Genomic DNA, 57671 nt, shown 5'->3' on the forward strand with positions numbered 1-57671 from the left:
GCAACCGGAGAGCCGTTGTACTTTAACTCTGGTCCCGTTCCCCCCGAGACCGGGTTGAAATAATAGTTGGCCCCATACTGAACGAGGCTCGTCGCACCGAACGACTCGATCACCGTACCCGGAATATTCAAGCCGATGACATGGTCGCCGTTGAGGTCCTGCTGAAAGCTCGTCTCGAACGACTCTAGCCCGGCGGAGCTGCCTGAAACTCCACCGAGGGCATTGTTGAGATAATTGCCATTCGCGTCCGTGTTCCAAACGGCATACGTATCTGCGCCAACCACCTTCCAGGCTACCTCATAGCCGGACCCAGTCGCCTCGACTCCGATCGGCACCGCAGCGCCGAATTGGCCAGCAGCAACCGGAGAGCCGTTGTACTTTAACTCTGGTCCCGTTCCCCCCGAGACCGGGTCGAAATAGTAGTTGCTCCCGGACTGAACCAGGCTCGTCGCACCCGCCGACTCGATCGTGATCGACACCAATGTCGAGCTCGCAACGACGCCATCGCTGAATTGGAAATACTCGACGTTCGTGACCGTATCGGTGCCGTCAGGTGAACCGGCACGGTGATCGGCAATGGTGAAGGTCTGCGACGCCGAATTATAGGAAACGTTGTAGTCCGCCTCCCTCCCCGAATACACCGCCGTATCCGTGCCGGGACCGCCATCGATGGTGTCGTTGCCGCCGCCGCCGGTGATCGTGTCGCTGCCGCCGCCGCCTTTCAGAACGTTGGCTATGGCGTTGCCGATGATGGTGTCGTTGCCCGAACCAGCGGTCGCATTGTCGATCAGCGAGCGCGTGTCGCCATTATAGAGATAGGCGTTGTAGACGTTGCCGGCCGCGTAATGGCCGTTGCCGAGATAGGCAAGCTGCGTGGTGGAGAACACCGACGAGGCGCCGGGATTGAGATTGATAGTGAGGTTCGTGGTGTAGTTCGACAGGTCGTATGTATCGACGCCGCCGCCATCCCAGACGGTCTCGTAGATGCGATCGGCGGAGCCGCCGACGCCACCGCCAGGCGCCAGCTGGCCGACGCCGTTGATGAACTCCTGCCCTGTGGTTGGGCTCCAAGTATAGACGGTGTTGCCGCCCTGAGTCGTATAATTCGCGCCATACAGCGTCTGCAGCGCGAGGATATCGTTGGCCATATAGGTCTCTGGATATCCAAACTGCTCATTGGTGTAGCCCGCCGTCGTCGACGCGCCGACATAGCTGCGATAGCTCATGACGGTGTATTCGCTATCGTCATGCGCGCTCGGTACCGCGACATTGGCGACGCCGCCGGTCTCCTGGCTGTGCTTGAGGCCGAAGGCATGGCCGAGCTCGTGCAGAGCGGTCGTGAAATAGTAATTGCCGAGCTGCGCCTGCGTGTAATCGTACTGCGTGCCGAACCAGACGTCGCCACCGGCAGCATAATTGCCAGGATAATAGGCGTAAGACGTCGGATTGGCTGCCGGCGACTGCGCGACCATGATGTCGGCGGAGCCGGTGCCGTTATAGGTGATGCTGGCGTTGGTGTAGCTCTTGATCAGCGCAATCGCGTAATTGATCGCCGCCTGCATCTGGGTCGGCGCAGCGGAAAAGCCCGCCGTCGTCGGTTCGCCATCGCCGCCGGAATAAGGATTGGCGTAGGTGGCGGACGAGATGGGAAAGCTATAGCTGATCGTACCGGACCACTTGGTGCCCGCCAGCAGGCCATCGATGTCGGCATTGTTGGTGGCACTAACGTTGACAGCGGTCGCCAAGGGAATCTCCGATGCAGCAAGCCCCGCTCGATCCGGGGCATAGACGCGAGAATCTAGCTTGAGAAATATACGTTTGGTTTAATTGGGGCAAAGTGACTCGGCCTCTTCCGTAAGACCGTATTAAGCATCAAGTCCCGTAGTCGTACGAGTCGGATAGCCATCCTGGTTCCAGTGCCCGTTGCGGTTTGGCAAAGGAAGTCATGAAACTCCACCTGATCTGCTTGGGCTTGGCCGGCGCCCTGATGACGCTTCCAGGACCGGACAGCCTGCCCCCCGGAGGATTACCTCTCATGGTCGGAAAAGCCAACGCGAGCAACGGCGGCAAGGCGGGGCGCGCACCCTCGGTTCCCCCGGCCCGCGCCCCCTCGGTGGCGGTTGCCGAGGAATACGAGCTCGCTCGGCAGAAGGGAACAGCGGAGGCGTTCCAGCTGTTCATCGCGCGCCATGGCGACGATCCGCTGGCCGAGAAGGCACGCGCGGAGCTGAAGCGACTATCAGGCAAGTAATTCCGAGGTCGGTACAGACGACGAGCGCCTGCATGCCAGCCATGAGGGCGAAGTGTGGGGCGTGGAGATGTACCAGGCCCTGCGGGCCTCGCGCGTCACGCTGAACTTCGCATATCGATCCGGCTCGCCGTGAGGCCGGTCATGCGCGCCTGTCGCACGCCTGTCCATGCGAAGGCGGGACAGGCCAGGACCTTCGCGGCCCATACCTTCCCGCGGATCGAACACATGCTGGGCTTCATCGGTTAAATCCGGCCCGCGCATGCAGGGCCCCTCTTCGGAGCGCCCTTGACGGTCCCGACCAAAATGGCCAAAGTGCCTCGCTGGACACCTATGTCACTCTAATTGCATCACTTTTACTCGAGGCTCAGGATGGAACACGTCGAACATGTTCGATTCGGCGAACAACTCTACGCGATCATCGTGCGCGCCTCGTTCCGCGAGCCGGGTATTCATTTCTTCTCGACACCGGAATTGTCGCAGCAACTTGCGTATATGAGCCATCCGAAGGGTAAGAGCATCGAGCCGCATCGCCACAACAAGGTGACGCGAGAGGTGCACTACACCCAGGAGGTGCTGCTGATCCAGAAGGGCAAGCTCCAGGTCGACTTCTACACGGTGGACGAGAAATATCTGGAAAGCCGCGTGCTGAGTGCCGGCGACACCATCCTCTTGTGCAGCGGCGCTCATGGCTTCCATGTTCTCGAGCCGATCGAGATGTTCGAGATCAAGCAAGGCCCCTATTCCGGCGAAAACGACAAGACACGGTTTGCGGAAGTCGCGTCGTCGGAGATCCGGATCAAGGGTCCAAATCTGTGACCGCGCCGTTCATTCCCGTCGGCACGCCGCTGCTCGACGGCAACGAAGCCCAATATCGCGCCGAATGCATCCGGACCGGGTGGATCTCGCCGGAAGGGCCATTCATCGAGCGCTCCGCGCAGGCGCTCAAGGAGATCCTGGCGTGATTGTCTTCGCTGACTACGCGCCCTGGTATGACCTGCTCTATCGGGACAAGGACTACGCGGGCGAGACGTCTTTCGTCGAAGCACGCCTGCACGACCATGGAACATCTTCGGGCAAACTGCTCGATATCGGCTGCGGCACCGGTTTGCATGCCCTGGCTTTCGCCCAACGGGGCTGGAACGTTACTGGCATCGATCTCAGCGATGAGATGATCGCAAGCGCCAAGGCGCGCGCCGCGCAGGCTGGGCTTCCGATTCAGTTCCGGCAGGGCGACGTCCGCGAGGCCGGTCCGGAACGCGACTACGATGCGGTCGTGTCGCTGTTCCACGTCGCGAGCTACCAAACCAGCCGCGATGCGCTGGCGGCGATGTTTCGCACCGCGCACGCCGCGCTGAAGCCGGGCGGCCTATTCTTGTTCGATTATTGGTATGGTGGCGCCGTGTTGGCGCAGGGCGTCGAGACGCGGGTCAAGGTGATCGAGCAGAAGCCGTTACGCCTGACCCGCATCGCGCAATCCGTCCATGACGAGCAGGCCGCGACCGTCACCGTGAACTACACCTTGTTCTGCGAGGACAGCGATCGCGCAAGCATCCGTCGGGTCGATGAAGCGCATCATATGCGCTACTGGTTTCCGTTCGAGATCGATGCCGCGCTCGCGGCGAGCGGCTTTGAGCCCGGCACTCATGCCGCATGGCTGACGCTGGACGCGCCGAGTTCGAAGAGCTGGGCCGCCTATACCGTCGCCAGGAAGCCCGTCTCGCCGTAAGACCGCTGCGCGGCGACGGCAGCGGCAACGCCGAGCAATGCGCTCAGCACGGCGACCCCGGTCGATCTCAGCCATCCCGACATCGATAGTCCCTTGCAGCCACCACGGGCCCCGCCAACCTCTGAAGCAGCAACCTGGTTGATGGGCGCCGCCATCAACCCGCTCCGCGCCTGCCCGCTGCGCTGCGATGCAACAGATTGTTGCCCAATGGCCACGGTTGCTGAAATTACAGGAGAAATAGGCGGGAACGTTAGGCAAATGGATGCCGGTTCATTGCAGCCCGTCGCAACGCCGTGGGATCTTGGCGCCGGGGCTCGGTCGCTCCCGATTTGCTTTGGCGATTTGTGAAGAGCCGATGGCTGACCCGATCATTGCGCCTGGAAGGATGGATGGCCGGCTGCGTGCAGTGATCAAGCATTCACTGGCGACCCTGCTGGCGACCGCGGCCCTCGGCGTCGTCACCGCGCATGCGGTCGACGGCACCTGGACCGGCGCCACCACCGACTGGACCGCTCCGACGAACTGGTCGAGCCCCACAGTGCCGGACGGAACCGCAACCTTCGGCAACACCGGAAGCGCCGCCGTCGATAACAACACCGGCACCGTCACCATCGGCACCATCCTGTTCAACGGCACCGCTCAGGCCTATTCGGTCACCGTCGGTAAGCCGTTCACCGTCAACGGGACAGGCATCATCAACAATTCCGGCAATACGCAGAATTTCGCAGTCACCTCCGGCAACACTCTGGCATTTCAGCAAAGCAGCACCGCGAGCGGCGGCACCGGCGCGGTGACGATCACCACCAACGGTGGCGGCATCACGAGCTTCACCGGCACGAGCAGCGGCGGCAACGCGCGCTTCGTCACCACTATCGGCGGCACGGTCATCATCTCCGGCCTGACCAATGGCGGCACGACAACGGGCTCGATCGAAGGCGCGGGCAACTACGTGCTCGGCGCCAACACGCTGACCACCGGCAGCCTCAACACCTCGACCCTGGTCGACGGCTCGATCTCCGGCACCGGCGGCAGCCTGACCAAGGTCGGCACCGGCACGCTGACCCTGGCCGGCGGCAACAGCTACACCGGCGCGACGACGGTCTCGGCCGGAACGCTGGCGCTGTCGGGCATCGGCGACATCTCGTCATCAAGCATCGTGACGGTGAATGCGATCTTCGATATTTCCGGGATGAATCCGGGAATTCCCGCCGTGATCACCACGCTCGCCGGCAGTTCGAGCGGCGTGGTCAACTTGGGCAACACGAACCTGATCATCACGAGCGGCGCGACCGAGTTCGCCGGCGTGATCCAGGGCGCGGGCGGGCTCGAGGTCATCGGCGGAACGCAGACGCTGTCTGGCGTGAACACCTACATCAACGCGACGCAGATCGACGCGGGCGCGACGCTGGCCCTGAAAGGCAGCGGATCGATTGCAAGCTCGGCCAGCGTCACGTTTACGCCCGGTGCGGGCGCAACGTTCGACATCTCGCAAACGACCTCCGGCGCGTCGGTGAATGCTCTGGTTTCCGCCACCGGCGGCAGCTTCGTTTCGCTGGGATCGAAGACGCTGACGATCACGAGTGGCAGCCTGTACGGTGGCGTGATTCAGGACGGCGGCATCGCTGGCGGCAGCGGCGGCAACCTCGTCATCGCGAGCGGCGCGACGCAGCAGCTCTACGGCGTCAACACCTATACCGGCACCACGACCATCGCGGCCGGTGGCGAGCTGGATCTCGCCAATGGCGGCAGCGACGGCAGCATCGCGACCTCGCGCAACGTCATCGTCAACGGCGTCTTCGACATCTCGGCGCTGGCCGCCGGCACCTCGATCAAATCGCTGTCGGGCACCGATGCCACCGCACGCGTCAATCTCGGCGCCCACACGCTGACGATCACGAACGGCAACGGCAGCTTCGCCGGCATCATCGCCGACGGCGGCGGCCTCACCCTGGCCGGCGGTGCGGAAACCCTGACCGGCGCCAATACCTATACCGGCGCGACCACTGTGAACGGCGGCAGGCTGGAGGTCGACGGCTCGATCGCCAGCGCGACCACCGTCAATGCCGGTGGCACGCTCGCCGGCGGTCGCACGCCCCTCCCAGGCTCCGGCGCGGTCGGCAATGTCACCGTCAATGGCGGCACGCTCGCACCAGGCAGCACCGCCAATCCGTTCGCGCCGCTGACGGTCAATGGCAGCCTGAGCTTCACCGCCGCCTCGACCTATCTGGTGCAGGTCTCCTCCAGCACTGCCAGCCTCGCGAGCGTCACCGGCGCGGCCACGCTCGGCAGCGCGAGGGTGAGTGCGATCTTCGGCTCCGGCAGCATCAAGAAGCAGTACACGATCCTCACCGCAGCCGGCGGCCTCGGCGGCACCACCTTCGATCCGGCCGTCGCCTCCAACATATCGACGATCAACGCGACGCTGAGCTACAACGCCAATAACGTCTTCCTCAACATCGGCGTCGACTTCACGCCTGTAAGCGGCGGCCTCAACACCAATCAGCAGAACGTCGCGAGCGCGCTGACGAACTTCTTCAACACGACCGGCAGCATCCCCACAGCCTTCGCCGCGCTGACGCCTTCAGGGCTGACCACCGCCTCGGGCGAGCTCGGCACCGGCATCATCCAGTCCGCGATCAATGCCGACGGCCAGTTCCTCAACCTGATGCTCGATCCGACCATCGCGGGCCGCTCGAGCGGCTTCACCAAGGCGGGCAGCGTCGCGCAATTCGCCGAGAGCGATGACGTTGAAGCTTATGCCTCGATGCGCCCGGCCACCGCGCGCGAGCGCGAGGCCTTTGCGATGGCGACCAAGGCGCCGCTGCTGTCGTCGCAGCCGGTCAATCGCTGGAGCGTCTGGACAGCCGGCTATGGCGGCTCGGCCCAGGTCGGCGGCAACGCCGTCGTCGGCTCGCAGGATCTGACGGCGCGGGTCTGGGGCGGCGCGGCCGGTGCCGACTACAGGGTTTCGATGGATACGCTGGTCGGCTTCGCGCTCGGCGGCGGCGGGCTGAATTACTCGCTTGCCAATGCGATGGGCACGGGCTCGGCCGACCTGTTCCAGGCCGGTGTCTACGGCCGGCACAATTTCGGCTCCGCCTATCTTTCCGCCGCGCTCGCCTATGGCTGGCACGATGTCACCACCAACCGCACCGCGGTCGGCGCCGACCAGCTCCAGGGCCGCTTCAAGGCCGACTCCTTCTCCGCGCGCTTCGAGGGCGGTTATCGCTTCACAACGCCGCTGGTCGGCATCACGCCCTACGCGGCCGCCCAGGTCACGAACCTCAACCTGCCCAGCTATTCCGAAGTCAGCCTCAATGGCCGTGGCCTGTTTGCGCTGAACTACGCCTCGCAATCGCTGACCGATACCCGCTCCGAGCTCGGCCTGCGCACCGACAAATCCTATGCGATGCAGAACGGTGTGCTGACCTTGCGCGGCCGCGCCGCCTGGGCGCATGACTACAATCCGAGCCGCGCCGTCACCGCGCTGTTCCAGACGCTGCCCGGCACCAGCTTCGTCGTCAACGGCGCCAGGGTCGACCCCGATTCCGCGCTGGTGAGCGCCAGCGCCGAGATGAAATGGCTGAACGGCTTCTCGATCGCCGGCACCTTCGACGGCGAGTTCTCCGGCAACGTCACCAGCTATTCCGGCAAGGGCGTGTTCAAGTACAGCTGGTGAGTTACCTTCCGACTTCCTGGGCGGCTGGCCCGGCTAAAGCCCGGGGCACGCACGCTGAATTGGCGTGACCGCGCAGGCGCGCGGCTCCCCGACGCCTACTGTGCATGGGGTTGTTTTCGACTTTTTGCCGGGCCCCCGGCCAATGTGACGGAATCCAGAGCGCGGGCTTCGATGAGGAGCGCGCACAGAGGCTCGTTCCACGAGATGTTCTCAAACTCGGCGCATGGCTGGCTGCGCCGGCCGACGCTTGCCGCATGATCTTTCGGCATTATGGTGGGCGCGCAGTTTGTTCCCGGAGCCACCCCATATGCCCTTTCCTCACGCTTCCGAAGCCCTGGCGCGCTTCACTGTGCTCGACCTGACCCGCGTCCGCTCCGGGCCGACCTGCGTGCGTCAGCTCGCGGATTGGGGCGCCACAGTGATCAAGATCGACGCGCTGACGGAAGATGCCGGCGGCGAGCAGCCGGGGGGACCGCGGCGCGGCGCCGACTTCCAGAATTTGCACCGCAACAAGCGCGCCATGACGCTGAACCTGAAGGACGAGCGCGGGCTTACCGTGTTCAAGCGCCTCGCAGCCAAGGCCGACGTCGTGGTTGAGAATTTCCGGCCAGACGTGAAGAAGAAGCTCGGCATCGACTATGAGAGCCTCGCCGCCATCAACCCGCGCATCGTCTATGGCAGCATCTCCGGCTTCGGCCAGGATGGCCCCTATCACAAGCGGCCCGGCTTTGATCAGATCGCGCAGGGCATGGGCGGGCTGATGTCGATCACGGGCGCGCCGGGAGAAGGCCCGATGCGGGTCGGCATTCCCGTCGCCGATCTCACCGCGGGCCTGTTCTGCGCCATGGGCATCCTCACCGCGCTGCTCGAGCGCGAGGTCTCCGGCAAGGGCCAATGGGTGCAGACCTCACTGCTGCAGGCCCAGATCTTCATGCTCGACTTCCAGGCGGCACGCTGGCTCATGGAAAAGGAAGTGGCAAAACAGGCCGGCAACAATCATCCGACCAGCATCCCGACCGGCGTGTTCAAGACCTCGGACGGTTACATCAACATCGCGACGACAGGCGGACGGATCTGGGAGCGCTGCGCGCAAGCGATCGGCGCGCCCGAGCTCTACAGCCACCCCGACTATGCGACCGCCCCGGCACGGTCCGCGAACCGCGACGCGCTCAACGCCGAGATTGAGAAGCGCACCGTGACCAAGTCGACCGAGACCTGGGTGCGCGAGCTCAACGACGCCGGCGTACCCTGCGGGCCGATCTACGCTATCGACCAGATGTTCGAGGACGCACAGGTCAAGCATCTCGGCATTGCGCAGGATGTGCCCAACGACGAGGGCCGCCACATCCGTCTGGTCGGCCAGCCCGTCACGCTGTCGCGTACGCCAAGCAAGATGGTGGCTCGCCCGCCGGAGTACGGCGAGCAGACCGATGAGGTGCTGAAGGAATTCGACTTCAGCGCCGAGGAGATCGCCGCGCTCAGGGCCGCCAACGTCGTGTGAGCGAAGGCTGGCCGCACGGGCACCCACCATAAAAAAGCCCCGGAAAACCGGGGCTTTTCCAATCCGCCGATCAGTACTTGGCGACGACCGGGCCGGCCGTGAACTGGTAGTTGAACCCAGCGCGCAGAATATGGTCGCGGAAGCGAACGTCGATGTCGTTCCCTGTTCCACTGAAGTAGGTCTTGGTGCCGAGATCGACATAGAGATATTCGAGCTTCGCTGACCAGTTGGGAGCGAACTTCTTCTCGAGGCCAGCGCCGAGCGTCCAGCCGACCCGGGTGTTGCTTTCCGACACCGTCGTGCCGGTGGCCGATATCGGTGCACCAATCGGCGTATTGCCATCAAAGAGCTGCAGCGTCAGAGTCGGCGTGTTGAAGAACTTGACTTCGCCGACCGCCAGACCGCCTGTCGCATAGAGCAGCAAGCTCGGGTCGACCAGGAAACCGCCGCGTCCACGGAAGGTTGCGAACCAGGGGAAATCGGTGCCGGTGGCCGAGGATGCCGTGAGACCGAACCTGCCGATTCGGACGGTCCCAAGCACGTCGTTCGACCGGCCGCGTTCGCCGGTGCCTTGAATATCGGCCTCGACGCCGACAACCCATTTCCGGTCCACCTGCCAGTTGTAACCGACCTGGAGGCCACCGAGGCCGCCATCCACGTTCTGCTTGACCGTGGCTATGGATCCTGCAGGAAAAGGCGAACCGATCGACGCGGAGGCGTTCGTTCTGCCCCAGCTATAGCCGCCGTTCAATCCAGCGTAGAACCCCGTCCAATTGTATCCTGGATCGACGATCGGAGGCGCCTTCACATATGGCTTCGCTGCCAGGTCGGCCGCCATGGCGTGCGTCGTAAGCAACGAGGCCGCCACCAATCCCATCACAATCCGCTTCATAGTCGCCCCCGCGATCAAAATAAAAGCTGCAATCTGGGTGGAACCATACGCGTTTCGCACAGGCGCCGCTGTCGCGCGGCGGCAACATTTGGGAATAATCGGTCGGCATCAGGACTTGGACCAGGACGTCATGGATGGGCCAAGCCATTGATATTATGTCGATTAGTCCCGAACTCACCCTGCCGCAGTTTTCGCCCGCCCCGAGCAGACCGTCCAGGACGGGCCAAAACAGCAGAATGATCGCTGGCGTCGCAATCGAACCGACCAGACCGTTCGACCAGAACACTTCGAGGTTTCCGCCGGCGCCGATCATCGACAGGCGGAAGGCGTCTTCAGCGCGGTTGCCGAGCACGAGCGCCAGCGTGAACGGCGCCAAGGGAATACCGATCTTCTTGAAGAGGTAGCCGACAACACCAAAGCCGAGCATCAGCCAGATGTTGAACATCGCGTTCTGGATGGCTTAGGCGCCGATGGCGCAGGACACCACGATCATCGGCGCGATGGCCGCGAACGGCACGCGCAGGATCGAGGCGAAGATCGGCACCGTCGTCAGCACCAGCACGAGGCCGACGACATTGCCCAGATACATCGAGGCGATCAGGCCCCAGATGACGAGCGTCTTCCACGTCAGCAGGACGGTCAAGCCGTGAAGCAGGAGACCAAGAGCTTCCATCGCGCAGGCCAGCCTAGTAGCCGAAGGCCGCTTCGAGTGGGCCCTTCGGCATGATGACGTCGAAGGCGACGTCGAAGGTGACGAACATGATCGCCGTGAACACGAGAGCCGTGAGCAGCGACTTCCACAGCGCGATCTTGCCGATCGCCCGCATGAAGCCGGCGATCAAAAGGAAGCTCGCGACATAGAGGCCGAGGAACTGCGTCACCAGGCAGAACAGCAGCGTCGGCACGAACACCGCCAGCGCGCGGCGCGCCTGCGCGCGCGTGACGAAGGTTTCGGATATCGCGCGCCGCGCCAGCAACGCGACGATCAGGCCATAGAGGCTAGCGCCGCCGAGGACGAGGGAGAGATAGAACGGGAAATAGCCAGGCTCCGGCCCGGTCGAATCCCAGGACGCACCGGTGCGCCTATTGTCGTAGCCGAGGATGGCGGCGAGCGCGAGCAGCAGCAGGCAGACAATGAGTTCGACGGTGCTGGTCGGCGTGACGGACGGGGAGTTGTCTTCAGGCGCGGTTATCGTCGACGACGATTTCAAGATCGGTTTGGGACATGCTCTGCCAGATCAAGTTGCGCTGTCGTCATCCGTGAAGGCGGATGATCCAGTACGCCGTGCAGAAGCCGTCTTTCGTCGCATTCTGTGCCACACTGGATTCCCCGCCTTCCCAGAGCATGAGGTGGAGGTTGATTACTTCGCGACGAAACCGGCTTCCGTCATCAGCGATTTGTTCTGGGCGTCGTCCTCCTCGAGGAAGTGCACCATGTCCTTGCCGGTGAGGAAGATCGGCTTCAACGCCTGCTTCTCCATGTATTCCCTGTATTCGGCGGTCTGCGTCACCTTGTGGAACAGCTCGACATAGAACGCCTGCTGCTCCGGCGTAACCTTGCCGGGCAGGAACATTGCGCGCAACATCAGGTACTGGACGTCGACGCCCTCCTCCTTGCAGGTCGGGATATCGGCCCAGGACTGCGTGTCGGTCACCTTGGTGGTGTAGGAGATGCGCTCCTTGTCGAACACGCAGAGCGGACGCACCTGGCCCGCGCGCCAGACTTCGAGATTTTCGGATGGGTTGTTGACGTTGGATTCGGTGTGGTTGCCGACGAGCTGCGTGGCAGCCTCGCCGCCGGACTTGTAGGGCAGATAGGAGAACTTCGCGCCGGTCTTCTGCTCCAGGAACACGGTCAGCACGTGATCCTCACGCTTCGAGCCGGTGCCGCCCATCTTGAACGGCGAGCTCGCGGCCTTCGCAGCCGCGATGAACTCCCTCACCGTCTTGGGACCGGCGGCATTGTCCCACAGCACGAACTGGTCGAGCGCGATCACCGAGACCGGGGTCAGCTCGCGCCAGTTGAACGGGATCTTGGCCGAGAGCGGCAGCATGTAGATCAGCGAATAGGCGATCAGCACCTTGTTCGGATCGCCCTCGCTGGACTTCATGTACATCAGCGCTTCGGCGCCCGATGCACCGCCCTTGAGCGAGACCACCATCGGCTGCTTCATCAGACTGTTCTTCTGGATCGCGGCCTGCATCATCCGCGCCATCTGGTCGGAGGCGCCGCCCGCGCCTGCCGCCACCACAATCTCGACGGGTTTGGTCGGTTCCCAGCCGGCGACGGCCGGCGCACTGAACAACAAGGCCGTCGCAGCCCCGACGGCTTTCACTGGAATACGCACGAGTATCGTCCCTGACTATTATTGGCTTTGTGATGCCGGGAAGTTTATCGATGCATTGTGCGGACTAAGGGTTGCGAGTTCAAGCCGGCGAACATTCGGCGGCATATGACTTTCGGCTGACGAAGTACGCGCTACCTGCCCTTCCAGTTCGGCGTACGCTTGTTGAGGAAGGCGTCCATGCCCTCGCGGAAATCTTCGCTCATATAGGCCTTGAGGATCAGGTCCTCGCCCTGTTCGCGCGACAGCGTCGGACGGATGCGACGCACCGCCTCCTTGGTCGTTTCCAGCGTCAGCGGCGCATGGCTCGCGACGAGCTTTGCGGTTTCATCCGCGCGGCGCTGAAGGGTCTCGACGTCAGGCACGATTTCGGTGAGGAGGCCGAGCGCGAGCGCTTCCTGCGCCTCGACCAGGCGCGCCCTGAAGATCAGATCCTTGGTGCGCGCAGGTCCGACCAGCGCGACGACGCGGCTGATGTTCGACATCGACAGGCAGTTGCCGAGCGTGCGTGCAATCGGAAAGCCCATGCGCGTCGTTTCAGTGCCGATGCGAAGATCGCAGCAGGCGGCAATGCCGGCGCCGCCGCCGGTGCAGGCGCCCGCAATGGCCGCGATCACGGGCACGCGGCACTGTTCGAGCGTGCCGAGCACGCGGTCGATCCGCGCTTCGTAGTCGAGCGCATCCTGCGCCGTCTTGAAGGCTCGGAATTGCGAGATGTCGGTGCCCGAGGCGAACGCCTTGTCGCCGGCACCGGTGAGAATCAGCGCCTTGATCGAACGATCGGCATTGATCTCCTGGCAGATCTCCGCCATGCGGTCATACATGGCGAAGGTCATGGCGTTGCGCGCCTGGGGCCGGTTGAAGGTGATCCGCGCGATGCTGTCCGTGACGGAGTAGAGCAGGTCTTCGTTGGCAGTCGCTGGTAGGTTCATCGCGCTATCACTTTCCAAGTTAGTTCAGGCCACCTGGGCCTTGGCCATCGGCACCGCGTCACGTCCCTTCAGGACGTCCATGGCTGCCAGCACGCCGCCGCTCCGATGAGGAATCCCTGCAAGATCGAGGCCCATCTCGACGCCGGCGAGCGTGCCCATCAGCATCAGGTCGTTGAAATGACCGATATGGCCGATGCGGAACACCTTGCCCTTGACCTTGTTGAGGCCGGTGCCGAGCGACATGTCGAAGTTTTCCAACACCACCTTGCGGAAGGCGTCGGCATCAAAGCCGTCAGGCACACGCACGCCGGTCAGCGCCGGCGAATGCGCGGCGGGATCGACGCACTGCGTCTCCAGGCCCCACACCTTGGCCGCCGCGCGCGTCGCCGCGCTGTGGCGCTTGTGGCGAGCCCAGACGTTCGCGAGGCCTTCTTCCTCGAGCATCTTCACCGCTTCGCGCAGGCCGTAGAGCAGATTGGTGGCGGGCGTATAGGGGAAGGTGCCGAGCTTGTTGAAGCTGATCACTTCCTGCCAGTCCCAATAAGAGCGCATGCCGGGATTGGCCTTGGCGACGTTGAGCGCCTTCTCCGAGACGGCGTTGAAGCCGAGGCCGGGCGGCAGCATCAGGCCCTTCTGCGAGCCGGCGACGGAGACGTCGATGCCCCAGGCGTCGTGCTCATATTCCATCGAGCCGAGGCCGGAAATGGTGTCGACCATCAGCAGCGCCGGATGTTTGACGCGATCCAGCAGCTTGCGCACTTCGAGCGGCGGCGTGACGCAGCCGGTCGAGGTCTCGTTATGAACCACACAGACCGCCTTGATCGCGTGCTGCTTGTCGGCCGTAAGGCGCTTCTCGATCTCGGCGAGGTCGGCGCCATGGCGCCAGTCGCTCGGGATGAAGTCGACCTCGAGCTTGAACTTGTCGGCGATGCCGCGCCACAGCACGGCGAACTGGCCGGTCTCGCACATCAGCACCTTGTCGCCGGGCGAGAACACATTGACCATCGCCGCCTCCCAGGCGCCGGTGCCGGACGAGGGGAAGATGATCACGGGCTGCTTGGTGCGGAACACCCGCTGCATCGAGGCGAGGACCGCAAAACCGAGCTCGGCGAACTCCGGACCGCGATGATCCAGCGTCGGCATATCCATCGCCCGCAGCACGCGGTCGGGCACGTTGGTCGGTCCTGGAATCTGTAAGAAATGCCTTCCAGTATGCACGGTCATAGGCGTCCTTCCCGGTCTAGCCTTGTTTTGGTGGCCGCCGAATAGCACCATTTGACCGGCTTGTCCTCTCTCCTTAAGGCTCCTCCCCTGCATAAGCGGCGGGCCTCCGTCGCCCCTACTCCGCCGCTACGACCCTGCCGGACGGCACCCTGCCTTCCCCGTCCGCGAACGGGCGTTCCGGGTGCATCAGGAAGGCTGAGACGCCCCCGAGCAGCAATAGCCCCATCGACATCAGGAACGGCAGGTACCAGTTGCCGGTCGCGTCGATCACGAAGCCCGCGACCAGCGGCGAGACGATCGCGGCAAAGGCTGAGCCTGTGTTCATGAGTCCCGACGCAGTGCCGGAGTATTTCGGGGCGATGTCCATCGGGATCGACCACATCGGGCCGATCACGAGCTCGGCGCAGAAGAAGCCGGCCGACAGGCACAGCGCTACAACAGAGATGTCGTGGACGAACAGGATCGGAAACAGCGAGAGCAGCGCCCCCGCAAAACCTGCAACGGTGACGCTCAGTCGTGCGAAGCGGACGTTGCCGGTGCGATCGAGGATCTTGTCCGAGATCACGCCGCCGACGCTGTCGCCGACCACGCCGGCGAAGAAGACGCCGGAGGCGAACAGCGCCGAGTTCTTGATGTCGAGACTGTAATTGTTCTTGAAGAACAACGGCAGCCAGTTCAGGTACAGCCACAGGCACCAGCCGTAGCAGAAATAGGTCAGCGTCACCGGCCACATCCGCCCGAGCAGCGGCCCCCACGGCACGCGCGGCCGCTCGCCTGATGGGCGCGGCGGCAGCGCGGCGAGCTCGGCTTCCGTGATGGAGGCATGGTCTTTCGGCTCGTTGCGGAAGTACCAGACCCAGATCACACCCCAGACCAGGCTCACAAGGCCGAGCACGACGAACGCACCGCGCCAGGTCAGCCAGAGGATCAAAAGCGCCACCACCGGCGGCGTCACGGCATTGCCGAGCCGGGCAAATGAATGGGTCAGGCCTTGGGCAAAGCCGCGGCGGTTGGCAGGCGTCCAGTACTGCATCGCGCGCGTCGCGGTCGGAAACGTCGCGCCTTCGCCGAAGCCGAGCGCGAAACGCGCGACAAACAGTGAAGCGAGCCCGTTGACGAAGCCGGTCGAGATGGTCGCGACGGCCCAGATCATACCACACCAGAACAGCGTCTTGCGCGGCCCGAAATGATCGCCGACCCAGCCGCCGATCACCTGGAACAGCAGATAAGGATAGGCGAAGGCGGAGAAGACGAGACCGAGCTGGGTGTTCGACAGACCCAGCTCGTTCTGGATCTCGCTCGCGGCCGTGCCGATGTTCACCCGGTCGACATAGGTGATGAAATACATCGCACACAGCATCGCCAGCACGACATGCGTTGCCTTGAACCTGATACCCATCTCCACCCTCTCTGCTCGCTTCTTATGATTTGCCGCCCGCGTGTCCCGCGCGAGATTTAAGTGCCGACCACTTTCAGATGCGGCGAGGCGTTGCCCTGCGGGCACTGCTCCAACAGCTTCATCGCGGCATCGACACCGCCGGAGCGGTGCGGTACGCCGGCGACCGACAGGCCCATCTCGACGCCAGTAAGCGCGCCGAGCAGCGTCAGCGCATTGCATTCGCCGAGATGGCCGATACGGAAGACTCTTCCGGCGACCTTCGAGAGCCCAGAACCGAGCGACATGTTGTAGTTGTCGAGCACGATGTTGCGGAACTGATCGGCGTTATGTCCGGGCGGCATCAGCACCGCGGTCAGCACCGGCGAGAATTCCGACGGCTCCTGGCAGAGCACTTCGAGCCCCCAATGATTGACGGCGGCGCGGGTGGCGGCCGCAAGCCGCTGGTGACGCGCGAACACGTTGTCGAGTCCCTCCTCCAGCAACATCGCGATCGCCTCGCGCAGACCGTAGAGCAGATTGGTCGCCGGCGTGTAGGGGAAGAAACCGTTGGCGTTGGGTTTGAGCATCTCCGCCCAGTCGAAATAGGAGCGCGGCATCTTGTTGGTTTTGGATGCGGCCAGCGCCTTCTCCGAGATCGCATTGAAGCCAAGGCCGGGCGGCAGCATAAAACCCTTCTGCGAGCAGCTGACGCTGACATCGACCTTCCACTCGTCATGGCGGTAGTCGACCGAGCCGAGCGAGGAGATGGTGTCCACCATCAACAGCGCCGGATGGCCCGTGCGGTCGATCGCGGCGCGGATCTCGGCGATGCGGCTCGTCGCACCTGTCGAGGTCTCGTTGTGCACGACCATCACGGCCTTGATTGCGCGCGCCTTGTCGTCGATGAGCTTTGCTTCGATGACGGCGGGGTCAGCGCCGCGACGCCAATCGCCCGGCACGAAATCGACCTCGATGCCGAAGCGGCCCGCCATCTGCCGCCACAGCGTGGCGAAATGGCCGGTCTCGACCATCAGCACCTTGTCAGCAGGCGACAGCGTGTTGACGATCGCGGCCTCCCAGGCGCCCGTCCCCGACGAGGGGAAAATGATGACCGGGCCCTTGGTCTGGAAGATCTTCTGGCTGCCCTCGAGCACCGCACGGCCGAGCGCGCCGAACTCGGCGCTGCGGTGGTCAATGACAGGCATGTCCATGGCCCGCAGGACGCGTTCGGGGACCGGGCTTGGGCCCGGAATCTGAAGGAAATGGCGTCCCTGGTGCATGAAGACCTCCTGGCAGCGGATTCTGGCCGGTTCAGCAGCTATTTTGCATTCATTTTTTGCCATTTCAATCTGAATTTGGTATTCGATTGCGGGCGTCGACGCGGTACCGCGAGCAAATTACTGTGCTGTAAATGAAATCCACGATTCCCGACCTTGGGGTTCCGATCACCCCATCAACCGCGAATGGCGGCGACCGTCAGGAGGCCTCGCTCCATGGCGAGATCCTGCTGCGGCTACGGGACTATGTTGTGGAAGGCAACATTCCTGACGGTGGGCGCGTTCCCGAACGCCAGCTCTGCGAGATGTTCGGCATCTCGCGCACGCCCCTGCGCGAGGCGTTGAAAGTGCTCGCAGCCGAGGGACTGATCGAGCTGCTACCCAACCGCGGCGCCCGCATCCGCCAGCTCAGCCAGCGCGACCTGGAAGAGCTGTTCGACGTGATGGCAGGCCTCGAAAGCCTCGCCGGACGCCTGGCCTGCGAGGCCATTACGGACGAAGAGATCATCGCGATCGAGCAGCTGCATTACGAGATGTACGGCCATTATCTGCATCGCGACATGCACGGCTACTTTCAGGCCAACCAGCGCATCCACGAAAGCATTGTCGCCGCCGCACGCAACGAGACGCTGAAGGCCGCCTATGCCAACTTTGCCGGCCGCATCCGCCGCGTCCGCTACTCCGCCAATTTCGCCCGCAGGCGGCAGCGTTGGGCGGAGGCGATGCGCGAGCATGAGGCGATCCTCGACGCGCTGCGCCGGCGCGCCGGCAGCGAGCTCAGCGACATCCTGTTCCAGCACCTGCGCAACAAGCGGATGGCCGCGATCGAGCACCTGACCGAGCCCCAAGAAGACGCGCCGGCAGCGCCCTGAATGGCGGCTGGCTTGCCAATTTTGAATTCAGAATATAATCGGTCAGGAACAAGAATGAATATTCCGACGAGGTCCAGGGGCCGCGTAGGATCAATCCGGGACCAGGGATGACAGACGCCTCCTCGCTCGAACGACGCCTGCGCGCGGAGATCACCGGCGACGTCCTGTTCGATCGCTTTAGCCGCGGCCGCTACGCCACCGACGCCTCTTTCTACCAGATCATGCCCAAGGCCGCGGTCGTCCCCAAGACGATGGATGAGGCGCTACGCGCGCTGGCGATCGCGCGCGACGAAGGGGTGAAGGTCACCCCGCGCGGCGGCGGCACCTCGCAATGCGGCCAGACCGTCAATGACGGGCTCGTGGTCGATCTCTCAAAGCACCTCAACAAGATCCTGTCGCTCGACGTCGCCGGCCGGACCTGCGTGGTCGAGCCCGGCATCGTGCTCGACGACCTCAACCGTCAGCTCAAACAGCACGGCCTCTGGTTTCCGGTCGACGTCTCCACCGCCTCGCGCGCCACCATCGGCGGCATGGCCGGCAACAATTCCTGCGGCGGCCGTAGCTTGCGCTACGGCACCATGCGCGACAACACGCTGTCGCTGGAGGCTTCGCTCGCCGACGGCACGCTGAGCCGTTTTGGTGAGGTGTCGCGCGATCTCTCCGACGCAAATGCCAACGATAACGTGCGCACTCTGTTCCGCGACATGCTCGATCTCGGCGCGCGCGAAGCCGACGAGATCGCCGCGCGCTTCCCAAAAGTGCAGCGCCGCGTCGGCGGCTACAATCTCGATGCCCTGGCGCCGCGCAACGCGCCCAACAACATGGCGCATCTGCTGGTCGGCTCCGAAGGCACCCTCGCCTTCACCACCAAGGTTGAACTGAAGCTGTGGCCTGTCATCCGCAACAAGGCGCTCGGCGTTTGCCATTTCGGCAGCTTCTACGAGGCGATGGATGCGGCCCAGCATCTGGTCAAGCTGAAGCCGATTGCTGTCGAGCTGGTCGACCGCACCATGATCGCGCTCGGCCGCGACATCGCGATGTTCAAGCCGATCATCAACGCAGCGATCAAGGGCGATCCTGCCGCCGTGCTGGTCGTCGAGTTCGCCGAAGAGGACCAGGCGGATAATCTCGCGCGTCTCAAGCAGCTCACCGAGCTGATGGGCGATCTCGGCTTCGGCTGGAATAACGACACGCGCAAATGGGGCGGCGTGGTCGAGATCACCGAACCCGCGCTGCAGAGCGGCATCGCCGATTTCCGCGCCGCCGGTCTCAACGTCATGATGTCGATGAAGCAGGAGGGTAAGCCGGTCTCCTTCGTCGAGGACTGCGCCGTGCCGCTGCCGCATCTCGCCGACTACACGGCGCGGCTGAACGAGGTGTTCGCGAAGCACGGCACCAGCGGCACCATGTATGCGCATGCCTCCGAAGGCTGCCTGCACGTGCGCCCGGTGTTGAACCTCAAGCTCGAAAAAGACGTCAAGGCGATGCGCGCCATCGCCGAGGAGGCCTTCGCGCTGGTGCGCGAATACAAGGGCTCGCATTCCGGCGAGCATGGCGACGGCATTGTGCGCTCGGAATTCCACGAGATCATGTTTGGCGAGCGCCTCGTCGCCGACTTCCGCGAGGTGAAGAAGCGCTTCGACCCTGAAGGCGTGCTCAATCCCGGCAAGATCGTCGACACACCGAAGATGGACGACCGCTCGCTGTTCCGCTTCAGGCCCGACTATCGCGTTGGCGAGCTCAAGACGAAGCTCGACTGGTCCGCTTATCCCGGCTCCGGCGACGGTTTCCAGGGCGCGGTCGAGATGTGCAACAACAACGGCGCCTGCCGCAAGCTCGAGGGCGGCGTGATGTGCCCGTCCTACCGCGCCACGCGCAACGAGAAGGACGTCACGCGCGGCCGGGCCAACAGCTTGCGGCTCGCGATCTCAGGCCAACTGGGCCCCGATGCGCTTGCGTCCGACGAGATGATGGAGACACTGAAACTCTGCGTCTCCTGCAAGGCCTGCCGCCATGAATGTCCAACCGGCGTCGATATGGCCAAGATGAAGATCGAGGTGCTGGCTGCACGCGCCGCCTCGCACGGCCTGACACTGCGCGATCGCCTGGTCGGCTACCTCCCGCGCTATGCCGGCCTCGCCGCGCGCTTCGCGCCGCTGGCGAATTTGCGCAACCAGAGTCCGCTGCTGCGAAAGCTGTTCGAACGCTTTGCCGGCATCAGCGCCCGCCGCGCCCTGCCCGCCTTCCGCAGCGACATCTTCGTGTCGCCCGCCGAAACGGCCGGGCCGGAGGGCGGCCGTGAGGTTGTTCTTTTCGCCGACACCTTCAATCGCATTTATGAACGCGAAAACCTCGACGCCGCCCTGCGCGTGCTGACGGCCGGCGGCTATCGCGTGCACCTGCCCAAGTCCGCTAGCGGCAGCCGCCCGCTCTGCTGCGGCCGCACGTTCCTCTCCGCCGGTCTCGTCGACGAAGCCCGGTCCGAGCTCGACCGTCTGGTCGCGGCTTTCGCGCCGTTTGCGACCCGTGGAGTGCCGATCGTCGGCCTCGAGCCGAGCTGCCTGCTGACGCTGCGCGACGAACTTGCTTCCCTGCGCACGGACAACGATGCCCAGGCCGTCGGCGCGCATGCGCTGACTTTCGAGGAATTTTTGGTGCGCGAGGCCGAAGCCGGCCGGCTGCAATTGCCGCTCGGCAGCGTCGCCGACAAGGCCGTGGTCCACGGCCATTGCCATCAAAAATCGTTCGGTGCCTTCAAACCTGTCGAGCAAGTGTTGCGCCTCGTCCCCGGCCTTGAGGTCAAGACCATCGAGTCGAGCTGCTGCGGCATGGCCGGCGCGTTCGGCTATGGCGCCGACACCTATGACGCCTCGATCGAGATGGCCGAGCTGTCGCTGCTACCGGCCGTGCGGAAGACCGATCCGTCCACACTCGTCGTCGCCGACGGCACCTCCTGCCGCCACCAGATCCACGACGGCGCAGGCCGCGAGGCGCTTCACGTCGCCCGCGTGCTGGCGATGAGCCTCGATCGCGCCGGCACCAATTCCACGTCTCCAGCTGCAAAGGAACCCAGCCATGGCTGATCTCACGCTCGACACCGCTCGAAAAATCCTCGACGCCGCGTTCGCCAAGGCGAGTGAACTCAAGCTCAAGCCGCTCGTCGTCACCGTCCTCGACGCACGCGGCGTGCTCAAGATCGCCGCGGCGCAGGACGGCACCAGCTTGATGCGTGCCGAGATCGCCCACGGCAAGGCCTATGGCGCGCTCGCCATGGGCCTCGGCTCGCGCGCCCTGTTCCAGCGCGCGCAGGAGCAGCCCTATTTCATCGACGCCGTGAATACGATCGCCAGGGGCGCGCTGGTCCCGGTCCCCGGCGGCGTGCTGATCATGGACGGCACGACGCTGCTCGGCGCCGTCGGCATCTCCGGCGATACGTCGGACAATGACGAGGCCTGCGCGGTCGCCGGTATCCAGGCGGCGGGGCTGAAGGCCAACGCGGGGTAGCTGTCCTCAACGTCGATCGCGAAACACAGCGACAGTCTGCTGCAGAAGTGCAGCGACTACGTTATGTCTGAGATCCGATGATGGGCGGAGCTCCCTCCATAATTGGCATATATTCAGCCTGCAAAACGAATGTCAGGCGAGAGCTAATCTGCTGCCCATTAAACGACCTCGTTGTGGCCGCTGTTGCCGCAAACGGGAGAAAGATTTCAAGTCCATAAACGCCAAACCGCGCGCCGGCGTGAAGATCGGATGGCTCTTGGACGGCACACCGAAAAGTTGTATATCTGGCTGTTGTCGCCAAGGAGTGCAGGAAGTTGAGCATCTACGAGCAGACGCGCGACATCGAAGGATGGTTGATGCCCGGAGAGACGCAGCTACTCTATGATCTCGCTCGTGATTTCGGCGATGTCATCCTGGAAGTTGGAACATTCCGAGGCCGATCAGCTACCGTGTTAACGAGCGGGGCCGCCAGACGGCGAGGCGTCCGCGTCAGCAAGGCGCAATTCTTCAGTATAGATATCAACCCGGCAGCCAGGCTGCTCGCTTATGAGCTGCTGCGAAAGCGCGGGCTTGCGAACCGCGCGCTGTTCTTCCACGGGACATTGCCCGAGTTCCGGGCAAAGTTTCCTATCACTCCGACGCTGGCGTTCATCGACGGTGATCACACTTACGAGGGCGTCTTGGCTGACCTTGCCGAGCTGTCTACACTGCTGGCTCCTAACACCCCGGTAGTCTTCCACGACTACCTGAACCCCGACACACCAGGAGTATCGAAAGCCGTCGACGAGTGGTGCCAAGACGGCTTCGCCAACGTCGTCCATACCATCGACGCTTCAGCGCAGGTGCTGACGACGACACGTTGCAGCGGAAAGCGACGACATTATCCGGATCGAGCATTTAGAGCGGCGCGTGGCGAGCTTATGCTCCCCTTGAAACATCGCATCGCCGCACGAATGCCATGGCTCGTGCCGATTGTTAGGACGCTGAAAGGTCGATCGAGGACAGAGTGAAGCCTTCACGTAAAGTAGCCCAAAACCCAGGAAAGCACATGACCAAGGGCTGGAGGCGCCTTTTGAGGATCCGATAGGGGTGTCCAGCCGCAAGCTGGGTAACCTCCGGATGCCGGCGAGTACATCGCGTCGTTGCCGCGGAAGGCGTACGCCGCGCCCGAATGGCAAGCAGCTATGGAGGCGCTGATTTGGTGGCTGACAGGCGGTCGGATGATATTTGCCCGCGTCGGCGTTGCGCGGGCCTTGATCCCTCACTACGTCCCCGAGTTTAACCCGAAGGGAAAGGAGCGGCATTGGGGCCGACGCGCACGAGGCGCATGGCCGCGAGACGAGCCACACCATTTGCCGATCTGGCAATTCTTGCGATCGCGTCGAAAGGCGCGCAGTACTGCGGGCAGTTGGAAGCGTTCAGGCTCCTGGCGGCTGTGATTCGCTGACGAATATTCGAACTCGCCCGACACCCTTAACTTCATGGAAACGGCCTAGTTCAGCTCGTATTTCAGGGTCCGATTTCGCCCAAGACAACCAATCGAAAGGAATCGTGCTGAACAGATAAGTGTCTACCAGAACTACATCTGGACGCCCGATCCTCAAGCTCGTCAGCAGTTGACGTTTTTCAAAGGATGCAATGTTATCCAACCTTGCTCGAGCATCGTCACTCAATTGCGGATCTTGTTCGCGCCAGATTGCGCCGCCAGCCAAGAGTTCCGCGCAGGAACGCCCCACCCAAACTCCGTCGAGTTCGCGCACAAGCGGATGTCCCAGACCGATGTGGTCGGTGATAGTTAGCAACCGCGGATGCTTCACAAGCGCCTGAATTCGCTCCGCCAGCGGCGGAAAATCGGGGGGCGGCGAAGACAGATAGGCCGCGATGAGAACCATTGACGCAGCGCCACCGATCGCCGCTGACTTCCTCAATGTGGTGGTGCGGACCTGCAGTAGCGGCGCCGCGATGGCAAACACGGAGAGCCCGAAAGCCATGTAGGGCCAGCTCTTGCCTTGAAGCAGGAAGCTTGCGGCTCCCCCAACCGACGCGGCCAGCCATGGGGTTGCATCGCCCGCCACCCTGAATTGCCGCGGAGCCAACAGGCGCAGGAACACGATCGAGCCGCCGATCATGGCGATCGGCAGAGGAAGCAGGCTGCCAAACTCCTTCCTGACCGGGAGATAAGCCTCGGCCACCATCGGGGCATAGACGGAGAGATATTCGTCAAAGACGGTCGCGACGACCACCGCGTAACCGATGACGACGATTGCGGCGCTGAGCGCTTCTGGGATAAGCAACGGCCTGAGCGAGCGCTGGCGGACGACATTGGCGATGATCGGAAGCCCGACCACCAGCGCAAAGAAGGGTTTGATGCTCATCGCCAGGCCCGCGCCCAATCCCGCGACGGCGGCGGCGCGTCCGGGACAAAGACCGCGCCAGCGCAGCGCCGCGACGGCGACGAAAGGGGTGAGCGCAACGACCGCGATATGTTCGCGTTGCCCGAATACGGCGCCCGGGAGCAGCGCGAGCAGGAATGCAAACGACCGCAAGAAGACAGATCTCTCTCCAGCTTCCAATTTGGCCGCCACGTTTGCGCTCTCGATCACAACGAGCGCCACGACGATCTCGACGATAACCAAAAAGATCACGACAAGCTCGGGCGCCACACCAGTTGATCGCCCAAGCCACGCCGCAGGCATGTACATGTAGACCGACAGCGGCGGGTTAGACTCGAAAAGATCAGCGCCAAGCTTTTGCCCGGCGAGAATCATTTCATTCACGGTAAGCAGCCACCCCAGGTCCGCGTTGAGCACTAACGGTATCTGGACCACCACGGCAGACACGAGAATCGTTGCGACCATAGTCCAATGCCGGTACATTCTCGAGTAGTTCCACCGTTAGCACGCAACCATTGCGCGCCGGCTTTCTCGGCCAAAAAGATTAAGAAAGTTGTTCCCGAACTGCTCGAGTCGATCGGCCAACCCGGAGAAGCCCACAGATCATCAACGGAGAAAGACGCCAAGAACTAGACAACTTCCGAGCGAGGATACCGGGTGGATGGAAGCACCAGGCCTGAGATGCCGGCAGAGACAAAGAGATCAGGCGGGTAACAGAGCCTGCCAATGGTCTTCGAAGGAAATACACGGCTCACCGAGCTTCGAGGAAAAACGCGCGGCCTCACGCCCGGGCGCGGCGCGTCGGGCAATGGCGCGGACTTTAACCCAGCATTAAGAAATTGCGGTCCCGCCGTGCCAGAGTAGATTTGGATGAGCCAGTGTCAGCGCGAGTTCGTGGCCGCTAGTTCACACTGGCGGCCCTTCTGATGACCTGGAGAGCTTTCGCGAGTCAGCCGACCGGCAGACCATCGAAAGGATACGGCGTAAGAGCAAAATGAACTTTCGCCCGCGTGCAAGCCAGTTGGCTCTCCAATGGCGCAGCCGCATGCTGAAGCAACGATCTTGCCGAGACGGCTGCCCGGGCTAGTTATTATCTCCCGGACCAGGTCGGCCTGCGCTTCTCACTGAACGCCTTCAACCCTTCCTTCGCGTCCTCGGTCATCGCCAGCAGCGCGATCTGGCTTTCGGTGTAGGCGATGCTTTCGTCGAACGACATGGACGCGATGGCACGCATGGCGTATTTGCCACGGCGGATCGCGGTCGGAGATTTGTCGACGATGCGGCCGATCAGCCAGTCGACCTTGGTATCCAGCTCGGCCGTGGGCACGACGTAGTTGAGCAGGCCCGCATCGCGTGCCGCCTCCGCGTCGAACGGTTCGCCGGTCAGCGCCCATTCGTTGACGAGACGTCGCGGTGCGATGTCCTGCAACAGACTCAGCACCTGCATCGGAAACACGCCGACCTTCACCTCCGGCAGGCCGAAGATGACATGATCCGCCGCAACCGCCATGTCGGTCATGCATAAGAGGCCCATGCCGCCCGCCATGCAGACGCCGCCGACGCGCGCGATCGCCGGCTTGGTCGCGTCCTGCGACAGGCGCAACAGATCGGCGTAGTCGACATTGGGCCGGGAATAATCCATCGCGAAAGCCGCGCCGGAATTCTGCAAATCGGCGCCGGCGCAAAACGCCTTGTCGCCCGCGCCGGTCAGCACGATGACGCGAACGTCCTTGTCGTCATGCGCGTCGCGATAACCGCGCGCGATGCCGGCGATCACATCGCCGTTCAGCGCATTGCGCTTCTCCGGCCGGTTGATGGTGATCCAGAACGCCTGGCCGCGCTTCTCGGTGATAACGGCTGTGGTGTCGGTCATGACGCTTGATCCTTGCTCCAGGTTGCGGCCATTTGCGGCAGCTTCGGCGTGCGGTGCAAGGGCAATCTGTCAGGCCGCACCGACTTAGCGCCTCGACACAAATTGCGCGCTCAGGCCACAGCCGCTTTCCTGATCCAGACCTTGTTGTCGTGAAACGCCGCGCCGCCGATCGGCGCGATCGTATCGGCGCCGGTCAGCGTGTTGATGCCGCGGCCGCCGATATGGTTTTTGTTCGGATGCACGGATTCCGCGATCAGCACGCCGCGCCGCACACCATCGAACAGCACCGCGATCAACGTGGTCTCGCCGCGTGTGTTCCCCAGCGTCACGGCATCGCCGTCGGCGATGTCAAGCGCGGCGGCATCCGAAGGGTGGATCATCACGCTCGCTTTGCCCTCGCGCGCCTGCGAGGACGGGGTCTCGTTGAAGGTGGTGTTGAGGAAGCTGCGCGACGGGCTGGTCGCGAGCCGGAACGGATGAGCCTGATCGGTGTGCTCGATCACAGCCCAATGGTCCGGCAGCGAGGGCATCTTGTCGAAATCGCCCATGGTCTGGCCGAACGGCGGATGCGCCCAATCGGCCTTGAAGTGGAATTTCTTGTCGGGGTGAGCGAAGCCGTCGAGATAGTGCGAGGTACGAAAATCCGGCTGCAGATCGCGCCAGAGATCGGCCTCGAGGGTGCCGATGTCGCCGTGGTTGCTGAGCCTCAAGGTCGCGTCGATCAACTTGCGCGGCGTCATCTCGAAGCCCGGATGCTCCGCGCCAAGCCGCGGCGCCAGCGCCTGCAACACCTGATGGTTGGAGCGGCACTCGCCGGGCGGATCGATCAGCTTGGGTCCGATCGAGATGTGCTGGTGGCCGCCGCCGTAATAGAGGTCGTCATGTTCCATGAACATCGTCGCCGGCAGCACGATGTCGGCCATCAGCGCTGTCTCGGTCATGAACTGCTCATGCACCGCGACGAACAGATCCTCGCGCGCAAAGCCCTGCCGTACCAGCGCCTGCTCCGGCGCCACCGTCATCGGATTGGTGTTCTGGATCAGCATCGCCTTGACCGGACCCTTGCCAAGCAAAGCCTCGGCATCGCCGGTAAGGATGCGACCGATCTGCGACTGGTCGAGCGCGCGAACAGTCTTGTCGAGGGCGTCATGGCCCTCGATGATGGATTCGTTGAAGTGCCAAAGCGCGTAATTGTTGAAGAAGGCGCCGCCGCCTTCATATTGCCAGGCGCCGGTTACAGCGGGAATACAGTTCGCCGCATGCATCTGTGTCGCGCCGTTGCGCGAACGCGTGAAGCCATAGCCGAGACGGAAGAAGGTCCGCTTGGTCTCACCGACGGCCTTGGCAAAGGCCTCGATCTCCGCAACCGGCACGCCGCAGATGGCGGAGGCCCATTCCGGGGTGCGCGACTTTAAATGCGCTTCGAGCTCGGCGGGGCAGTCGGTGTACTTGTCCATGTAGGCGCGGTCGGCGTAGCCATCGCGAAACAGCACATGCATCACGCCGCAAGCAAACGCGCCGTCGGTGCCGGGCCGCAGCAGGATCTTGATATCAGCCTGCTTCATGGTCTCGTTGTCGTAGATATCGACAGCCGCGATCCGCGCGCCGCGCTCCTTTCGCGCACGTGAGGCATGCGTCATCACGTTGACCTGGGTATTGACGGGGTTGGTGCCCCAGATCACGACGAGATCGGACAGCGCCATCTCGCGCGGATCGACGCCGGCGATCTTGCCGGTACCGATCGCAAAGCCGATGCGTCCGACATTGGCGCAGATGGTCTGGTAGAAGCGCGAATATTTTTTCACATGGGTGAGACGGTTGAGGCCGTCGCGCATCACCAGGCCCATCGTGCCGGCGTAGTAATAAGGCCAGATCGACTCCGCGCCGAACTCGCGCTCGGCCTGGTTGAAGCGATCGGCGATCTCGTCGAGCGCCTCGTCCCAGGAGATCCGCGCGAACTGGCCGGAGCCCTTCGGTCCGGTGCGGCGCATCGGATACATCAGCCTTTCAGGATGATGGATGCGCTCGGCATAGCGAGCGACCTTGGCGCAAACCACGCCGGCCGTGTAAGTCTGCTTTTTCGAACCACGAACGCGGCCGATGCTGCGGCCTTCGACCACCTCGACATCGAGCGCGCAAGCCGACGGGCAATCATGCGGACAGGTGGAATGGCGGATCTCGACCGTGGCGTGCTGGTTCATGGGTAATTTCGTATCATCAAAACACCTGCGAGCCGAGGGCATTTATCCGGCAATGCCCATGCAAAATGCTCAAAGCCCGCGCGCGGCCTGTTCCCGCCGCGACCGCGAAACGCCGGGCGGACCACCGAAAACGGCCCGATATTCCCAATCAAATCGACTTTGTGAGGCGTCGACAGTCCACCTCCGCTCCCTCTACAGTACCATCAAACAAAAGCGAGTTCAGGGAGGTGGGGGTGACGGCCCGATACATTTCGCTGGCGCTGGCCGCTGGCCTGTTCGCCGCATTCTTCGCAAGCCCGTCGCCGGCACAGGATTATCCCGCCCACGCGGTCCGCATCGTCGTGCCGTTCGGCGCGGGCGGACCGGCTGACGTCGCTGCCCGGCTGATCGGCCAGGCGCTGCAGGAGCGCTTCGGCCAGCCCTTTGTGGTCGAGAACCGCACCGGCGCGGGCGGCATCATCGGCACCGTCGAGGCCGCGAAGTCGCCGCCCGACGGCTATACCTTGCTGATGATGTCCAACACCCAGACCGCGAATGAATCGCTGCTGACGGCCGAGCAGCGCAAATACGATCTGATGCGCGATCTCGCACCAATCGCGCCGTTGAATTCTTCCGATCTCGTCATTGTGGTGAACCCGCAAGTCCCGGTGAAGACGCTTGCCGAGTTCATCGCCCTCGCCAAGGCGCAGCCCGGCAAGCTCAACTACGCCTCTTCCGGGCAGGGCACGCCCTATCACATGGCCGGCGAGTTGTTCAAAGCCATGGCCGGCACCGACATCGTCCACGTCCCCTACCGCAACAGCGGCGAGGCCCGCAGCGGCGTGATCGGCGGCCAGGTACAGATGATGATCGACGCAGTGCCGGCGATGGCGCCGAACATTGGCGAGAACCAGGTCCGCGCACTCGCGACCACCGGCCAGCAGCGCTCCGCGGTGCTGCCGAACGTGCCGACCGCCGGCGAAGCTGGCCTTCCCGGCTACGAAGCGACGATCTGGCTCGGCCTGATGGCCCCAGCAGGCACGCCCGAGGGCGTCATCGAGACGCTCAACTCAGCCGTGAACGCAATGGTGAAACGGCCCGACATCGTCAAGCTCTGGAAGGAGCAAGGTGCCGTGCCGATGTCGATGACACCAGCGGAGTTCGCAAAATTCCTGCGTGGCGACATCGCGAAATGGGCCGATGTCGTCAAGAAGTTCAACAAGTCCTGAGGCTAGCAGGTCATGCCCACCATTCAATTTCAGCTCAATGGCGCGACGGTGGCAGTCGATGTCGATCCGGACCAGACGCTGCTCGACGTGCTGCGTGGCCCGCTTGGCATCACCGGTGCGCATTTCGGCTGCGGCGCCGGCGAATGCGGAGCCTGCTATGTGATGGTCGGCGGTCACGCGATGACGTCCTGCGATATGCCGATGTGGACGGTGGCCGACAAGACCGTCGTTACGCCGGAGGGTCTCGGCACGGCAGACCGGCCGCATCCGTTGCAACGCGCCTTCATCTCCGAACAAGCGATGCAATGCGGCTATTGCGTCCCGGGCATCCTGATCAGCGCGGCAGCGCTCCTGAACGGCAATCCATCGCCGACGGAAGCGGAGGTCAGAGCGGCGCTCGATCGCAATTTGTGTCGCTGCGGGTCGCATAACCGCATGGTCCGCGCCGTGCTGCGCGCGGCATCGGAAATGGCGACATCATGAGCGCGCCGCCTCCCAGCCCGAAACTGCCGCAGAGCCTTGCCGCCAACCCAAGACTGTCGTCCTGGGTGCGGTTCACCGCCGAAGGCCGGGTCGCGATCTCACCCGGCAAGGTCGAAATCGGCCAGGGCATCGTCACGGCGCTGGCGCAAATCGCGGCGGACGAACTCGACGTCGAGATCGGCCGTATCGAGATGATCCGCGCCTCGACGGCCGCGAGCCCGAACGAAGGCGTCACCTCCGGCAGCCTGTCGATCCAGCAATCCGGCCGCGCACTGCGCCACGTCTGCGCCGAGGTGCGCCTGTGCTTTCTCGCAGCAGCGTCGGAACGTCTCGGCCTGGATGCGGCGCTGCTCGGTGTCGAGGATGGCATGATCTCCGGCCCCGGCAATGTCATGACCAGCTATTGGGAGCTTGCAGGCGACGTCTCGCTCGATCACGATGCGACCGCGGGCGCTGTCACCAAGTCCGCCGCTGCGCGCAGCGTCGCCGGGCATTCCATCCACCGCGTCGACATTCCCGACAAGGTATTCGCGCGACCGCGCTTCATCCATGATCATGCTCTGCCTGAGCTGGTGCACGGGCGCGCGCTGCGGCCGAACGTCTCGGGCGCCAGATTGACCGGGCTCGACGAGGTACGCGCACGCAACGTTTCCGGCCTCGTCGCGATCGTCCGCGACGGCGGCTTTGCCGGCGTCGTCGCCGACAGCGAGGCTGCGGCTGAAGCCGCGCTGAAAGCCCTGCGCAAGGACGCGACATGGTCGCCGGGGGAGCCGCTCCCGGATGAGAACGATCTGGCTGGTTTCCTGAGAAGCCAACCGATCGAGACAACAATCATCGACACCAGGAGGGCGGCTGCGACAAAAGCTGCACGTACGCTCCGCCGGCAATATACCCGCCCTTACGTCGCGCATGCCTCGATCGCGCCGTCCTGCGCGATGGCGCGTTGGGACGGCGACCGTGTCCATGTCTGGACGCACAGCCAGGGCATCTATCTGCTCCGCGCTGACCTCGCGATCGTGCTCAAGCTGCCGGCCGAGAACATCGTCGTCGAGCACATGGAAGGCGCCGGCTGCTATGGGCACAATGCTGCCGACGACGTCGCGCTCGATGCCGTGCTGCTGGCAAGAGCCGCCAGTGGCCGTCCGGTGCGGGTGCAGTGGTCGCGCCACGACGAGATGTTCCACGCACCGTTTGGTGCCGCGATGGCCATCGAGATCGAAGCCGATCTCGATGCCGACAACGAGATCGTCGGCTGGCGCCATGCGATCTGGAGCAATGGCCATACAGCACGGCCTGGACGCGCGGACCAGCCCGCACTGTTGGCAGCAAGCGAGATCGCCAATCCCTATCCACGCCTGATCTCCACAAATCCGCCGCCCGCCAATGGCGGCGGCGGGGATCGCAACTCCGTCCCGCTCTACGACTTTCCGGCCTGGACCATTACCAGCCATCGCCTGCTGACCATGCCGGTGCGCACCTCGGCGCTGCGGACCCTCGGCGCGCAGGGTAACGTGTTCGCGATCGAATCCCTGCTCGACGAGATCGCGGTCCTGCGCGGTGAAGACCCGATCGCATTCCGCCTGCGACATCTCCGCGACGAGCGGGCCCGTGAGGTCATCCGCGCCGTCGCACGTCGCGCAGGCTGGAAACCGCAGAAGCAATCCGGCATCGGCTACGGCGTCGGCTTTGCCCGCTACAAGAACACCGGCGCTTATTGCGCGGCGATTGCCGAGATCGAAGCCAGCGACGACATCCGCGTGAGACGGCTGACGCTTGCGATCGACGCCGGCGAGGCCATCAATCCTGATGGCGTCATCAACCAGATCGAAGGCGGCGCGATCCAGGCGACGAGCTGGGTGCTGAAGGAGCGCGTCCGCTTCGATCCGAGCCACATTACCTCGACCTCGTGGGCGGACTACCCGATCCTCACCTTCAGCGAGGTCCCGGCCGTGGATGTCGAGATCATCCAGCGGCCGGACGTCGAGCCGGCCGGCGCCGGCGAGGCCGCACACGGGCCGGTGACGGCAGCGATCGCGAATGCGGTTCATGATGGCCTCGGCGTGCGCGTGCGCGACCTTCCGATCACGCGCGACAGGATCGTCGCAGCCATGGAGCTTGCATCGTGACGACAGTGATCATTTTGAGCGGCGGTGCGGCGCAGGGTCTGGTGCGCGGCCTTGCCGAGGCCTTCAGGGCACAGACCGGCTTTGGCATCGACGGCGAATTCGGCGCGGTCGGCGTGATGGCGGACAAGCTGCGCGCAAGCACGCCTGCGGACCTCGTGATCCTGACGCAGGCTCTGCTTGCTAAGCTTGCCGCGGAGAAGCTTGTGGCGCCCTCCTCGATCTCCGATGTCGGCCGGGTCGAGACCGCGTTGGCGGTCCGCCGCCGCGACCCCAAGGTGACCGCGAAGACGGAGGCCGATTTGCGCGACGTCCTGAGGTCCGCAGACGCCATCTACGTTCCTGATACCAAGGCTTCCACCGCGGGCCAACACGTTGCAAAAGTGCTGGATCAGCTCGGCATCGCCTATGAGGTCACGCCGCGCCTGAGGATATTTCCGAACGGCGCAACGGCGATGCGCGAGCTGGCGATGTCCACCGCCGCGCGGCCGATCGGATGCACGCAGGCGACCGAGATCATCGCGACCGACGGCATTGCGCTATCGGGTTCGCTGCCGCCGGGATGCGAGCTGGTGACGATGTACACGGCCGGCATCGCCGCGCGGGCGGTGCATCCGAAGGAGGCGGCCGCGCTGATCGCGCTGCTGACCGGCGCAGAACAGAGGGACCTGCGCGAGCGCATGGGTTTTGCGAGCTAGAAACGGGGCTTATTTGTGCAGCTGGGTGAGACCGGTCGGCGGGCCGTCGATCCCGGTCCAGCCACCGTCGACGAACAGCGTGCTGCCGCTGACATAGCTCGCGGCATCCGAGGCGAGATAGGCAACGGCCGTGGCGACTTCGTCGGCGCTGCTCCAGCGGTTGAACACGGTGTGGCCAGCGTAGAGATTGTAGATGTCGGGCCGCTGCTTGAACGGGCTGGTCAGCGCAGTCTCGACGATGCTCGGTGCAATCGCGTTGACGCGCACGCCGGCATGGCCGACCTCGGAGGCAAAGCCCTTCACCAGCAAACCGATCGCCGCCTTGGTCGAGCCGTAGATTCCAAGGCCCGGCTCGATGGTTACCGCACGCACCGAGGAGCAGGCGATGATGCTGCCTCCCTTCTGCTCGATCATGATGCGGCCGAACGCCTGGAAGAACCGGACCGTGCCCTTGACGTTGAGGTTGAGGACGCGGTCGAGATCCTCCTCGGTGTAGTCGAGGATGGTCTTGCGGATGTTGAGCCCGGGCGTCGTCACGGCGATGTCGAGCCGGGAAAATTTCTGCATCACGAACTTGGCGAGCGCATTGACGTCAATAGCGCTCGAAGCATCGCAGTTTGCCGCCTCGGCCCAGCCACCCGTGTCGCGAATGCCCGCAGCCGTCGCCTCTGCCGCCTCAAGCGCGCGATCGGCGCAGACGACGCGGGCGCCGAGCCCCGCCATTGCCTCGGCCGACGATTTGCCGATGCCTGATGCGGCGCCAAGCACCACGGCGGTCTTGCCGGTGAGATCGAAGAGCTTGCGATAATCAGTCACGGACAGATTCTCCCTGTTGCTGTGACGCAAACTATCGCAAGCGCGGTTCGCCGGCCAATGCCGGCGGACGCACGACAGCTATCCTTTGTACCCCATCAGCAGACGAGGCAGCCACAGCGAGAAGGCCGGGACGTAGGTCACGAACATCAGCGCGGCGATCAGGGCCGCGTAGAACGGCAGGATGGTGCGCATCACCGCGCCTACCGAAATGCCGCCAATGGCGCAGCCGACGAACTGCGTGGTTCCGACCGGCGGAGTGTTCAGGCCCAGGGCGCAGTTGATCAGCATCAGCATGCCGAACTGCACCGGATCCATGCCCGCCTTCATCGCGATCGGCAGGAAGATCGGGGTGCAGATCAGGATGGTCGCCGCCATGTCCATGAAGGTGCCAAGCAGGAACAGGATGACGTTGATCAGCAGCAAGATCATCCAGGGCTGCGTGGACACTTTGCTCATCAGGTCGCCGGCGAAATCGGCGACTTCATAGAGGCCCATCAGGTACTGGAACATGGTGGAGACGCCGATCAACAGAAGCACCACGCCCGTGGTCTTCACCGCCTTGGCCGCCGCATGCAGGAAGTTGTTCCAGGTCATGGTTCGGTAGATGAAGAACGTCAGCACGATCGTATAGGTGACAGCGACGGCGGCGGATTCAGTTGCCGTGAAAACCCCCGACAAGATACCCGTCAGGATGATGCCGACGATCAGAAGGCCGGGCAAAGCGGCCGCAAACGAGCGGACCACCTCGGTCCAGCCGGGGAACTTGCCGGCGGGATAGCCGCGCTTCACTGCAACCGCGTAAGCGGCGACCAGCATACAAATCATCAGCACCAGCGCCGGCAGCAGGCCCGCTGCGATCAGCGCCCCAATCGAGACCTTGCCGCCGGCGGCGAGCGCATAAATGATCATGTTGTGACTGGTCGGCATCAAGGCGCCGACGAGCGAGGCATGCGTGGTGACGTTGACGGCGTAGTCGGTGTCGAACCCCTCCTTCTTCATCATCGGGATCATCACCGCGCCCATCGCCGACACGTCGGCCACGGGGGAGCCGGAGACACCGCCGAACAGCGTGCAGGCGACCACGTTCGACATGCCGAGGCCGCCGCGGATGTGGCCGACGACATTTTTGGCGAGCTGCACGATCTTGTCGGCAACGCCGCCATGGAGCATCAACTCACCGCTGAAGACGAAGAACGGAATGGCAAGGAACGAGAAGATATTCATTCCCGACATCATCTGCTGGAAGATGACGGCGACGGGCAGGCCTTCGTAGAGGATGGTGCAGATCGCCGAGAGGCCGATCGCGAAGGCGACCGGTACGCCCAGAACCAGAAAGCCGAAGAACGTGGCGCCGAGAATAATCAGTTCCATGAGGGGACGACCTCTTCGCCGCGCAGGAGCGCGATGATGTGCTCGATTGAAAAGGAGACGATCAGGACGCCGGAGGCGACCAGCGGCACGTAGCGAACGACCTCAGGGAAACCGAGATTGGGGATATGCACCGTCCCGACCGACGCGCCAAGGATCCAGCCGTTGTAGGCCATGGCAACACCGAATAGAGCCACCAGGATGTGGATCACGAGCTCGACCTTCTCTCGCAGGTGATCCGGAAGCATCACCAAGAGACTGTCCATGCCGATATGTCCGGCATCGCGCACGCCGACGGCAGCGCCGATCAGCGTGACATAGAGGATCAGGACGAGCGCGAGGTTTTCGGTCCAGGTCGGGCTGGAGTTGAGCACGTAGCGTCCGAACACCTGGTAGAACACGATGGTGACGATGACGAGCAACCCGCTCACGGACAGATACATGCCTGCACGGGCGATAGGCGCATTGATCCGCGACAGCAAACTGGTGGACGGATGGCCCGCCTCCTGCTCATTGTCTGCGACGTGTGGGTCTGTCATCCCGCCCCTCCCTTGTCAGGATCCGGCGCCGCGCAGGCGCAGCGCCGGATCTGGTCCCCTCGTGCTTTTACTTGGTGTCCTGGATGCGCTTGACGAGGCTCTGGAGCTTCTCGTCACCGGCGAACTTCTGGTACACCGGCTTCATCGCGTCGACAAACTCCTGCTTGTTCGCGACCGTGACGACCTGAACGCCGGCGGCTTCGACGGTCTTGCGGGACGCCTGCTCGCGCTCGTCCCAGAGCTTGCGCATGACCGGCACCGATTCCTTCGCCGCCTTGCGGACCATCGCCTGATCCTCCTTGCTCAGCGTATCCCAGACCTTCTTGGACATCACGAGGACCTCAGGCGCCAGCGAGTGCTCGGTGACGTTATAGAATTTGGCAGCCTCGAAATGACGCGAGGACTCGTAGGAGGGCCAGTTGTTCTCGGCAGCGTCGACCAGGCCGGTCTTGAGCGCGGTGTAGACCTCGCCATACGGCATCGGTGTCGGATTGGCGCCGAGGCTCTGGATCATGCCGACCCAGAGGTCCGATTGCTGGACGCGAATCTTCAGGCCCTTGACGTCGGCCAGCGACTTGATCGGTGCCTTGACGGTGTAAATCGAACGGGCGCCGCTGTCATAGTAAGCGAGGCCGATCAACCCCGCAGGCTCCATGGCCGCAAGGATCTCGTCGCCGATCGGCCCGTCGAGAACGGTGCGCATATGCTGCGTGTCGCGGAAGACGAAGGGCAGGCACAGGGCGACGGTTTCCGGCACGAAGTTGTTCAACGGCGATGCGTTGATCCGCATCATGTCGAGCGCGCCGATCTTGAGCTGCTCGATGGTGTCCTTCTCGGAGCCCAAGGCCCCGTTCGGAAATACCTTGACGCCGAGCTTGCCGCCGCTCGCGGTCGCAAGCTGCTTGCCCATGAACTTGACGGCTTCGACGGTCGGATAGTCGGCCGGGTGGACGTCGGCCGAGCGGAAATCGCGTGCAGTCGCGAACGGCGCCGAGACAGCCAGTGTAGCGGCTGCGATGATACCGATGAGTGTCTTCATCTGGGCTTTCCTCCTGAGTTGATTATGTCGTCGTTGGGCTGGTGCTACAGACCGCCTTGCGTCGCTCCACTTCAGGTGTGAAGTCAAGCGCTACAACTGCACCACCTTCGTAGGATAGCGCGGCGGGGTCGAGTAAATCTGGCCGGTTAACGATCTCTGCCCGCGACCGCGCGGCGCTCATCGCGCCCGCTCCTGCGGGGGACCCGTGCGGCAGGTGCCGGCTCCCCGGCAATCGGGCCGCGCCGTCGGCCAATGCTGGATGCGCGGTAACGATGCTCATCGTATCCATAGACGTTCCTCTGCTTTGTGCTCGACCGCTATTGGATGCGGCTTGGAGTTTGGGCGAGACGATCGCCTCGTCTATTATGAACGCGCCCATCGGCGTGATATCGCCAACGTCGTCCCTAGGGCGGGCGACATTCTGAGTCCAAGCCAAATGCGGCATCGATCGATGCTGGACTTGCATTGATCCGCCAGGCGGCATCCGGCAGGACAATCGGAGCATAATTCCGCTTTTCCGAAATGCCACCCCCACATCCGGCGGCAGTCGCGGTCATCGACGGCTAGACCAGCAAGATCACTCGCCGTCGAGGCCGCTCTCGGCCAGCTCGCGGAGCGCATCGGTATCGAGCACAACGATGGCGCCGTGCTCAAGGCGGACCCAGTTTCGGCCCGCCCATGCGCGCAATTGCTTGTTGATGCTCTCGCGCGTCATCCCCACCATTTCACTGATCTCCTGCTGGGTGATCGCGAGGGTGCCACTGCCCGAATCGAGCTTGCGCTCCTCGGTGAGACCGAGCAATGCGCTCGCGAGCCGGCCCGGCAGATTCTGCAGGATCACCTGCTCGACCTGTTGGCTGGTCCAGCGCAGCCGCGCGCAGAGCAATTCAATGAATTTCATCGCCAGCGCCGGCTGACTCTTCACGAAGGGGAGGAAGTCGCGGCGATCGATGATGTAGAGTTCGCAATTGGTGTTGGCAGTCGCATCGGCCGACCGTGGCGCACCATCGAGCACCGCGATCTCCCCGAAGATCTCTCCCGGACCGATCAGGTTGAGAATGGCATTCCGGCCATCGGGCGACGAGGAAGAGATTTTCACTGTTCCCGTGATCACCGCGAACAGATTGTTTCCGGGGTCGCCCTTCGCGGCGATCGTCGCGCCGCGCTTGACCGTGGTGTGCTTGGCATAGCGGCACAGTTGATCGAGCGCGTCCGGCTCAAGATCCGCGAAGATCGGATGCTTGCGCAGGACCGACAGTTTGTTACCCGACGACTGCCGGGGGTCGCCGGTCTTGTCCTGAGGCACGCCGGGACTCCTAAGACTGCGAGCGCTGGAGTTCCTGCGTAGTCAGTGTTGCCTGTCTTTTCAACCGGAAAGCACGGGACAGTTTGAGACAACTGCCGTTAAAATGTCGCGGTAGCGCCACCAATCCGCACCCGCAGGGTGCGTGGATGCAATTCAAACCATGCAGAGTTGTGGAGAAAGCAGATCGCGATCAGGCCGGGTCACGGCGGAATGGCCGATAGCCGCCGCGAAAGGCGCATCAAAATGATCTTGGGAACTTCAGCGCTTTGTGTCCGAACCGAGCCTGCGAGCACTCGTCTGTCGGTCCGCCCAAGCCAGCGCCCAGGCAAATGCCACAAAGACAGCCACCACGGCCATGGTCACAAGCAGCGCGTCAGTCGGCATCATTCCCTCCCGGACCTTGTTGTGGGGGTATTATTGACGAGGCGCGACTGCCGTCATTGATCCGGATCAAAAACCAGCGAGGGCGAGGCCAGGTCGTGTCGGGATTCAGGCCGCGGCCAAGGCTTCGATCCGGGCGGGGTCGCGCAGGCTGATTCCGCCATGGATGATCTCGATCGCACCGTGCCGTTCCAGCTTGGTGAAGGTGCGGCTGACGGTTTCGATGGTCAGGCCAAGGTAGTCCGCAATGTCCTGCCGGCTCATCGGCAAGGGGACAGTATTCGACGAACCCTTCAGCGGGACCAGTCGTTCTCGCCAGCCGAGCAGAAAAGTCGCGACCTTTTCATCTGCCGAGCGACGGCCGAGCAGGACCATGTGGTCACGCGCCTGGCTCAGCTCTCGAATCGCCAGCTCGTTGATGCGCTTGAGCAGATGCGGCCGGTCCTCCATGAAGCGGCCAAAAGCTGTCTTGGCGAATTGGCACACGGTCACGGTACCAATCGCATCGGCCGAAAAATTGTGGCGGCCGGACAGGTTCATCCCGAGGAAATCGCCGGGCAAGGCAAAGCCCACGATCTGCCGGCGACCGTCAGGCAGCAGCTTGTAGAGCCGCATCACGCCTTCGAGGAGATTGTAGAACGAGGTCGTGATATCCTCCTCGGAAAACACCGTCTCTCCCGCTCCGAAATGAACGCGGCGCCCGAGATGTTCGAACTCCCCGAGCTCGGCCGAGTCCAGCGACGCACAAACCGCGATGCCGCGGACCGCGCAGTCGCTGCAAAAATGATCGTTTGGCTCAATCATCGTCACGGAAGCCTTCATCCATCGCCCAGGCGTCATCGAATCTCCGCGACCGACAGAAACCGCGCCAAGTGCATTTTACTGCAACCCGGCAAAGTCGATTGACCCAGATCAAATTTGACGCACGTCCCCGCCCTACTCTGCGCCGAGAATTCAACGGGACCGATTTCCATGCTGCACGCCGCGCTGCGCTACGGCCTGATTGGGCTGCTCCTGATCACTCCCGCGCTCGCCGCGCAGAGCGCCGAGCAACGCGGCAAGGCCTATGCGCGCGCCAATTGCGCGCGCTGCCACGCGATCGACCGTCGTTCCGAAAGCCCGCTCAAGATCGCACCGCCGTTCAGGACCTTGCACCGGCGCTACGCGATCGATTCCCTCGAGGAAGCACTCGCTGAAGGTATCTATACCGGCCACGCCGACATGCCCGCTTTCGAGCTCGAGCCCGACCAGATCCACGACCTCCTGTCCTATCTCAAGACGCTCGAGTAGCTTTGGAAGCATCACACCGCCTGGACGGTCCAGCCGATCAGCTCCCTGGCGATGCGTGCGAACGCTGCGTCGAACGCTGTGACCGCGGCGGCCGGCTCGACCTTGTCGAGCTTCTCGCTGGTCTCGACCAGGCGGGATGCGGTCACCTTGCCATTCTTGTCGACGATCCGTGCCGATAGTCCAATCTCGACCCGCGGCTCGCCGTCCGTGGCAATGCGGAAACGCCTGATGTCGATCAAAAGCTGATATTCCGCCTGCCCCAATTCTGTCGTTCGCAACGGGGCGTGCGCAATATCGTAATTCTCGAAGCTGTCGATCAGCCGCGCCTGCACCAGCTTTGGAATGCTATCGGCCCAGAGGAAGTCGGCGAAGCCTTTGATATCGCCAGTCGGCGAGAACAGCATGCGCTGGGTCTGTAGCATCGCGACGGCGGTCGGCTCGGGAATGGCCAGCGATGCCGAGAGCGTCTTGCCGGCACCTCCGAGATCTTGTGGCGTGCGGAGATCATAGGTGATCTTCTGTGCAGGCGCGCCGCCGCCGGTCATTTTCTCGAGGCCCGCCAGGATACCGTCAATCTTACCCGTGTTGCGCGCAAGGCCATCCGAGAACGTCTTGAAATTGGCCATGGTGTCCTTGAGTGGGCCGGAATTGTCCTCAAGCACGGAATCGACGCGCCGCAGCGCCTCGCGCGCTGCCTGCGTCATGCTCAGGCCCGCGCCGGCCTCGGCGATCAAAGTCAGAGGGTCGCCAGACCTCGCGACGATCGTGCCACCCTCCAGCGTCACCACCGGCACGCCCGTCAGCCCCTGGAAATCGAGCCCGACCTTGGTGTCGGTGCGCACCGGCGTTGCTGAAGCGACCGAGATCGTCGCATTGACGAAGCGCGGATTGTCGGGCGCAAGGCCAAGCTGCGTCACCTCACCGACGCGGATGCCGTTGAACAGGACGCCGGCACCGACCAGAAGGCCTGGCACCGGTCCCTGGAACTGTACTTGGTAGTTCGCGCGCGGCCCGATGCCACCGCTGTTGTTCAGCCAATAGACGAAGCCGAATACCGCGAGGATCGCGGCCAGCACGAAGGTGCCGATCAGCACGTAGGGAGCGCGGGTTTCCATGTATCATCTCATCTGTGGTTGCAGCATCTGCGAGCGCTTGCCGTGGAAATAGGCCCGCACCCAGGGGTGCTCGGATTGCAGCAGGTCGCGCATGGGGCCGATCGCCACGATCTTGCCATCGGCAAGCGCGGCAACGCGGTCGCAGACTGTGGTAAGGCTTGCGAGATCATGGGTGACCATGAAGACAGTGAGCCCGAGGGTCTTTTGCAACGTCCGGATCAGCGCATCGAAATCGCCCGCGGCGATCGGGTCGAGGCCGGACGTCGGCTCGTCGAGGAAGAGGATCGGTGGATCGAGCGCGAGCGCGCGCGCCAGCGCCACGCGTTTCGTCATTCCGCCCGACAGTTCGGATGGATATTTGTCGCCATCCTGCGCGCGTAGCCCAACCATCTCGAGCTTGGCAATCGCGATCTCGTCCATCAGCTCCTGTGACAACACGAGATTTTCGCGAAGCGGAAATTGTACATTCTGCCTGACGGTCAGCGATGAGAACAGCGCGCCCTGCTGGAACAGAATGCCCCATGTCGCTGCGCGGCTGCGATCATGCGGGGCACCAATCGTCTGCCCCATGACTTCGATGGTGCCGCTGCGACGCGGAATAAGACCGATAATGGTACGCATCAGCACCGACTTGCCGCCGCCAGATGCGCCCACCAGTCCAAGAATCTCGCCGCAGCGGACATCGAGCGATAGATGGCCGAGCACGGTCTGACGGCCGAAACCAACGACGAGATCACGGACCCGGATCGCGAACTCTGCTTGCGGCTCGGGCATCGTCACATTCCGATCGAAGCGAAGAAGATCGCGAATAGCCCGTCCAGCACGATCACCAGGAAGATCGACTTGACCACCGATGTCGTCGTCTGTCGACCAAGGGATTCCGCGCTACCCTTCACGCGCAATCCTTCGCTGCAGGCGACGATCCCGATGACCAGAGCCATGAACGGCGCTTTCAGGATCCCGACCTCGAAATGGGTGACGGAAATGGCTTCATGCAGCCGCGCGATGTAGATCGCAGGCCCCATGTCGCCGTAGAAATGCGCAACCAGACCGCCGCCATAGAGCGCGGCCATCGATCCAATGAAGGCGAGAATGGGCAGCGCGATGACGAGGGCAACCACGCGCGGCAAGATCAGGACGTCGACGGGATCTAGCCCCATGGTGGAGAGCGCGTCGATCTCTTCACGCATTTTCATCGAGCCAAGCTCGGCCGTATAGGCGCTTCCCGAACGTCCAGCGACCATGATGGCGACGATCAGCACGCCGAGCTCGCGCAAGACGAGGATGCCGACCATGTCGACTGTGTAGGACTCCGCACCGAACCTGCGGAAATGAAAGAATCCCTGCTGGGCAATGATGGCGCCGATCAGGAAAGTGATCAGTACGACGATTGGAATTGCCTGCAACCCGATCCGGTTGAGCTGATAGACCAGCGACGTCAGCCGCAGCGAGTGGGGCCGCCGCAAGACGCCGGCCACCGCCATGAACAGGGCGCCCAGCATTTGCAGAAAGATCGCGATATCTTCACGCGCACCGATCGTGGCCTTGCCGAGGTCGTTCAGCCTGAGCAGAACCGGGTTGGGGGCGACCGCCGGCGGCGGCGCGTGACGATTGACCTGCCGCACCTCCTCCAGCAGGCCATTGAAATGATCGGCCACGCCCGTGATCTCGGCTCGCCTGCCCGATGAGGCGGCTTTGCGCGACAGCTTCTCCAGGATCCAGGCCCCGAGCGTATCGAGCGCGCTGATTCCCGACATGTCCAGCGTCACGGCTCTTGATCGATCGACCTCTGCGTCGACCGAGCGGGACAAAGTCTCGAGCGTCGTCACATTCGCCGCGGTCCAGGGCCCTTCCGGGCGCAATTTCAGCACATCGCCAGACGACGTCGCCAGCAACAGCGGTTCTGGGTTCACGCTTCCACCTCATCGGGACGATTTGGTCCCATTGAGCTGCTATTTCTAGGCCAGCATGTGGCGGCGGGTTTGACCTGTCTCAAGACTGCTACCACGCGCCGCTTGACGCAAATCAAGCACGGGCGCACCGGCGCGACTTAGGTTTTGCTCCATTCAATGGAGACATCAAATCCATGTTCGACAGCGACAGGGTGAGCGAAGAACTGCGGACGTTGAAGGTGGACGTTACCCGGCTGCTGAGCACGGCTGGCGAGGGGATGTTCGAGAGTTCGAAGGAACGTGCCGAGATTCTCGCCGATCAGATCAAGGCAGCGCTGGCCGAACTCGGCGAAACCGTGAGCGAAGATCAAGAGCAGCTCCATGACCTCATCACGGGGCGCCCGGTCGCCTCGCTCGCGTCCGCTTTTGCGCTCGGCGTGGTGGTCGGCTTCATGCTGCGGAGGCACTAGGTGAATAGCGAGAATGTGATCAAGCATCTGCGCGCCTTGTGGCGCACCGACAGGATCATCGCGGATATCCGGCTGCGACACCTGCTTGTCGGACTTGGCCTGCGGGCCTTCGCCGCGCTGATCGCCGCATTCGGTCTCTTGATGCTGGAGCTATCGGCCTATTTCGCCCTGGTCCAGATCTGGAGCGCGATCACCGCGGCGGCGGTCCTCGGAGCGATCAATTTCGCCATCGCGGCGGCCCTGTTCATCGTCGCCGGGCGCCCGCCATCCGGCCGCGACATTGAGCTCGCCAACGAGATCCACGGCACATCGATCGAGGCGCTTCAGGTCGAAGCCCGCGCGTTTCAGGCCGAATTGACCGGCGCAGTCCATCATCCGCTGAGCACAATCGTGCCGGTGCTGGTGCCGCTCATTGCGATCATCGTCAGGAACATGCGGAAGACCGCCAGAGAGAGCGCATCGGACGCAAGTTCCGAAGCGCGTTCGTAGCGAGCCGCCTCAGAGCTTCAGCCGGACGTCGCAGAGGTCAGGCTCGGTCGGATCCGGCTTGATCTCGAAGCCGAGCTGCCGGCACATCTCGAGCATCACGACGTTCTCCTTGAGCACGTCGCCCGAGATGATCTTGAGGCCTTCCGATCTGGCATAGTCGATGATCAGCTGCATCAAGGCCCAACCGAGGCCCCTGCCCTTGAGGTCGGAGCGCAGCAGGATCGCGTATTCGCCTCTCTCGTAGATCGAGTCCGAGTGCAACCGCACCACTCCGACCATCTCATTACTGTCGTCGAACGCAATGAACGCCATGGCCCGCGCATAGTCGAGCTGGGTCAGGCGCGCGATGAACTCGTGGGTGAACTCCTTCATCGGCGCGAAGAACCGGAGGCGAAGATCGTGCGGCGTGACGTGACGCAGGAATTCGTGGATGGTCGGCTCGTCCTCGGGGCGCAGGGGACGCACCGAGATGTGCCAGCCATCCTTGAGTGTAAGGCGACGCTCCCATTGCGACGGATAGGCACGTACGGCGAAATTTGCAGGCCCGGAGCCCGCGAATTTCCGCTGCGGCGGCCCCACGGCCACGCGGGCGTCGACCGCCGTTACGCCGGTTTCGTCGGCGAGCAGAGGGTTGATATCGAGCTCACGGATCTCGGGAATGTCCGCCGCCATCTGCGCCAGCTTGACCAAGACCAAAGGGACGGCGTCCTGCTTGACGGCCGGCACGTCCCGGTAGGCACGTAGCAACCGCGACACGCGCGTGCGCTCAATGAGATCACGGGCAAGCTGTAAATCAAGCGGCGGCAGCGCCAGGGCCTTGTCATTGATGATCTCAACCGCCGTCCCGCCGCGGCCGAACACGACGACGGTGCCGAACGTCGGGTCATCGGCGAGACCCAAGATCAGCTCTCGCGCCTTGGCCTTGACCACCATTGCCTGCACAATGATGCCATCGATGCGGGCTTCGGGCCGCAACCTCTTCGCCCGCGCGAGAATCTCGGCGGCAGCCGCGCGTACCGCGGCCGGCGTCGTCAGATTGAGCACGACACCGCCGACGTCGGACTTGTGCACGATGTCGCGCGACAGGATCTTGAGCACGACGGTGGCGCCCCGTGCGAATATCTCATCCGCGTAGGCGACCGCCTGCTCGTCATCTTCAGCCGCGTAGGTCGGCACCATGGCGATATCATAACAGCCAAGCAGATGCTTGATCTCGACAGGCTCCAGCCATTTGCGCCCGTCGGCGATGACCGTCGAGACGATCTGCTTCGCGGCCGCAACATCGGGCACGAAAGCGTCCGGCATCGCCGGAGGAACCTGGCTCAGCTCGTCGACCACCTCGCGATGTCGGACCATGTGCATGAAGCCGCGCACTGCATCATCTTCAGTCGGGTAGTTCGGAATGCCGGCGGCGGATAGCGTCGCAATGATCTCCTGATCAGCCCCGACCCAGGCCGCAAGCACAGGCTTGGCCCAACTGCGGTGCTTCTCGCGATATTTTCCGATGAGATCGGTCACAGTCGTCGCGATCTGGGCGGCCGATGCGATCGCAGTTTGTACGTTGAGCACCAGGACCGCATCATTGCCGGGATCGTCGAGCAGCACCTCCAACGCAGCGGCGTAACGCGGCGCGTCGGCATCACCGACGATGTCGACGGGATTTGCGCCGGACCAGGTCGGCGGCAGCACCGCGTCGAGCCTCTGGCGCGCTTCCGGTGTCATGGGCGCGGGAACTCCGCCAAGGTCCGCGAGCCGATCAATCGCGAGGACGCCGATGCCACCGCCATTGGTCAGAATCGCAAGGCGCTTTCCGGCCGGCGACCCGACCCGGCCCAGGGTCTCGGCACAATCGAACAGCTCGCGCAGATCGGATACTCGAAGTACGCCGGCACGGCGGAAGGCCGCATCGTAGACCGCGTCGGCACCAGCGAGCGCACCTGTATGCGTGGCAGCCGCCTTCGCCCCCTGCGCCATGCGGCCGGACTTCACGACGACGACCGGCTTCACACGCGCTGCAGCGCGCGCCGCCGACATGAACTTCCGCGCGTCCTTGATGGCCTCGATATAGAGCAGGATCGCCCGCGTCTTGTGGTCCATCGCGAAATAGTCGAGCAGATCCGCGATGTCGACGTCAATCTGATCACCGATGGTGACGATGCCCGAGAAGCCTACGCCGCGCTGCGCGGCCCAGTCCACCATACCGGCTGCGATCGCGCCCGATTGCGAGATCAGCGCGAGGTTGCCTGCCGCCGGCATATGCGCCGCGAAGGTCGCATTGAGGCTTGTGCCGGGCATCATGATGCCGAGACAGTTGGGACCGATCAGCCGCATGCCGTATTTGCGGGCGGCGACGATGGTGGCTTCCTGGAGCGAGCCCGGTCCCTGGCCAAGCCCCGCCGAAACGATCAGGGCGCCGGCCGCGCCAAGACGGCCGGCCTGATCGATGATGTCGGGAATCTCGCCTGCCGGCGCGGTGACGACGATGAGCTCAGGCACGAAGGACAATTGCGCCAGGCTGGCTACGGCAGTCATGCCGTCGATCTCCGCATGGCGCGGGTTCACCAAGCCGAACGGCCCCTTGAACTCCGCCTTGCGAATGTTCTCCAGGACCGCACGCCCGACGGAAACCGGGCGGGAGCTTGCGCCGACCAGCGCAACTGACTGGGGCGACAACACATTTTTCAGGCGGTAAGTCGACATGATCACAATCGTCCGATCGGGCAACGGGTCCGACAGAAGCTAGGCCCGACAGGATATGAGTTGAAACGCACCTAGTGCGACATCATCACCCAGCATGGTGGCTGGCCGATGACAGTCTTGGTCACGCCACCCCAGACGGTCTCGTTCAGGCGCGAGTGATGATAGCCGCCCATGACGACGGCGTCGACCGCGTGGGATTGTGCCCAGCTCCCGAGCACCTTGCCGATCGAACTCCCGTCGCCCTTCACCATTTCGAAGGACGCATAAATCCCGTGTTCCCTGAGATGATGGACGAGACTGTCGCCGGATTGCGCAATCGCTTCGTCCTGATCGTCTGCCACGGTGACGACGTGTACCACGGTTGCCGCTTGCAGGATCGGCAATGCGTCGCCGACAGCGCGTGCGGCGCGCGCCGAGTGGTCCCAGGCAATCATGACATTCTCGAATTCCGGCCGTAACGTCGCCGCGCGCTCTTCCGGACACAGCAGCAGCGGCCGCCCCGATTCGAACAGGAACGTTTCAATGAGGTTTTCGGTTCGGCTGTCGTGCGGCCTCACGGGGATCAAAGCGAGATCGCTGAAGCGCGCATGCTCGGCCAAGGTCGATGCAATCTGCTCAGCCGGCACCCTGCCCGATCGGCTTTGAGCTCGAATGCCGACACGCGAGGCCGCGTTGGTGAATACGTCCAAGAGCTGCTGCAACTCGCCCGCCTTGCCCACATGACCGAGTTCGGCGGGCTCCGGGTCATCGGGGCGCACCACCTTCGGCCGCACGAAGGCGTCTTCCTCGAGCGCGAGCCCGGTGATCCTGGCGCCGAGATCGGCGGCAACGGCGACGCACTTCTCGATCGCGGCCAACCTGGGGGCGCGCGGCTCGCCAAAAAGCGGCAGAAAGACGTCCTTGATGGGCATGGGGATTCTCCTTGGCAACCAAAATAGGCTGCTTTTCGTTAGGCCCCTTGATTCTCGTCAAGGCGGGGAACTTCGCCCGATCAGACAGCGGCGGACGTTGACCGAGGTCAAGGACTGGCCACTCCGTCATTCTATGGATATTCAATCGGAGCGGTTCGCCCCGGAGAGACTTATGCGTGCAATGGTGTTGCCGACCCCACGAGCGCGACTCCGAATGGAGGAACGTCCTGATCCAATCCCGGGGAATGGCCAGATCCGCGTGAAGATCAGCGCTTGCGGGGTGTGCCGGACCGACCTGCACGTCGTCGACGCCGAGCTGCCTGGTATTCGTTATCCGATTGTGCCTGGCCATGAGATCGTTGGCCGGGTCGACCTCGTCGGCCCCAATGTTACAACACATGCGCCTGGTGACCGGGTCGGCATTCCCTGGCTCGGCTCTACGTGCGGAAACTGTCGATTCTGCCGGGATGGCATGGAAAACCTCTGCGACAGCCCGCTGTTCACCGGCTACACGCGCGACGGCGGCTACGCAACGCACACCATCGCCGACGCGCGCTACGCGTTTCCACTGGACGAAGGCAGCAATGACGTGGAGATCGCTCCTCTGCTGTGCGCTGGGCTGATCGGCTGGCGCTCGCTGGTTCTGGCTGGTCCTGCGGAGAGGCTCGGTCTCTATGGTTTTGGCGCGGCCGGCCATATCATCGCGCAAGTCGCGGTCTGGCAGAGGCGATCTGTCTATGCATTCACGCGGCGCGGCGATGACGCCGCACAAACTCTCGCACGACGTCTTGGTGCGGTCTGGGCGGGAGCGTCTGACGAGATGCCCGCCGAACCGCTCGACGCCGCTATCATTTACGCACCAGCCGGCGAACTCGTTCCGGCCGCGCTGCGCGCCGTTCGAAAAGGCGGACGCGTCGTGTGCGCCGGCATCCACATGACCGACATCCCGAGCTTCCCGTATGGTTTGCTCTGGGAGGAACGGCAGTTGGTCTCGGTGGCCAATCTGACCCGGCAAGATGGCCTGGATTTTCTCAGGATCGCACCGCAGGCCGGCGTGCGCACCGAGACGACGGCATTTCCGCTGGATCAAGCCAACGACGTCCTCAGCATGCTACGGAACGGCCAGATTCTGGGTGCGGCCGTCCTGACGCCCTGAGGGTGCTTCGAATGCCTGCCTCGGCGAAAGATCAAACGACGATCCAGGAACGGATCTTCCAAGCACTGGCTGGGCATCCCGGCGTGACGCGGATCGATACGCACGGCGCCTCGGTCTTTCTCGACGGCGATCGCGCGTTAAAGATCAAACGAGCCGTGCGATTTCCCTTCCTCGACTATTCGACGCTTGAGAAGCGCAAGGCGGCCTGCGAGGAGGAAATCCGGATCAACCGCCCATTGGCGCCGCAGATCTATCACGGCGTCATCGCGATCACCGAAGAGCCCGACGGTTCGGTGGCGGTCGACGGCCGCGGACGACCGATCGAGTATGCGGTCGACATGTCGCGCTTCGACGAAAACCGGACGCTGGACCATCTGGCCAAGGCCGGTCCGCTGGATGCAGACCTCTCCATGGCCGTCGCCGAGGCGATCGCAGCTTCGCACACCGCGACATCGCTCGCCAAACGGGAGGAGTGGGTCTCTTCCATCCCCGCGCTGATCGATGGCAACAGCGATGGCCTGCGAAGCGACAACCATTTCGACGCGGCAGCGATCGAACAGCTCGGCAAAGCTTTGCACGAGGCATTCGTGCGCTTGCGTCCCTTGCTCGAGGAACGCCATCGTCAGGGCTTCGTACGGCGCTGCCATGGCGATCTGCATCTCGCCAATATCGTGCTGATCGGCCACTGCCCCGTGCTGTTCGACGCCATCGAATTCGACGCGCGGATGGCAACGGTCGACGTGCTCTACGACCTCGCATTCACGCTGATGGACCTGCTCCGGCACGACCAGCCCATTGCCGCCAACGCCGTCTTGAACGGGTATCTTGCCGCGACACCGCTCGGAAATCTGGACGCGCTTGCCGCCTTGCCGTTGTTCATGTCGATCCGGGCTGCAATCCGCGCCCAGGTAGCCCTGGCACGGTTGAAGCGCCCGCATGCCAGCGAGCCCGATATCCTCGATGATGCTCGCCGCTATTTCGACCTTGCGCGTAAGCTGATCCAGCCTGCCGCGCCCCGCCTGGTCGCGGTGGGCGGACTGTCTGGCACCGGCAAGTCAGTTCTAGCGCGCGCGCTCGCGCCGACCGTCGGGCCGCAGCCGGGGGCCGTCGTGTTGCGGAGTGACGTCATCCGCAAGCAGATGTTCGGGGTCGCCGAGACGGAGCGGCTGCCGCCATCTGCCTATACGCCCGAGCTTGCTGAACGGGTTTACGCAACATTGGCCAGGCACACCCGCCGCATATTGGCACAGGGCCATTCCGTGGTCGTCGACGGCGTATTTGCCCGCGACTTCGAAAGAGACGCCTTCGCCAAGCTAGCCGGGGATTGCCACGTGCCCTTCACCGGCCTTTTCCTGGTCGCCGATCTGGCGACACGGCAGGCCCGAATCGGTGGTCGCAGCAGTGATGCATCGGATGCCACGCAACAGGTTGCCGCGTTGCAAGAGCACTATAATATCGGCCACATGGGTTGGGCCACCATCGACGCGTCCGGAACGCAAGCGCAGACGCTCCAGAACTGCCGGGACGCGATCGCCAAGGATGGCAAGGCAATCTGATTGGCGCGGGCTAGGATGGCGCGACCCACCAGGAGTTCGAAGGCGACCGCCGGTGCGAAGCCGGCGGCAAGCCGCAATACGCTGCCCGGCCGCCTGAGCCCCGGCATGGCCTGCGACACAGCCTTCCGGATCATCGCGCGCCGTCACCTCGCAGCCGTTGTCGCCCAGTACGACGGCACCTGCCGTGGCGATCCGGACGCGCTTCACGAGATCCGAATCGCGCTGACCCATTTGCGGACTGCGATTCGCTTCTTTTCGCCTATGGTCGACGATGCGCTGCGCCCCGAAGTCTGGGCCGAGTTGAAGTGGCTGAATAGTCAGCTCGGCATGGTGCGTGACCTCGACGTCGCCATTGAACGCATCACGTCCGAGGCCGGCGGCGAACTCGCCGTCATCGCCGAACTCAGGCACTGGGAGGAGAAGCGCGCCGAAAGCCATCGTCTGCTGGCCCGAGCGCTGCAATCGGCACGGTATCGTCGGCTGGTCGAACAGACCTCGAGCTGGATCGAGAGCGGCCCCTGGTCGACGCACCGTAGCAAAGTGGCCATCCGGCTACGCCGCTGCCCGCTCGCCGACCACGGGACGACACAGCTGACCGAATGGGAAAGGACGCTGCTCAGGAAGGCCAAAAGGCTGCACAAGCTCGATGTCGAGAAGCGGCACAAGCTGCGGATTCTCAACAAGCGGCTGACCTATTCGATCGAGTCGCTCGACGATCTGTTCTCAGGCACGTCACCGACGAAGCAGAAGTCGATCCTCAAGCAATTGCGCAAGGCGCAAAAGTCCCTCGGACGGCTGAACGACGATGCGCGCGGCCAGACACTGGCCGCGTCGTTGAACGAGGCCACCGAAGCCGGCATCCGCTTTCTCGACCGCAAGCGGGAGAAGAAACTGTTGCAGACTGCTTCGACCGCGTATCACAAGCTGAACAGGGCCGAGCCCTTCCGCTCCTCCGATCTGACGCCGGACGCGGAGCCGGAGGACTAGGTGCGGATGTAGTCGCCGGGAGCATCGGGCAGGCCGCTGAGATCGCCATATCCAATCCGCGGCGGATCACAGAGCGCGCCGGATCTGGCGACGAGCCAGCGGGTCCACTCCGGCCACCACGATCCCTCGACATGGGGCGCCAGCTTCAGCCATTCCTCCGGGCCGACATAGGGCGCGTCTGCAGCCTTGGTCATCACCTGATAGCTGTGCCCGGTCTCGTCGGGTGGCGCGACGACGCCTGCGTTGTGGCCGCCACTAGTCAATAGAAAGGTCAGATCAGCATCGACCTGATAGTGGAGCTTGTGCACAGATCGCCACGGCGCCACGTGATCGGTGACCGTACCGACCGCGAACATCGGCGCATGAATGTCGGAGAGCGAGATGTTCCGGCCTTCCATAAGGTAACGTCCTTCGGCGAGATCATTGTCAAGGAACAGCTTACGCAGATATTCCGAATGCATGCGATAGGGCAATCGCGTTGCGTCCGCGTTCCAAGCCATCAAATCGCTCGGCGGCGCCGCGTCGCCCATCAGGTAGTCGCGCGACAGCCGCGACCAGATCAGGTCGTTCGAACGCAGCAGCGCGAACGCGCCGGCCATCTGTGCCGTATCCAGATAACCTCGCTGCGACATCACGTCTTCAAGGAAGGCGACTTGGCTCTCATTGATGAAGAGCGTCAGCTCGCCGGCTTCGGTGAAGTCGGTCTGCGCCGCCAGAAGCGTGATGGTGCCCAGGCGATCATCGCCGTCGCGCGCCATTGCAGCGGCAGCAATGGACAGCAAAGTGCCGCCAAGACAATAACCGAGCGCATGGGCCTTCTGCCCGGGCATGATTCGGCCAATCGCATCCAGCGCGGCCATCACCCCCAGCTTGCGGTAGTCGTCAAACGCAACATTCCGATCTCGGGCGTCCGGATTGCGCCAGGAGATTGCAAACACGGTAAATCCCTGATCGGTGAGAAATTTAACCAGCGAATTCTGCGGCGACAGATCGAGAATGTAGTATTTCATGATCCAGGCCGGCACGATCAGGATCGGCTCAGGCCGCACTTTTGCCGTCGTCGGATGATACTGGATCAGTTCGATCAGCGCATTGCGGTAGACGACCTTGCCAGGCGACGCCGCGACCGTGTGGCCGACGACAAACTGATCATTTGCAGCGGGCTTTGCTTCCAAGAGCATCCGCATGAGATCGCCGCACCAATTCTGCCATCCAAAGACAAAATTCTCTCCGCCGCTTTGAAACGCCTTCTCCAACACCTCTGGGTTTGTTGCGGCGAAATTCGACGGCGCAAGCATGTCCAATACCTGGCGCATCGAGAATTCGACGATGGCTTCGTTCGCATGCGAGACGCCTCGCACACCCGTCGTGGCATCGTGCCACCAGCGCTCGCCGAGCAGAAACGCCTGCGCAAGAAGATTGAAAGGCGGCGCTTCCCATTGCGGCTCCCTGAAACGACGGTCCCGCTTCTCCCGCCGGATCACGGACCAGGGTGCTAGCCCCGCTGCAGTCGCGTGCGTAGCTGCTTCCAGCAACCGGCTGCTATCACGAATGAAGTTGTTGGCGATCTCCATCCGTCGTTGCGGCGCCCACGCGAGATGGGAACTCCAATCGAGCCAGGCCAGCATCAAGGCGGTCGGCGAAAGCCCGCCCGTGAACCGCGCCAGCATCGCATGGAACATGCGGTCCAGAGAATAGCGTTCGGACGCCGGCTCGGCGGTCGAGGTCTCGCCGGTTGAATTGGTGCTTGTCGCAGACGAGGCGGCGCCAACAACCGGCTCGACGGATGACGCTGGCAACACCGGCTGTGCCGTCCGAGGAAGGATCTTTACAATGTTCATGGCCCGGGATTCTCGTGCGCTTCTGCTCGTTGCGGAGCAGGATATGGCTCCCCGCCCGGGAAACGTTGAGCTGCATCAATTCCAGAGATTGATCACAATCGCTCAACCAGGACGTACCGAGCTCACGTCTTGACATGCGTCAAACCATGCCGCCGGGCACGATCTAGATTTCAGCTATCAAAACTTGACGAGCTAGCGGAGCATTACATGCGCGCCCACCAGATCATGACCCGGTCGGTTATCTCGGTCACACCCGATACCAGCATTGTCGAAGCGGCCAACATCATGTTGAAGCGTCATGTCAGCGGCCTTACCGTAGTCGACGACGGTGGCAAGCTGATCGGCGTGGTCTCGGAAGGCGACTTCATCCGCCGAAGCGAGATCGGTACCGGGCGCAAACGCGGACGCTGGTTGCAGTTCATCCTCGGGCCCGGCAAGTCGGCCAGCGACTTCGTCCACGAGCACGGCCGGAAGGTTTCCGAGGTGATGACCGCATCGCCCGTAACCATCACCGAGGATACTGCGCTCGCCGAGATCGTCGAGCTGATGGAACAGAATAACGTGAAGCGCCTGCCGGTGGTCCGCGGCGACAAGGTCATCGGTATCGTGTCGCGCGCCAACCTGCTGCAGGCAGCCGCTGGCCTCGCCCGCGAGGTGCCGGATCCGACTGCCGACGACGATCACATCCGCGGTCGCATCATCGATGCCATGGAGAAGAACGACTGGTGCCCGTTCGGGCTGAACGTCATCGTGCGCGACGGTATCGTTCACTTGAGCGGCGTCATCACCGAGGAGCGGGCACGACAGGCAGCGGTCGTCGCCGCCGAGAACGTCGAGGGCGTCAAAAAGGTGCACGACCATCTCTGCTGGGTCGACAGCATGTCAGGCGTCTATCTGAACTCGCCCGAGGATGACGATCTCGCCAAAGCAAGCTGAGTCGGGAACTTGCGCGCGAGAATCTACTCAGCGAGGAATGACGGCGGTGGCCTCGATCTCGACGCGCGCCGCCTTCTCGACCAGACGCACGACCTGGACCAGCGCCATCGCTGGATAGTGCGCACCGAAGATTGCGCGATAGATCTTGCCGAGTTCCTTGAGGTTTGTCAGGTATTCCTCCATGTCGACGACGTACCAGGTCAAGCGCACCAGATGCTCGGGCCGCGCACCGGCCTCGGCCAAAATCTCGGCAATGTTGGTCAGGATCTGGCGCACCTGCGCTAGAAAGCCTGCGGCGAGACGCTCCTGGGCATCCCAACCGATCACACCACCTGTGACGACAATGCGTCCCTCAACGGCCATACCGTTGGCATAACCCTTCGGCATCGGCCAGCCGGAGGGGTGGAGCACCTGCGCCCTGGGGCTGGCATCATCCTCGGCAGCAGTTGGTAGCACTGCAAGCTGTGGGCCTTTCGGCGTTGTCACGGACAATTCTTGATCCTTTATCTCATTCTGCCGCGACGCCCGAGGACGTAGCAGCCGCCTGCGCCAGTTGTCGCAAGGCGAAGCGCTTCAATTTGCCGGTCTCGGTCTTCGGCAGCTGTGTCACGAACTCGATCGCGCGCGGGTACTTGTATGGCGCGATCTCGCGTTTGACATGTTCCTGCAACTCGGCCGCGAGCTTTGCATCCGGCGTCACGCCGGGGGCGGCTATGACATAGGCTTTCACGATCATTCCGCGCGCCTCGTCCGGCGCTCCGACGACCCCGCACTCGGCAACCGCAGGATGCGTGAGCAAGGCCGCTTCCACATCCGTGCCCGCGATATTATAACCGGCTGACACGATCATGTCGTCAGAGCGCGACTGGTACCAGAAGTAGCCGTCGGTATCCATCAAATAGGTGTCACCGGTGATGTTCCACCCGTTCTGGACGTATTTGCGTTGTCGCTCGTCGGCGAGATAACGGCAGCCGGTTGGCCCGCGCACGGCGAGCTTCCCTATCGTGCCTGGCGGCAACTCGTTGCCATCGTCATCGACGATCTTTGCCTCATAGCCGGGAACAGGCTTGCCGGTGGCGCCGGGACGAATCTCGTCCTCGGTCGCGCTGATGAAGATGTGAAGCAGCTCGGTCGAGCCGATGCCGTCCATCAGCTTGATGCCGGTCGCTTTCAGCCAGGCGTCGAATGTCGGCTTGGGCAACGTCTCGCCGGCGGAGACGCACTTTCGCAGTGAAGAGATGTCGCGGCCTGCAAGCTTGCCGATCATGGCGCGGTAAGCCGTCGGCGCCGTGAAGCAGACCGTGATCTTGTACTGTTCGATCGCCGAAAGAATGTCATCGGGCGTCGTCTTCTCCAGCACAACAAACGAAGCGCCGATATGCATCGGGAACAGTACGCCTCCGAAACCGAAGGTGAAGGCTAGCGGCGCCGAGCCGACGAAGCGATCCCTCTGCTCGGCCCGCAAGATGTTCCGTGCATAGCCGTCGCACACCGCCAGCATGTCGCGGTGGAAATGCATGGTGCCCTTAGGATCGCCGGTCGTGCCCGACGTAAAGGCTATCAAACAGATATCATCGGCTGCAGTATCAACTGCCGTGAACTCAGCGCTGGCATCCGCGATCAGCGCCTCTAGCGAGTCCGGGGCGCCATTACCCCAATAGACCACATGCTTGAGACCTGGTGCGGCCAGCTTCGCCTTCTCCATCTCATCGGAAAGCTTTCCGTCACAGAGCGCGAGCGCGATCTCCGCCTTCTGAATCGGATAGGATAGCTCCTTGGCGCGCAGCAACGGCATTGTCGCCACGCAGATGCCGCCGGCCTTGATCACTGCGAGATAGGTCGCGACCATCATCGGACTGTTGGCGGAGCGCAGCAGCACGCGCCCGCCGGTGACGAGTCCGAGCTTGCCGACCAGCACATTGGCGATGCGGTTCACGAGCGCCTGCAACTCGCGATAAGTGTAGCTGACGGCGGGACTGATGACACAGGACGCATCCCCGTGCCCCTGCTCGACCCAGCGATCGAGGAAATAGCTGACGCAGTTCAATCGCGCCGGATAGTGCAGTTCCGGACGCGTGAAGATGAACTCCGGCCAGAGCTCAGACGGCGGCAGATGCTGCCGCGCAAACCTATCGACATGGGCGGTCGTGGCATCGCCGTCATGCGAGCCCGAGACTTGAACCTTGGCAGCGTTGGCCATCGCACGCTCCTTTGCGCATGGAAAGCACCCGGCAGCACCATCTGGAAAACATTTTATGCTTAAAACAATTTTGCGCAATAGCGGATTTTGGGCATCCCTCCATTTTCGTGCGGCAAAGCGAAATGGGCGGACGCGCCGGCCGGTGGACTTAAGGCTTGCGACGCACAGCAGATTTCTGCGCCGACGCCTTGGTCTTGGCCAGCAGCCGCATCAGCTCGCGGACATCCTTGGGCGTCAGGTCGGCAAAGAGATCGGCGATCCAGGTCTCGTGTTCCGAGGCCATCCTGCGAAACTCGGCACGACCAAGCTTGGTGAGGCGGATCACCTGGACGCGGCGGTCAGTCTCCGAGGTGCGACGGTCGAGATGGCCGGATTCCACGAGGCGTTCGACCAGGCCAGTGACATTGCCATTGGACACCATCATGCGCTTTGAGACGTCCGACAGCGTCATGCCGTCGGGCGCCTTGTCGAGCTGCGCCATCAGGTCGAAACGCGGAAGCGTGACGTCGAACCGCTGCCGCAGCCGGCCGCGGACCTCGCCCTCGATCAAGGTCGTGCAGGTAAGCAGACGCAACCACAGCCGGAGCTCTTCGGCATGGTCCTCCGGAGTTTCGACGGCCTTGGTCTCGGAATCGAGCATTTCGATGCAATCACCCACGGCCGGCATTGGCGCCGGCCCGGATTCCCCAACGTTTTGAGCTTCAAATAAATCGACGCCGGCCGCAAGCCCAAAGCTGCAACAATCGACCGCACACGAATTTCTTTAAGCTTCAAATAATTGGCGCGCCGTTTGCATGCGCCGCTGCCCGCAGGATGGCGGCGCCTGAGCTTGGCTTGCCGCGAGCGCCGTCGTCGGCATAAGCTTGGCTCGGAGTACGCAGCTTGCAGCGCAAGTGCAAATCGTTACGGGGGATCAATCATGAAGTCGCAACTGACCTTGGCCGCAGCCGCATTTCTTCTCGGCACCGCGATGAGCCCGGCGCTCGCGCAGGAGAAGATCAAGCTAGGCGTGATCGTGACCCTCTCCGGACCCGCCGCAGCCCTTGGTCAGCAAGTTCGCGACGGCTTTGCGCTCGCGGTGAAGGATCTCGGCAGCAAGATGGGGGGGCGTGATGTCGAAGTGGTCGTGGTCGACGACGAACTCAAACCCGATGCGGCTGTGACCAAGGTGAAGGGCCTGCTTGAGCGCGACAAGGTCGACTTCGTGGTCGGACCGATCTTCTCTAATATCCTCCAGGCGATCCACCGACCGGTCACGGAATCCAAGACCTATCTGATCAGCCCTAATGCGGGTCCGTCGACCTTCGCAGGCAAGGACTGCAACCCGTTCTTCTATGTGACGTCCTATCAGAATGACCAGGTCCACGAGATCCTAGGCAAGGTCGCGCAGGATCGCGGCTACAAGCGGATGTATCTGATGGTGCCGAACTATCAGGCGGGCAAGGATTCGGTCGCCGGCTTCAAGCTCGACTACAAGGGGGAGATCGTCGAAGAATCCTACATGCCGCTCAACACGCTGGACTTCCAACCGGAGCTGTCCAAAATTGCGTCGCAGAAGCCTGATGCGCTCTTCACGTTCATGCCGGGCGGCCTCGGCGTCAACCTCGTCAAGCAGTACAAGCAGGCCGGGCTCGCCGACAGCACCCCCGTGCTCTCGGCCTTCACGGTGGATGAATCCACCCTGCCGGCGCAGCAAGATGCGGCCGTTGGCATGTTCGGCGGCGCGAACTGGGCACCTAATCTCGACAATCCCCAGAACAAGAAGTTCGTGGCCGCCTACGAGGCCGCCTATAACAGCGTGCCTGGCACCTATGCCATGCAGGGGTATGACACTGCGATGCTGATCGACAGCGCGGTCAAGGGAGCGAAGGGCGACCTCTCCAACAAGGATGCCGTTGGGGCTGCCCTGAAGAAGGCAGACTTCAGGTCGCTGCGCGGTTCGTTCAAGTTCAACACCAATGGCTATCCGATCCAGGATTTTTACCTGACCAAGGTCGCCAAGCGTCCGGACGGCAAGTTCCAGACCGAGATCGTTCAGAAGGTTTTCGAAAATTACGGGGACCGTTACGCCAAGGATTGCAAGGCGGTGAACTAAAGCCGCACGTCGCGTCAAGGGAGG

General features: G+C 63.1%; 48 protein-coding genes and 2 pseudogenes. 22 read left to right on the forward strand and 28 right to left on the reverse strand.

All coding sequences use genetic code 11. From position 1 onward, the window contains the following. On the reverse strand, window positions 1-1745 hold a 1745-nt coding region (locus HYH07_RS02205; protein ID WP_220000925.1), incomplete at its 3' end, for a M10 family metallopeptidase C-terminal domain-containing protein. A 290-nt stretch (window positions 1746-2035) separates the two neighbouring features. Here HYH07_RS02205 and HYH07_RS02210 point away from each other — a divergent pair. The 4 genes from HYH07_RS02210 to HYH07_RS02225 all read left to right on the forward strand — a co-directional run bounded on the left by HYH07_RS02210 (window position 2036) and on the right by HYH07_RS02225 (window position 3977). After that, window positions 2036-2251: a hypothetical protein gene (locus HYH07_RS02210; RefSeq protein ID WP_312016623.1), complete on the forward strand. Its 216-nt coding sequence runs from the start codon at window positions 2036-2038 to the stop codon at window positions 2249-2251. Window positions 2252-2620: 369 nt separating this feature from the next. Then, on the forward strand, window positions 2621-3067 hold the full coding sequence (locus HYH07_RS02215) for a hypothetical protein (protein ID WP_220000927.1): 447 nt from the start codon (window positions 2621-2623) through the stop codon (window positions 3065-3067). Continuing rightward, window positions 3064-3213, forward strand: coding sequence for a hypothetical protein (locus HYH07_RS02220; RefSeq protein WP_228749172.1), 150 nt, complete (start codon window positions 3064-3066; stop codon window positions 3211-3213). Before HYH07_RS02215 ends, HYH07_RS02220 begins: the two co-directional genes overlap by 4 nt. Continuing rightward, window positions 3210-3977, forward strand: a complete 768-nt coding sequence (locus tag HYH07_RS02225) for a class I SAM-dependent methyltransferase (protein WP_220000928.1) — start codon at window positions 3210-3212, stop codon at window positions 3975-3977. Before HYH07_RS02220 ends, HYH07_RS02225 begins: the two co-directional genes overlap by 4 nt. On the opposite strand, the gene HYH07_RS02230 is transcribed toward HYH07_RS02225, so the two are convergent. Further along, on the reverse strand, window positions 3944-4132 hold the full coding sequence (locus HYH07_RS02230; RefSeq protein WP_220000929.1) for a hypothetical protein: 189 nt from the start codon (window positions 4130-4132) through the stop codon (window positions 3944-3946). The genes HYH07_RS02225 and HYH07_RS02230 overlap by 34 nt on opposite strands. A gap of 200 nt (window positions 4133-4332) precedes the next feature. Between HYH07_RS02230 and HYH07_RS02235 the strand changes: the two genes are divergently transcribed. Both HYH07_RS02235 and HYH07_RS02240 read left to right on the forward strand, forming a co-directional pair. Then, window positions 4333-7656 carry an autotransporter domain-containing protein gene (locus HYH07_RS02235; protein WP_220000930.1) on the forward strand — a complete coding sequence of 1108 codons (3324 nt, stop codon included), beginning with the start codon at window positions 4333-4335 and terminating at the stop codon, window positions 7654-7656. Between the two features lie 307 nt (window positions 7657-7963). Continuing rightward, complete coding sequence (locus HYH07_RS02240) at window positions 7964-9157, forward strand: CaiB/BaiF CoA-transferase family protein (protein WP_220000931.1); 1194 nt, start codon at window positions 7964-7966, stop codon at window positions 9155-9157. Between the two features lie 70 nt (window positions 9158-9227). On the opposite strand, the gene HYH07_RS02245 is transcribed toward HYH07_RS02240, so the two are convergent. The 8 genes and pseudogenes from HYH07_RS02245 to HYH07_RS02280 all read right to left on the reverse strand — a co-directional run bounded on the left by HYH07_RS02245 (window position 9228) and on the right by HYH07_RS02280 (window position 17208). After that, window positions 9228-9995: an outer membrane protein gene (locus HYH07_RS02245; RefSeq protein WP_249781101.1), complete on the reverse strand. Its 768-nt coding sequence runs from the start codon at window positions 9993-9995 to the stop codon at window positions 9228-9230. 253 nt (window positions 9996-10248) lie between these two features. Beyond that, window positions 10249-10722, reverse strand: a pseudogene (locus HYH07_RS02250) (tripartite tricarboxylate transporter permease); the annotation flags it as partial. Window positions 10723-10735: 13 nt separating this feature from the next. Beyond that, window positions 10736-11276 (reverse strand): annotated as a pseudogene (locus HYH07_RS02255) (tripartite tricarboxylate transporter TctB family protein). 134 nt (window positions 11277-11410) lie between these two features. Next, window positions 11411-12397: a tripartite tricarboxylate transporter substrate-binding protein gene (locus HYH07_RS02260; RefSeq protein WP_220000932.1), complete on the reverse strand. Its 987-nt coding sequence runs from the start codon at window positions 12395-12397 to the stop codon at window positions 11411-11413. Between the two features lie 131 nt (window positions 12398-12528). Then, window positions 12529-13326 (reverse strand): enoyl-CoA hydratase/isomerase family protein, encoded by a 798-nt coding sequence (locus HYH07_RS02265; RefSeq protein ID WP_220000933.1) that lies wholly within the window; start codon window positions 13324-13326, stop codon window positions 12529-12531. A 24-nt stretch (window positions 13327-13350) separates the two neighbouring features. Next, window positions 13351-14550, reverse strand: a complete 1200-nt coding sequence (locus tag HYH07_RS02270; RefSeq protein WP_220000934.1) for an alanine--glyoxylate aminotransferase family protein — start codon at window positions 14548-14550, stop codon at window positions 13351-13353. A gap of 115 nt (window positions 14551-14665) precedes the next feature. After that, entirely contained in the window at window positions 14666-15949 is a 1284-nt protein-coding gene (locus tag HYH07_RS02275) for an MFS transporter (protein ID WP_220000935.1), read from the reverse strand. 56 nt (window positions 15950-16005) lie between these two features. Beyond that, window positions 16006-17208: an alanine--glyoxylate aminotransferase family protein gene (locus HYH07_RS02280; RefSeq protein ID WP_220000936.1), complete on the reverse strand. Its 1203-nt coding sequence runs from the start codon at window positions 17206-17208 to the stop codon at window positions 16006-16008. A gap of 131 nt (window positions 17209-17339) precedes the next feature. Here HYH07_RS02280 and HYH07_RS02285 point away from each other — a divergent pair, with 131 nt between their 5' ends. The 4 genes from HYH07_RS02285 (at window position 17340) to HYH07_RS02300 (ending at window position 22591) form a co-directional block, all read left to right on the forward strand. Continuing rightward, window positions 17340-18077 (forward strand): GntR family transcriptional regulator, encoded by a 738-nt coding sequence (locus HYH07_RS02285; RefSeq protein WP_220000937.1) that lies wholly within the window; start codon window positions 17340-17342, stop codon window positions 18075-18077. Between the two features lie 107 nt (window positions 18078-18184). Next, window positions 18185-21160: an FAD-binding and (Fe-S)-binding domain-containing protein gene (locus HYH07_RS02290; RefSeq protein WP_220000938.1), complete on the forward strand. Its 2976-nt coding sequence runs from the start codon at window positions 18185-18187 to the stop codon at window positions 21158-21160. Beyond that, window positions 21153-21581 carry a heme-binding protein gene (locus HYH07_RS02295; RefSeq protein ID WP_220000939.1) on the forward strand — a complete coding sequence of 143 codons (429 nt, stop codon included), beginning with the start codon at window positions 21153-21155 and terminating at the stop codon, window positions 21579-21581. The genes HYH07_RS02290 and HYH07_RS02295 overlap by 8 nt, the downstream gene beginning before the upstream one ends. Before the next feature lie 314 nt (window positions 21582-21895). Continuing rightward, window positions 21896-22591 carry a class I SAM-dependent methyltransferase gene (locus HYH07_RS02300; protein ID WP_220000940.1) on the forward strand — a complete coding sequence of 232 codons (696 nt, stop codon included), beginning with the start codon at window positions 21896-21898 and terminating at the stop codon, window positions 22589-22591. Between the two features lie 408 nt (window positions 22592-22999). Here the strand turns inward: HYH07_RS02300 and HYH07_RS02305 are convergent, their stop codons facing one another. The 3 genes from HYH07_RS02305 to HYH07_RS02315 all read right to left on the reverse strand — a co-directional run bounded on the left by HYH07_RS02305 (window position 23000) and on the right by HYH07_RS02315 (window position 28048). Then, window positions 23000-24439 (reverse strand): hypothetical protein, encoded by a 1440-nt coding sequence (locus HYH07_RS02305; protein WP_228749173.1) that lies wholly within the window; start codon window positions 24437-24439, stop codon window positions 23000-23002. A gap of 625 nt (window positions 24440-25064) precedes the next feature. Continuing rightward, complete coding sequence (locus HYH07_RS02310; protein ID WP_220000942.1) at window positions 25065-25847, reverse strand: enoyl-CoA hydratase/isomerase family protein; 783 nt, start codon at window positions 25845-25847, stop codon at window positions 25065-25067. Window positions 25848-25957: 110 nt separating this feature from the next. Further along, window positions 25958-28048, reverse strand: coding sequence for a molybdopterin oxidoreductase family protein (locus tag HYH07_RS02315; RefSeq protein ID WP_220000943.1), 2091 nt, complete (start codon window positions 28046-28048; stop codon window positions 25958-25960). 233 nt (window positions 28049-28281) lie between these two features. Here HYH07_RS02315 and HYH07_RS02320 point away from each other — a divergent pair, with 233 nt between their 5' ends. From HYH07_RS02320 to HYH07_RS02335, 4 genes are read left to right on the forward strand one after another with little or no spacing between them, the layout of a single operon-like run. Continuing rightward, entirely contained in the window at window positions 28282-29256 is a 975-nt protein-coding gene (locus HYH07_RS02320; RefSeq protein WP_220000944.1) for a tripartite tricarboxylate transporter substrate binding protein, read from the forward strand. Between the two features lie 12 nt (window positions 29257-29268). After that, a complete protein-coding gene (locus HYH07_RS02325) occupies window positions 29269-29739 on the forward strand; it encodes a (2Fe-2S)-binding protein (protein WP_220000945.1) in 471 nt (156 codons plus the stop codon). Further along, window positions 29736-31865 carry a xanthine dehydrogenase family protein molybdopterin-binding subunit gene (locus HYH07_RS02330; protein WP_220000946.1) on the forward strand — a complete coding sequence of 710 codons (2130 nt, stop codon included), beginning with the start codon at window positions 29736-29738 and terminating at the stop codon, window positions 31863-31865. Before HYH07_RS02325 ends, HYH07_RS02330 begins: the two co-directional genes overlap by 4 nt. After that, window positions 31862-32560 (forward strand): substrate-binding domain-containing protein, encoded by a 699-nt coding sequence (locus HYH07_RS02335; RefSeq protein ID WP_220000947.1) that lies wholly within the window; start codon window positions 31862-31864, stop codon window positions 32558-32560. The genes HYH07_RS02330 and HYH07_RS02335 overlap by 4 nt, the downstream gene beginning before the upstream one ends. A gap of 9 nt (window positions 32561-32569) precedes the next feature. On the opposite strand, the gene HYH07_RS02340 is transcribed toward HYH07_RS02335, so the two are convergent. The 6 genes from HYH07_RS02340 to HYH07_RS02365 form a co-directional block, all read right to left on the reverse strand. Then, window positions 32570-33376: an SDR family NAD(P)-dependent oxidoreductase gene (locus HYH07_RS02340; RefSeq protein WP_220000948.1), complete on the reverse strand. Its 807-nt coding sequence runs from the start codon at window positions 33374-33376 to the stop codon at window positions 32570-32572. Window positions 33377-33454: 78 nt separating this feature from the next. Next, window positions 33455-34747 carry a TRAP transporter large permease gene (locus HYH07_RS02345; RefSeq protein WP_220000949.1) on the reverse strand — a complete coding sequence of 431 codons (1293 nt, stop codon included), beginning with the start codon at window positions 34745-34747 and terminating at the stop codon, window positions 33455-33457. Then, entirely contained in the window at window positions 34738-35283 is a 546-nt protein-coding gene (locus HYH07_RS02350) for a TRAP transporter small permease (RefSeq protein ID WP_220000950.1), read from the reverse strand. Before HYH07_RS02350 ends, HYH07_RS02345 begins: the two co-directional genes overlap by 10 nt. Window positions 35284-35350: 67 nt before the next feature. Continuing rightward, window positions 35351-36322 carry a TRAP transporter substrate-binding protein gene (locus HYH07_RS02355; protein ID WP_057749505.1) on the reverse strand — a complete coding sequence of 324 codons (972 nt, stop codon included), beginning with the start codon at window positions 36320-36322 and terminating at the stop codon, window positions 35351-35353. 577 nt (window positions 36323-36899) lie between these two features. Further along, on the reverse strand, window positions 36900-37628 hold the full coding sequence (locus HYH07_RS02360) for a Crp/Fnr family transcriptional regulator (RefSeq protein WP_220000951.1): 729 nt from the start codon (window positions 37626-37628) through the stop codon (window positions 36900-36902). A 489-nt stretch (window positions 37629-38117) separates the two neighbouring features. Further along, a complete protein-coding gene (locus HYH07_RS02365) occupies window positions 38118-38831 on the reverse strand; it encodes a helix-turn-helix domain-containing protein (RefSeq protein ID WP_220001203.1) in 714 nt (237 codons plus the stop codon). A gap of 150 nt (window positions 38832-38981) precedes the next feature. On the opposite strand from HYH07_RS02365, the gene HYH07_RS02370 reads away from it, so the two are divergent. Beyond that, window positions 38982-39299 (forward strand): c-type cytochrome, encoded by a 318-nt coding sequence (locus HYH07_RS02370; RefSeq protein WP_220000952.1) that lies wholly within the window; start codon window positions 38982-38984, stop codon window positions 39297-39299. 11 nt (window positions 39300-39310) lie between these two features. Here the strand turns inward: HYH07_RS02370 and HYH07_RS02375 are convergent, their stop codons facing one another. The 3 genes from HYH07_RS02375 to HYH07_RS02385 are packed head-to-tail and all read right to left on the reverse strand — an operon-like array spanning window position 39311 to window position 42327. Beyond that, window positions 39311-40414 carry an ABC-type transport auxiliary lipoprotein family protein gene (locus HYH07_RS02375; RefSeq protein WP_220000953.1) on the reverse strand — a complete coding sequence of 368 codons (1104 nt, stop codon included), beginning with the start codon at window positions 40412-40414 and terminating at the stop codon, window positions 39311-39313. A gap of 3 nt (window positions 40415-40417) precedes the next feature. Further along, window positions 40418-41188 carry an ABC transporter ATP-binding protein gene (locus HYH07_RS02380; protein WP_220000954.1) on the reverse strand — a complete coding sequence of 257 codons (771 nt, stop codon included), beginning with the start codon at window positions 41186-41188 and terminating at the stop codon, window positions 40418-40420. Between the two features lie 2 nt (window positions 41189-41190). Then, window positions 41191-42327: an ABC transporter permease gene (locus HYH07_RS02385; RefSeq protein ID WP_220000955.1), complete on the reverse strand. Its 1137-nt coding sequence runs from the start codon at window positions 42325-42327 to the stop codon at window positions 41191-41193. 173 nt (window positions 42328-42500) lie between these two features. On the opposite strand from HYH07_RS02385, the gene HYH07_RS02390 reads away from it, so the two are divergent. Further along, window positions 42501-42776, forward strand: a complete 276-nt coding sequence (locus HYH07_RS02390; RefSeq protein WP_220000956.1) for a hypothetical protein — start codon at window positions 42501-42503, stop codon at window positions 42774-42776. Beyond that, window positions 42777-43265 (forward strand): phage holin family protein, encoded by a 489-nt coding sequence (locus HYH07_RS02395; RefSeq protein WP_220000957.1) that lies wholly within the window; start codon window positions 42777-42779, stop codon window positions 43263-43265. A gap of 9 nt (window positions 43266-43274) precedes the next feature. Here HYH07_RS02395 and HYH07_RS02400 read toward each other — a convergent pair whose 3' ends face one another. Beyond that, window positions 43275-45965, reverse strand: coding sequence for a bifunctional acetate--CoA ligase family protein/GNAT family N-acetyltransferase (locus tag HYH07_RS02400; RefSeq protein WP_220000958.1), 2691 nt, complete (start codon window positions 45963-45965; stop codon window positions 43275-43277). Between the two features lie 71 nt (window positions 45966-46036). Further along, entirely contained in the window at window positions 46037-46876 is an 840-nt protein-coding gene (locus HYH07_RS02405) for a universal stress protein (protein WP_220000959.1), read from the reverse strand. Between the two features lie 172 nt (window positions 46877-47048). On the opposite strand from HYH07_RS02405, the gene HYH07_RS02410 reads away from it, so the two are divergent. Genes HYH07_RS02410 through HYH07_RS02420 form a run of 3 tightly spaced genes read left to right on the forward strand, consistent with a single transcriptional unit; the run spans window position 47049 to window position 50575 of the window. Then, window positions 47049-48032, forward strand: coding sequence for a zinc-dependent alcohol dehydrogenase family protein (locus HYH07_RS02410; protein ID WP_220000960.1), 984 nt, complete (start codon window positions 47049-47051; stop codon window positions 48030-48032). 11 nt (window positions 48033-48043) lie between these two features. Beyond that, the gene (locus HYH07_RS02415) at window positions 48044-49588 is read left to right on the forward strand and encodes a bifunctional aminoglycoside phosphotransferase/ATP-binding protein (protein WP_220000961.1); all 1545 of its coding nucleotides are present in this window, start codon (window positions 48044-48046) and stop codon (window positions 49586-49588) included. A gap of 15 nt (window positions 49589-49603) precedes the next feature. Then, window positions 49604-50575: a CHAD domain-containing protein gene (locus tag HYH07_RS02420; protein ID WP_220000962.1), complete on the forward strand. Its 972-nt coding sequence runs from the start codon at window positions 49604-49606 to the stop codon at window positions 50573-50575. Here HYH07_RS02420 and HYH07_RS02425 read toward each other — a convergent pair. Beyond that, window positions 50572-52257 (reverse strand): alpha/beta hydrolase, encoded by a 1686-nt coding sequence (locus HYH07_RS02425; RefSeq protein WP_249781102.1) that lies wholly within the window; start codon window positions 52255-52257, stop codon window positions 50572-50574. The genes HYH07_RS02420 and HYH07_RS02425 overlap by 4 nt on opposite strands. A 366-nt stretch (window positions 52258-52623) precedes the next feature. Here HYH07_RS02425 and HYH07_RS02430 point away from each other — a divergent pair, with 366 nt between their 5' ends. Next, a complete protein-coding gene (locus HYH07_RS02430) occupies window positions 52624-53352 on the forward strand; it encodes a CBS domain-containing protein (protein ID WP_220000964.1) in 729 nt (242 codons plus the stop codon). Between the two features lie 27 nt (window positions 53353-53379). Here the strand turns inward: HYH07_RS02430 and HYH07_RS02435 are convergent, their stop codons facing one another. The 3 genes from HYH07_RS02435 to HYH07_RS02445 form a co-directional block, all read right to left on the reverse strand. Further along, window positions 53380-53838: a RidA family protein gene (locus tag HYH07_RS02435; protein ID WP_220000965.1), complete on the reverse strand. Its 459-nt coding sequence runs from the start codon at window positions 53836-53838 to the stop codon at window positions 53380-53382. Between the two features lie 22 nt (window positions 53839-53860). Further along, window positions 53861-55552 (reverse strand): benzoate-CoA ligase family protein, encoded by a 1692-nt coding sequence (locus HYH07_RS02440; protein ID WP_220000966.1) that lies wholly within the window; start codon window positions 55550-55552, stop codon window positions 53861-53863. A 148-nt stretch (window positions 55553-55700) separates the two neighbouring features. Beyond that, window positions 55701-56219: a MarR family winged helix-turn-helix transcriptional regulator gene (locus HYH07_RS02445; RefSeq protein WP_220000967.1), complete on the reverse strand. Its 519-nt coding sequence runs from the start codon at window positions 56217-56219 to the stop codon at window positions 55701-55703. A gap of 252 nt (window positions 56220-56471) precedes the next feature. Here HYH07_RS02445 and HYH07_RS02450 point away from each other — a divergent pair, with 252 nt between their 5' ends. Further along, entirely contained in the window at window positions 56472-57647 is a 1176-nt protein-coding gene (locus tag HYH07_RS02450; RefSeq protein ID WP_220000968.1) for an ABC transporter substrate-binding protein, read from the forward strand. The last annotated feature ends 24 nt before the right edge of the window (window positions 57648-57671 follow it).

It is taken from the genome of Bradyrhizobium sp. BR 10261 (assembly GCF_019455395.1).
GTDB lineage: Bacteria > Pseudomonadota > Alphaproteobacteria > Rhizobiales > Xanthobacteraceae > Bradyrhizobium > Bradyrhizobium manausense.

What these genes read in the sequence shown, in the direction of transcription:
- HYH07_RS02210 (WP_312016623.1), top strand. Translation starts at nt 2,036, where the DNA reads ATGGTCGGAAAAGCCAACGCGAGCAACGGCGGCAAGGCGGGGCGCGCA.
- HYH07_RS02215 (WP_220000927.1), top strand. Translation starts at nt 2,621, where the DNA reads ATGGAACACGTCGAACATGTTCGATTCGGCGAACAACTCTACGCGATC.
- HYH07_RS02230 (WP_220000929.1), bottom strand. Translation starts at nt 4,132, where the DNA reads ATGGCGGCGCCCATCAACCAGGTTGCTGCTTCAGAGGTTGGCGGGGCC.
- HYH07_RS02235 (WP_220000930.1), top strand. Translation starts at nt 4,333, where the DNA reads ATGGCTGACCCGATCATTGCGCCTGGAAGGATGGATGGCCGGCTGCGT.
- HYH07_RS02240 (WP_220000931.1), top strand. Translation starts at nt 7,964, where the DNA reads ATGCCCTTTCCTCACGCTTCCGAAGCCCTGGCGCGCTTCACTGTGCTC.
- HYH07_RS02245 (WP_249781101.1), bottom strand. Translation starts at nt 9,995, where the DNA reads ATGGCGGCCGACCTGGCAGCGAAGCCATATGTGAAGGCGCCTCCGATC.
- HYH07_RS02265 (WP_220000933.1), bottom strand. Translation starts at nt 13,326, where the DNA reads ATGAACCTACCAGCGACTGCCAACGAAGACCTGCTCTACTCCGTCACG.
- HYH07_RS02270 (WP_220000934.1), bottom strand. Translation starts at nt 14,550, where the DNA reads ATGACCGTGCATACTGGAAGGCATTTCTTACAGATTCCAGGACCGACC.
- HYH07_RS02275 (WP_220000935.1), bottom strand. Translation starts at nt 15,949, where the DNA reads ATGGGTATCAGGTTCAAGGCAACGCATGTCGTGCTGGCGATGCTGTGT.
- HYH07_RS02280 (WP_220000936.1), bottom strand. Translation starts at nt 17,208, where the DNA reads ATGCACCAGGGACGCCATTTCCTTCAGATTCCGGGCCCAAGCCCGGTC.
- HYH07_RS02285 (WP_220000937.1), top strand. Translation starts at nt 17,340, where the DNA reads ATGAAATCCACGATTCCCGACCTTGGGGTTCCGATCACCCCATCAACC.
- HYH07_RS02290 (WP_220000938.1), top strand. Translation starts at nt 18,185, where the DNA reads ATGACAGACGCCTCCTCGCTCGAACGACGCCTGCGCGCGGAGATCACC.
- HYH07_RS02295 (WP_220000939.1), top strand. Translation starts at nt 21,153, where the DNA reads ATGGCTGATCTCACGCTCGACACCGCTCGAAAAATCCTCGACGCCGCG.
- HYH07_RS02305 (WP_228749173.1), bottom strand. Translation starts at nt 24,439, where the DNA reads ATGGTCGCAACGATTCTCGTGTCTGCCGTGGTGGTCCAGATACCGTTA.
- HYH07_RS02310 (WP_220000942.1), bottom strand. Translation starts at nt 25,847, where the DNA reads ATGACCGACACCACAGCCGTTATCACCGAGAAGCGCGGCCAGGCGTTC.
- HYH07_RS02315 (WP_220000943.1), bottom strand. Translation starts at nt 28,048, where the DNA reads ATGAACCAGCACGCCACGGTCGAGATCCGCCATTCCACCTGTCCGCAT.
- HYH07_RS02325 (WP_220000945.1), top strand. Translation starts at nt 29,269, where the DNA reads ATGCCCACCATTCAATTTCAGCTCAATGGCGCGACGGTGGCAGTCGAT.
- HYH07_RS02330 (WP_220000946.1), top strand. Translation starts at nt 29,736, where the DNA reads ATGAGCGCGCCGCCTCCCAGCCCGAAACTGCCGCAGAGCCTTGCCGCC.
- HYH07_RS02345 (WP_220000949.1), bottom strand. Translation starts at nt 34,747, where the DNA reads ATGGAACTGATTATTCTCGGCGCCACGTTCTTCGGCTTTCTGGTTCTG.
- HYH07_RS02350 (WP_220000950.1), bottom strand. Translation starts at nt 35,283, where the DNA reads ATGACAGACCCACACGTCGCAGACAATGAGCAGGAGGCGGGCCATCCG.
- HYH07_RS02355 (WP_057749505.1), bottom strand. Translation starts at nt 36,322, where the DNA reads ATGAAGACACTCATCGGTATCATCGCAGCCGCTACACTGGCTGTCTCG.
- HYH07_RS02365 (WP_220001203.1), bottom strand. Translation starts at nt 38,831, where the DNA reads ATGAAGGCTTCCGTGACGATGATTGAGCCAAACGATCATTTTTGCAGC.
- HYH07_RS02370 (WP_220000952.1), top strand. Translation starts at nt 38,982, where the DNA reads ATGCTGCACGCCGCGCTGCGCTACGGCCTGATTGGGCTGCTCCTGATC.
- HYH07_RS02375 (WP_220000953.1), bottom strand. Translation starts at nt 40,414, where the DNA reads ATGGAAACCCGCGCTCCCTACGTGCTGATCGGCACCTTCGTGCTGGCC.
- HYH07_RS02380 (WP_220000954.1), bottom strand. Translation starts at nt 41,188, where the DNA reads ATGCCCGAGCCGCAAGCAGAGTTCGCGATCCGGGTCCGTGATCTCGTC.
- HYH07_RS02390 (WP_220000956.1), top strand. Translation starts at nt 42,501, where the DNA reads ATGTTCGACAGCGACAGGGTGAGCGAAGAACTGCGGACGTTGAAGGTG.
- HYH07_RS02400 (WP_220000958.1), bottom strand. Translation starts at nt 45,965, where the DNA reads ATGTCGACTTACCGCCTGAAAAATGTGTTGTCGCCCCAGTCAGTTGCG.
- HYH07_RS02405 (WP_220000959.1), bottom strand. Translation starts at nt 46,876, where the DNA reads ATGCCCATCAAGGACGTCTTTCTGCCGCTTTTTGGCGAGCCGCGCGCC.
- HYH07_RS02410 (WP_220000960.1), top strand. Translation starts at nt 47,049, where the DNA reads ATGCGTGCAATGGTGTTGCCGACCCCACGAGCGCGACTCCGAATGGAG.
- HYH07_RS02415 (WP_220000961.1), top strand. Translation starts at nt 48,044, where the DNA reads ATGCCTGCCTCGGCGAAAGATCAAACGACGATCCAGGAACGGATCTTC.
- HYH07_RS02420 (WP_220000962.1), top strand. Translation starts at nt 49,604, where the DNA reads ATGGCGCGACCCACCAGGAGTTCGAAGGCGACCGCCGGTGCGAAGCCG.
- HYH07_RS02425 (WP_249781102.1), bottom strand. Translation starts at nt 52,257, where the DNA reads ATGTTCCATGCGATGCTGGCGCGGTTCACGGGCGGGCTTTCGCCGACC.
- HYH07_RS02430 (WP_220000964.1), top strand. Translation starts at nt 52,624, where the DNA reads ATGCGCGCCCACCAGATCATGACCCGGTCGGTTATCTCGGTCACACCC.
- HYH07_RS02440 (WP_220000966.1), bottom strand. Translation starts at nt 55,552, where the DNA reads ATGGCCAACGCTGCCAAGGTTCAAGTCTCGGGCTCGCATGACGGCGAT.
- HYH07_RS02445 (WP_220000967.1), bottom strand. Translation starts at nt 56,219, where the DNA reads ATGCCGGCCGTGGGTGATTGCATCGAAATGCTCGATTCCGAGACCAAG.
- HYH07_RS02450 (WP_220000968.1), top strand. Translation starts at nt 56,472, where the DNA reads ATGAAGTCGCAACTGACCTTGGCCGCAGCCGCATTTCTTCTCGGCACC.